Origin of the sequence: Streptomyces hydrogenans (assembly GCF_014656075.1) — a bacterium.
Taxonomy (GTDB): Bacteria; Actinomycetota; Actinomycetes; order Streptomycetales; family Streptomycetaceae; genus Streptomyces; species Streptomyces hydrogenans.
Map to the genome: position 1 here is coordinate 1 of NZ_BNBS01000058.1, position 49788 is coordinate 49788.

The following is a 49788-nucleotide window of genomic DNA, read 5'->3' on the forward strand; positions in this document are numbered from 1 at the left end:
CTGCGTTTCCGACTCTATCAGATCTTTCCGACCCGATTTCCCCGGTGCTTTCCGGTCCCGAATTTTTGTTTCTTCGGGGCCTTCCGGCGTGTCCACTACTTTAGCCGATTTCCCTGGCGGCTCATAATCGAGCCATTTGGAACGCATTTCGGCATGCCGAAATAGGCCCCGTAGGGATTCGTTGCAGTGAAGTGGATGGCCGCTCTCGGGGCGCTTGAAAAAGCACCACCGTCTCAAGCGGCTCGGGCCACGTTACGCGTCCGCCCTGGCCGGGTCAAGTCGGCGCTTCCGGGGCGTGTGGGGACGGTACGGACTCACCGTGGGGTCGTCGCCGATCCAGAAGCGCCAGGGGTGCGGGGCGCCGTCGCCGCCGACGCCGGTGCGCGGGCCCGTACGGATGAGGGAGGGGGACGGCGGGGTGCCGGTGAGGACGGCGAGGGGGGCGTCGGGGCCGGCGCAGACGTCGGTGCCGTTCAGGGAACCGGGGACGTCCAGGGCCGTGGCGAGGCGGGCCGGGCCCTTCGCCAGTTCGGCGTCCTTGCGGGCCGAGCGGCGGCGGGGCCGGGCCAGTTCCGCGCCACGCAGGATTTCGCCCGCTCGGAGCAGTACCCCGCTCGCCTCGCCCTCGGGGCCGCACACCAGGTTCAGGCAGTGCCACATGCCGTAGGTGAAGTAGACGTACGCGTGACCGGGCGGGCCGAACATGACGGCGTTGCGGGGCGTGCGGCCCCGGAAGGCGTGCGAGCCGGGGTCGATCGCTCCGGCGTACGCCTCCACCTCCGTGAGTCTCAGCTCCATCCGGCCCTCCTCGGTCCGGCGCACCAGGACGCGGCCGAGGAGGTCGGGGGCGACCTCCAGGACGGGGCGGTCGAAGAAGCTCCTCGGGAGCGGCGTACGGTCGGGGCTCTCGCTCATGGCGCCCGAGCGTAATGGGGAGCGTGGTGGAACCCGCTACGGTCGTCGCGCGTATGTAGGGGACAGGAACGAGAAGGAGAGAGTGGCATGGGATTCAAGAAGCTGCTGGCGAGCCTGGGTGCCGGTGGGGCGACCGTCGAGACGGTGCTCACCGAGGAGAACGTGGTCCCGGGCGGTGTCGTCCAGGGCGAGGTCCGGATCCAGGGCGGCAGCGTCGACCAGCAGATCGAGGGCCTGTCCGTCGGTCTCCAGGCGCGTGTGGAGGTCGAGGGCGGCGACCAGGAGCACAAGCAGGACGTCGAGTTCGTGAAGGTGCGGCTCGGCGGGGCGTTCGAGGTGAAGGCCGGCGCGGTGCACGTGGTGCCGTTCGGTCTGGAGATCCCCTGGGAGACCCCGGTCAACACGATCGGCGGGCAGCGTCTGCACGGCATGGAGATCGGCGTCAGCACCGAGCTGGAGATCGCCCGCGCGGTGGACTCGGGCGACCTCGACCCGATCAACGTGCACCCGCTGCCGGCGCAGCAGGCGATCCTCGACGCCTTCATCCAGCTGGGCTTCCGCTTCAAGAGCGCGGACATGGAGCGCGGGCACATCCGCGGCACCCGTCAGCGGCTCCCCTTCTACCAGGAGATCGAGTTCTTCGCGCCGCAGCAGTACCGCGGCCTGAACCAGGTCGAGGTCAGCTTCGTCGCGGACGACCGCGAGATGGACGTCGTTCTGGAGATGGACAAGAAGCCGGGGCTGTTCACCGAGGGCAGCGACTCCTTCCGCGCGTTCAAGGTGGGTCTGGACGACTACCAGGGCACCGACTGGAACGCTTACCTCAACCAGTGGCTCGCCGAGGTCGGCGGCCGTCGCAACTGGATGTAGCAGGACGAAGCGGAGGTTCGACATGTCCGAGGGTCAGAGGGCGCCTCTCCCCCACGCCTTCCATCCGCCGGTGGCGGAGTTCGCGGTGACGAGCGACGACGTCACGCCCGGCGGGGTGCTGAAGGACGCCCAGGTGTACGCGGAGGGGAACGTCTCTCCGCAGCTGCGCTGGGACGGCTTCCCCGCGGAGACCAAGAGCTTCGCCGTGACCTGCTTCGATCCGGACGCGCCGACGGGCAGCGGGTTCTGGCACTGGGTGCTCTTCGACATCCCGGCGTCCGTCACCGAGCTGCCCGCGGGCGCCGGGTCGGGCGGTTTCGCCGGGCTGCCGGCCGGTGCGACGCACGCGCGGAACGACTACGGGTCGAGGGACTTCGGCGGAGCCGCCCCGCCGGCCGGGGACCCGGCGCACCGCTATGTGTTCACGGTCTACGCCGTGGACACGGAGAAGCTGGGGCCGGACGCGGACACCTCGCCGGCCGCCGTCGGGTTCAACCTGCGCTTCCACACGCTGGGCCGGGCCCAGCTGGTCGGTGAGTACGCGGCTCCCGCGGCAGGCTGATCGTTCGTTTGTTGTTTGCCCGCTTCTGGTCTTGGAGAGATCAGAAGCGGGCATCTTTTGTTGCGCAGGAAATTGCGTTGTCCGACCCCGGCCTGCCCGGCCATCGTTTGATCCAAGCTCACCAGGGGGGTGGGCCGGCACAACGGGAGGTGGGCATCATGCGGGACACGCTGGTACTGAACGCGAGCTTCGAGCCGCTGTCGACGGTGACACTCAACCGTGCGGTGGTGCTTGTCCTGCAGGACAAGGCCGTCGTGGAGCAGTCCCACCCCGATCTGCGGGTGCGTGCCGCCGCCGTCGACCTTCCGGTGCCCCGGGTGATCAGGCTCTGCCGTTTCGTCCGGGTGCCGTTCCGAAGACAGGCCCCGTGGTCGAGGAGGGGGGTGCTGGTCAGGGACCAGCACCGGTGCGCGTACTGCGGGAGGCGCGCGACGACCGTGGACCATGTGGTGCCGCGGGCGCAGGGCGGTGGGGACAGTTGGCTGAATACGGTCGCTTCCTGTGCGGAGGACAACCACAGGAAGGCGGACCGGACGCCGGAGCAGGCGGGGATGCCGCTGCTCTTCGAGCCGTTCGAGCCGACGCCCGCGGACGCGATGCTGCTGGCCATGCGGGCCGGTGAGCGCTCGCAGCTGCCGGAGTGGCTGGCCCGTACCGCCGCCTGATCCGTACGGACGTGGGAGGGCCCGCCCCTGTCGGGGGCGGGCCCTCACGTCACTCCGGGGTCACCTCAGGGTGAGCTGGAGGATGGCGACGACGCCGACGGCGATGATCACGCCGCGCAGGACGGCGGGCTTGAGACGGCGGCCGACCTTGGCGCCGATCTGGCCGCCGAGGGTGGAGCCGACGGCGATGAGGAGGACGGCGGTCCAGTCGAACTCGGCGACGAAGAGGAAGAAGACGGCGGCGACGCCGTTGACGAGGGCGCCGAGGACGTTCTTGACCGCGTTGATCCGCTGGAGGTCGTCGTTGAGGAGCAGGCCCATCAGGGAGAGGTAGAGGACTCCCTGGGCGGCGCCGAAGTAGCCGCCGTACATGCTGGCGAGGGTGAGGCCGACGAGGAGGACGGGGCCGCCGTCGGGGTGGGCCTCGCTGCCGGTCAGCTCGCGGCGGCGCTGGACGGCGGCGGCGATGCGGGGCTGGAACAGGACGAGGACGAGCGCGAGTCCGATGAGGACGGGGACGATCGCGTCGAACGCCGCGGAGGGCAGGGCGAGCAGCAGGATCGCGCCGATCAGCCCGCCGACGAGGGCGGCGGCGCCGAGGCGGAGCACCCGGCGGGTCTGGCCCTTGAGTTCGCGGCGGTAGCCGATGGCGCCGCTGATGGAGCCGGGCACGAGGCCGAGGGCGTTGGAGACGTTCGCGGTGATCGGGGGGAGTCCGGTCGCGAGGAGGACCGGGAACGTGATGAGCGTCCCCGATCCGACGATGGTGTTGATGGCGCCGGCGCCGATGCCGGCGGCGAAGACTGCCAGGGCTTCCCAGATGGACAAAGCCGTTTCCTCACATGGTCAGTGGCTCGCCTCCCCGCCCTGCGTGCGGCAGGGTCGAGGGGCTCGCACCGATCATGCACGGAGTTACGTGTACGTGTCAGCAATCGGTCAGTCGACGGTGGGTTCTTCTCGCCTGGCGGACGGGACGTCCTTGGTGAGGGGCGGGGCGGGGGCGCCGCCCTGGCCCAGGCCGCCGAGGGCGCCGGAGAGGCCCTTGAGGGCGTCGCCGATCTCGCTGGGCACGATCCAGAGCTTGTTGGCGTCGCCCTCGGCGATCTTCGGGAGCATCTGGAGGTACTGGTACGAGAGGAGCTTCTGGTCCGGGTCGCCGGCGTGGATGGCCTCGAAGACGGTGCGGACGGCCTGGGCCTCGCCCTCCGCCCGGAGGGCCGCGGCCTGGGACTCGCCCTCGGCGCGGAGGATGGCGGACTGCTTCTCGCCCTCGGCGCGGAGGATCTCGGACTGGCGGACGCCCTCGGCCTGGAGGATGGCGGCGCGCTTGTCGCGGTCGGCGCGCATCTGCTTCTCCATCGAGTCCTGGATGGAGGTCGGCGGCTCGATGGCCTTGAGCTCGACGCGGTTGACGCGGATGCCCCACTTGCCGGTGGCCTCGTCGAGGACGCCGCGGAGGGCGGCGTTGATGTCCTCGCGGGAGGTGAGGGTGCGCTCCAGGTCCATGCCGCCGATGATGTTGCGCAGCGTGGTGACGGTGAGCTGCTCGATGGCCTGGATGTAGCTGGCGACCTCGTAGGTCGCGGCCCGCGCGTCGGTCACCTGGTAGTAGATGACGGTGTCGATGTTGACGACCAGGTTGTCCTGGGTGATCACCGGCTGGGGCGGGAAGGGGACGACCTGCTCGCGGAGGTCGATGCGGTTGCGGATCGTGTCGATGAACGGGACGACGATGTTGAGGCCGGCGTTGAGGGTGCGGGTGTAGCGGCCGAAGCGCTCCACGATCGCGGCGCTGGCCTGCGGGATGACCTGGATCGTCTTGATCAGGGCGATGAAGACGAGCACCACCAGAATGATCAGGACGATGATGACTGCTGACATCGTGTTCCCCGTGCCCTTCGCTGCCGGTTGTCTGCCGGGTTTCTTCCGATGATCGAGTTTCCCACGCCGCCGGGGCCCGGGGGGCGGGCTTCGGTCAGATGACGACCGCGGTGGCTCCTTCGATCTCGACGACGTCGACCTCGTCGCCCGGTTCGAAGACGCGGGTGGCGTCGAGGGAGCGGGCCGACCAGATCTCTCCGGCGAGCTTGATGCGGCCGCCCTCGGCGTCGACCCGTTCCAGGACCCGGGCCTGACGGCCCTTCAGGGCGTCGATGCCGGTCGCGAGGGCGGGGGTGCCGGCGCGGTGACGGGCCGCGACGGGGCGGACCACGGCCACGAGCGCGACGGAGACGATCACGAAGACGATCACCTGTGCGGTGATGCCGAAGCCGAGGGCGGCGGTGACCGCTCCGGCGACCGCGCCGACGGCGAACATGCCGAACTCCGGCATGGCGGTGAGGACCAGGGGAATGCCGAGCCCCACCGCGCCGATCAGCCACCAGATCCATGCGTCGATGTCCACAGGGTCATGGTAGGGCGGGTGGGGCCGGATGGGACAGGGCGCGGTGGGGTGCCGTGGCTGTGCGGGTCACGACGGTCCATCGCCCTGCGGGGCGGGGCTACTTGAGGGGCAGGCCCTGGGCGGTCCAGCGGTCGCCGACGCGCTCGACGACGAGCGGGAGGCCGAAACAGCGGGAGAGGTTGCGGGAGTTGAGCTCGTCCTCCATGGGTCCCGCGGCCAGCACCTTGCCCTGACGGATCATCAGGACGTGGGTGAAGCCCGGGGCGATCTCCTCGACGTGGTGGGTGACCATGATCATGGAGGGGGCGTACGGGTCCCGGGCCAGGCGGCCGAGGCGGCGGACCAGGTCCTCGCGGCCGCCGAGGTCGAGACCGGCGGCGGGCTCGTCGAGGAGGAGGAGCTCCGGGTCGGTCATCATGGCGCGGGCGATCAGGGTGCGCTTGCGCTCGCCCTCGGAGAGGGTGCCGAACCGCCGGTCCAGGTAGTCGCTCATCCCGAGGCGGTCGAGGAAGGCGCGGGCGCGGGCCTCGTCGACCGGGTCGTAGTCCTCGTGCCAGGTGGCGGTCATGCCGTACGCGGCGGTGAGGACGGTCTGCAGGACGGTCTGGCGCTTGGGCAGCTTCTCCGCCATCGCGATGCCGGCCATGCCGATGCGGGGGCGCAGCTCGAAGACGTCGACGCCGCCGAGGCGCTCACCGAGGATGGTGGCGTTGCCGGAGGTGGGGTAGAGGTAGCTGGAGGCGAGGTTGAGGAGGGTGGTCTTGCCGGCGCCGTTCGGGCCGAGGATGACCCAGCGCTCCCCTTCCTTGACCGACCAGGAGACCCCGTCCACCAGAGCGCGTCCGTCGCGGACCACGGATACGTCCACCAGCTCCAGTACATCGCTCATGAGCGCGTTGTCTCCCCTTGCCGTCGAGTCGCGTGGGCTCGTGTCGTCGCCTTGGGCCGCGGGCGCGGCGTCCACGGGAAAACCTACGTCATCGGCGGGGCGGGCCGGTCCCTAGGGCGTCGTTCGGGTCCTTACTCTGGGGGGATGCTTTCGGAACCACGTTCAGGACGCCTGGCCGCCTGGGGCAACGCCCTGCTGGCCGGGGCGGTGTCGCCGGACGACGCGGCGCTGGCGATTGTCGGGGAGGACGCGGTGCACCGCGTGGCGGGGCTGCCGGGTGAGGCGGGTCCGGTGGGACTGACTCTGGCGCTGGGGCGGCTGCGGCGGCTCGGGGTGACCGGGTGGCGGGTGGCGCTGCCGGCGCCGGGGCATCCGCTGGGGCTCAGCGGTCCGCCGGACTTCAACGCGCGCGCGTTGGACGCGGAGGAGGCGGCCATCGGGTACGGCGCGCCGTTCGGACTGGTCCCGGAGGTCTCGGAGGTGGGCCCGCGGGGCGACGTGCACGTCGAGGTGGTGTGGCACTGCCTGGCGGTACGGGAGGCCCCGCCGGCGGACGTCCCGTCGCTCGGCGAGGCGGAGCGGGAGCTGGCGGAGGCGCTGCGGGACGCGACGGCCGCGCTGACGCGGCTGGACGTGGCGGCGTCGGGACCGGCGGCGGAGGCCGCGCGGGAGGCGTACCGGGCGCGGGCGGAGGCGGGCCGCGAGGTCCTGGCCCCCGGGTACCCGCCGCGGGCGGTCCGGGTCCTGGAGCTGGCGCAGCGGGTCGGGCTGATGGTCGACCTGGCGTACGGGAACGGGCACGGGGGTGCGGTGAGCGCGTCGGAGATGGCGGCGCGGGGCGCCGCGCTGGCGCCGGTGGAGCGGGTGGCGCGGCGGGCGCAGGTCGCGGCGTACAACGCGTGGGTGGAGGAGCGGGAGCGGGGGGCCTGACCTGGCGGGCAGGGCCTGACCTCGCGGTCGGGCCTGTGACCTCGCGGTCGGGGGTTCGGGCCTCGCGGTCCGGGTTTTGGCCTGCGGTCCCGCTGGTGACTTGGCGGTCGGGCCTGCGACCTCGCGGTCCGGTTCCTGACCTGCGGTCCGGCCGGTGACCTGGCGGTCGGGGGTGTCCTCGCGGTCGGGGCTGCGACCTCGCGGTCCGGTTCCTGACCTGCGGTCGGGGGTGTCCTCGCGGTCGGGGCTGTGACCTCGCGGTCCGGGTTCTGGCCTGCGGTCCGGGGGCGGGGGCGTGAGGAGCGGGCGCCCTGGGGGGTGTGCCCACCCGTTCCGCCCCGGCGGAACGCATGCCCACGACCGGTGGGGCGTGGCATGCGGACGGCCCCCGGAGGGATCTTCCGGGGGCCGTTCGACGGGGGTGGTCAGCCGTTGAGGGCGTGGTTGCCGAAGGCCGGGTTGAGCAGGCCGATCACGTTGACCGTGTTGCCGGAGACGTTCACGGGGACGTGGACCGGGACCTGCACCAGGTTGCCGGAGGCGACACCCGGGGAGTTGAGGGCCTTGCCGTCGGCCTCGGCGCCGTGGGCGGAGGCGACACCGGCACCGGCGGCGACGATGCCACCGGCGACCATGGTGAGGGCAGCGGCCTTCTTGAGGTTCTTCACTTGGTACTTCCTCCTGGTCATCGCTGCGGCCGGTCCGCCGCAGCACGCCTTGGAGAACGCCGCCGCCCGCTCAGGGTTGCGCCGAACGGGGGATGTACACCCGACGGTATGACCTTCTGAACGGGCGTGCGCCCCGGCGCGTTGACGGAGCGTTTCAGGTGGTGAGACCGTGGCGGACCGCCCAGAGCGCGGCCTGGGTGCGGTCCGCGAGGTCGAGCTTCATGAGGATGTTCGAGACGTGGGTCTTCACCGTCTTCTCGGAGAGGACCAGCGCGCGGGCGATCTCCCGGTTGGAGCGGCCGTCGGCGATCAGGCCGAGGACCTCCCGCTCGCGCTCGGTGAGCGTGGTGCCGCGTCCCGTACCGCCCTGGGGGTCGTCCTGGGCGAGGAGGGCGCCGGCGACCTCGGGCTGGAGCAGGACGTGGCCGGCGTGGACGGAGCGGATGGCGCCCGCGAGGGCGTCGGGGTCGATGTCCTTGTAGACGTACCCGGAGGCGCCGGCGCGCAGGGCGGGGACGACGGTGCGCTGCTCCGTGAAACTGGTGACGATGAGGACCTTCGCCGGGTTGGCGAGGCCCCTCAGCCGCTTGAGGGCCTCGATGCCGTCGGTGCCCGGCATCTTGATGTCCATGAGGACGACGTCCGGTCGGAGCTCCTCCGCGCGGGCGACGCCCTCGGCGCCGTCACCGGCCTCGCCGACCACCTCTATGTCGTCCTGGACCTCCAGGAAGGTGCGCAGGCCGCGGCGGACGACCTGGTGGTCGTCGACCAGGAGCACGCGGATGGGCTTGTCAGCCACCGGGGACCTCCATCTCGATCGTGGTGCCCTCGCCGGGGGCGGAGGTCACGGTGAGGGCGCCGCCGACTCCGGCGGAGCGGTCGCGCATGGACACCAGGCCGAGGTGGCGGCCGGCGCTGCGGACCGTCCTCGGGTCGAAGCCGCGGCCGTCGTCGGTGACGGTGAGCCGGGCGCCCTGGCCCTGCCGGGTGAGGGCGACGGTGACGAGGGCGGCGTCCGCGTGCCGCAGCGCGTTGTGCAGGGCCTCCTGGGCGACCCGGAGGACGGCCTCCTCCTGGGCCGCGGGCAGGGCGCGGATGCCGGGGCTGTCGAAGACCACCGTGGCCGTGTGGGCGCGGTCGAGGACCTGGACCTGGGTGCGCAGGGTGTGGACGAGGCCGTCCTCGTCGAGCGCGGCGGGGCGGAGCTCCACCACGGCGGCCCGCAGCTCGTCGGCGGCCTCCGCGGCGAGCGCGGCGACCTGCTGGAGCTCGACCTTGGCGCGGGTCGGGTCGCGGTCGACGAGGGCGGCGGCGGCCTGGGCGGTGAGCCGGAGGGAGAAGAGCTTCTGGCTGACGGCGTCGTGCAGCTCGTGGGCCAGCCGGGAGCGCTCCTCGGCGATGGTGAGCTCGCGGCTGCGCTCGTAGAGCCGGGCGTTGGTGAGGGCGATGGCGGCGTGCTGGGCGAGGATGCCGAGGAGCTCCTCGTCCTCGGCGGTGAAGCCGCAGCCGCCCTCGGGCCGGGGGCAGCGCTTGTTGGCGAGGAAGAGGGCGCCCAGGGTCTCGTCGCCGTCGCGGACGGGAAGGCCGAGGAAGTCGGAGAGCTCGGGGTGGGCGTCGGGCCAGCCGCCGAAGCGGGGGTCCTCGCGGACGTCGGCGAGCCGCTCGGGCTCGGCCTTGTGGAGCATCGCGGCGAGGACGCCGTGCTGCCGGGGCAGGGGGCCGATGGCCCTCCACTGCTCGTCGGTGACGCCGTCGACGACGAACTGGGCGAAGCCGCCGTGGTCGTCGGGGACGCCCAGGGCCGCGTACTCGGCGTCGAGGAGCTCGCGGGCGGAGGCGACGATCGTCTTGAGGACGTCGCGGACCTCCATCTGCCGGCTCATCGCCAGGAGTGCGGTGCTCACGGCGGCGAGGCCGGAGCTCGGTCGGTGGCTCATGGGTTCACGGTACCGGCGGGGTGTGACGGCCCGTATGGGGCTGTGGACGGCGCTGGAGGGGGTCGCGGGACCTAGGTCGAAGTGCCCCCTCGGGGGCGGGACCGGTGCACCCGCGCGTGGCGCGGGTGAAGGGGAGCACGCGCGCGCGTGCGTGAGGCGCGTGCGTGAAGCACGTGCCTGCTGGATGGGGCGGGGAGGCAGCCGGGGGCGGGGGCCGAGGGCAGGGGCGGAGGGGTGGCGCTCGGTCCGGCAGGCGCGCGGCGGAGCCCGTACGCCGGCGCGGGCCAGGGGCGGACGGGGCCTGGGCGGCTCCGGGACGGGCGTGGCACTCGACCCGGCAGGTGCGGGGCCTGACCCCGTACCCCGGGGCCTGACCCCGTACCCCGGGGCCGGGACCCGGGCGGGTGGGCCTGGGACGGCCGTGGCGGCCGGTTCTACGGGCGCGGGGCGGAGCCCGTATCCCCGGGCCGGAGCGCGGGCGGGGCGGTCCGGGGCAGCCGTGGCGGCCGGTTCCACGGGCGCGAAGCGGAGCCCGTATCCCCGGGCCGGAGCGCGGGCGGGGCGGGCCGGGACAGCCGTGGCGGCCGGTTCTACGGGCGCGAAGCGGAGCCCGTATCCCCGGGCCGGGACTCGGGCGGGGCGGGCCGGGGGCCGGCGGCTCCGGGGGCGGTCCTGGCGTTCGGTTCGGTGGGTGCGGGGGCGGTGGCGGTGGCTCTGGGTGGGGATGGGGGCGTCGCTGGGAGGAGTTCGGGGGTGGTGGGGTCCTCCTTGAGGTGGAGGGGGGTCACCGTGTGCATTGCTGGAGCAACGCCGGGTGAGTTTGTTACGTCGCCTATGTGAGCCCGCGCATAGGACCCAGGTCACTTACGAAGCAACCTAGTGGAGTGGTTAGGGGTGGTTTGATCCGGGACGAATCGGCCCTGAAGGGCTGTCTCGGGCACGTACACGGGTCCCTGATCCACTATCCGGGATCGTACGTCACACCTTTGCCACGCGATTTTGCTGCCGCTAAGAATTGCCCCCGTCGCCGCCGAGCAGGCGCAGCGCCGCCCCGGCCCAGCGACCCCCAGCGATTCGAAGAGGTAGTCCTGCATGTCTCAGAACACCCCTGGCCACAGTCGTGGTCTGAAGAAGACCCACAAGGCCACGATCGCCGGTGTCGCCGCTCTGGGCGCTGCCGCGCTCACCCTCTCCCTGGTGCCGGGCAACGGTTCCACCGAGACCGAGCCGCAGGCGCTGAACACGAGCCAGCGGGTGGCGTGGTCCTATGACGCCGCCAGCCCGCAGGCCAAGGCGCTGGCCGCGAGCGTGACCGACCAGCACACCACCATCGGCCTGAAGGCCAAGCTGGACGCCGAGGCGAAGGCCAAGGCCCAGGCCGCGGCCAAGGCGAAGGCCGCGAAGGCGAAGGCCGACGCCGCCGCGAAGAAGCGGGCCGCCGAGGCGAAGGCCGCGGCGAAGGCGAAGGCCGCCGCGAAGAAGCGCGCCGCGACGAAGACCGCCGCGAGCCGTTCCGTCACCCGGACCCCGGTCTTCGCGAACAACCTCGACGGCTGGATCCGCGAGGCGCTGTTCATCATGGACAAGCACGACATCCCGGGCTCGTACAACGGCCTGCACAAGAACATCATGCGCGAGTCCAGCGGCAACCCGTACGCGATCAACAACTGGGACATCAACGCCATCAACGGCGTCCCGTCCAAGGGTCTGCTCCAGGTCATCTACCCGACCTTCAAGGCGTACCACGTGAAGGGCACCAAGTTCGACCAGTACGACCCGGTCGCCAACATCGTCGCCGCCGCCAACTACGCGGCCGACCGTTACGGCTCGATCGACAACGTCAACAGCGCCTACTGAGTCGCCCCGACGACGCCGAAGGGCGGCACCCCGTGCGGGGTGCCGCCCTTCGGCGCGTGCCGTGCGGCCGCTACTTGCGCATGACCTCGGGCTCGTGGCGGCGCAGCAGGCGCGCGACCAGGACGCCGAGGACGACGGTCATGAACAGCAGCACGCCGATGTTGAAGCTCCACTGGCCGACGCTGTGCTCCCACAGGGGGTCCAGGTCGGTGGGGTTCTTCGGGTCCCACGGCGCCATCAGGTGCGCGAGGTCGAGCGTGGTGCCGGCGCCGGCGATGGCCCAGCGGGAGGGCATGAGCCAGGCGAACTGCTCCAGGCCGGGCGAGCCGAAGACCTTGAAGAGGATGCCGGTGAAGACGACCTGGACGATCGCGAACATGACGAGCAGCGGCATGGTCTTCTCGGCGGTCTTCACCAGCGCGGAGATGACCAGGCCGACCATCATCGAGGTGAGGCCGAGCGCGATGACGGTGAGGCAGAGCTCGACGGCCGGCGGCATGAGCAGGCCCTCGGCGGGCAGGTCGCGGATGGCGAAGCCGATGCCGCAGAGGATGACGCCCTGGAAGGCCGTGATGACGCCGAGGACGATCACCTTGGACATCAGGTAGGCCGAGCGGGAGAGGCCGGTGGCGCGCTCCCGTTCGTAGATGACCCGTTCCTTGATCAGCTCTCGGACGGAGTTCGCGGCTCCGGAGAAGCACATGCCGACCGTGAGGATCAGCATGATGATGCCGGCGTCGCCGTTGAAGCGGGACGGCGGCGTGGGCGGCGCCAGGCCGAAGTCGGAGGGGATGACGACGGAGACCGAGCCGATGACCGCCGGGAGCATCACCATGAGGGCGAGGAAGCCCTTGTCGGAGGCGATCACCGAGGTGTAGCGGCGGATCAGGGTCCACAGCTGGGAGCCCCAGCCCTGCGGCTTGGGCGGGCGGGACATCGCCTGCTGCGGCATGTGGACGGGCTGGGCGGCGACGGCGTCGATGTCCGCGGCGTACAGCTGGTAGTGCTGCGAGCCCTTCCAGCGGCCGGCCCAGTCGTAGTCGCGGTAGTTCTCGAAGGCGGAGAAGACGTCGGCCCAGGAGGTGTAGCCGAAGAAGTTCAGCGCCTCGTCCGGCGGGCCGAAGTAGGCCACGGAGCCGCCGGGGGCCATCACCAGGAGCTTGTCGCAGAGGGCCAGCTCGGCGACCGAGTGGGTGACGACGAGGACCGTGCGGCCGTCGTCGGCGAGGCCGCGGAGCAGCTGCATGACGTCGCGGTCCATGCCCGGGTCGAGGCCGGAGGTCGGCTCGTCCAGGAAGATCAGCGAGGGCTTGGTCAGCAGCTCCAGGGCGACCGAGACGCGCTTGCGCTGGCCGCCGGAGAGGGAGGTGACCTTCTTCTCCTTGTGGATGTCGAGCTTGAGCTCGCGCAGCACCTCGTCGATGCGGGCCTCGCGCTCCGCGGTGGCGGTGTCGCCGGGGAAGCGGAGCTTGGCGGCGTACCGGAGCGCCTTCTGGACGGTCAGCTCCTTGTGCAGGATGTCGTCCTGCGGGACCAGACCGATGCGCTGGCGCAGCTCGGCGAACTGCTTGTAGAGGCTTCGGTTGTCGTAGAGGACGTCGCCCTCGTTGGCGGGCCGGTAGCCGGTGAGCGCCTTGAGGAGGGTCGACTTGCCGGAGCCGGAGGGGCCGATGACGCCGATGAGCGACTTCTCGGGGACGCCGAAGGAGACGTCCTTGAGGATCTGCTTGCCGCCGTCGACGGTGACCGTGAGGTGGCGGGCCGAGAAGGAGACGGAGCCGGTGTCGACGAACTCTTCGAGCTGGCCGCCGACGATCCGGAAGGTGGAGTGGCCGACGCCGACGATGTCCTGCGGGCCGAGGAGGGCGGTGCCGCCCTTGGGGATCGGCTGACCGTTGACGTAGGTGCCGTTGTGCGAGCCGAGGTCGCGGATCTCCATGCGGCCGTCGGGCGTGGCGTGGAACTCGGCGTGGTGGCGCGAGACCTGGAGGTCGGAGACGACCAGTTCGTTCTCGAGCGCACGGCCGATGCGCATGACGTGGCCGAGGGCGAGCTGGTGGAACGTGGTCGGGCTGCGGTCGGAGTAGGCCGACGACGCCCCCGCGGCGGCGTGGCCCTGCGGGACCGGCTGCTGGACCGGGGCGCCCTGGTGGGGCACCTGCGGCGGGACCTGGCCGCCGTGCTGCGCGGGGGGCTGCTGCCAGCCGCCCTGCTGCGGCGGGGCGTCGTGGGTGGACCACTCGGCCTGCTCGCGGGGCTGCTGGACCGGCTGCTGCACGGGCTGCTGGACCGGGGCGCCCTGGTGGGCGGGGACCGGGTGCCCGGCGTGCGCGGCGGCGAGGTTCAGGCGCGGGCCGTCCGTCGGGTTGCCGAGGTGCACGGCGATCCCGGGGCCGACCTCCAGCTGCTGGATCCGCTGGCCCGCGACGAAGGTGCCGTTGGTGGAGCCGTGGTCCTCGATGGCCCAGCTCCGGCCGTTCCAGCTGATCGTGGCGTGCCGCCACGAGACCCTGGCGTCGTCGATGGCCAGGTCCCCCTGTGGGTCGCGGCCCAGGGTGTACGACCGGGACGGCTCCAGCGTCCAGGTCCTGCCGTTGAGTTCGAGTACGAGTTCTGGCACTCCATGCCCCACTGTGTGTCCCCCGATGCACCCCCGTCACGGGGGCCCTAGGGATGGCGAATCATCCTGGGGAACTATTTCAGGCCGGGTCCCCGATCCGAAAGTCGGGCGGCGTGAAGACCCGAGGGAGGGTCTCCGGGCCCGCCGGCGCGGTGTTCGGCCGGCCGGGTGTCCGCTACGCGGGACGGGGCGTCGGGTGGCATCGGGTGCCCGATACGGTGGGAGCACCATGAGCGCATCGCAGACACCGGACGTTCCCGCCGTTCCCGCCGCGGACGTGCCCACGCTTCTCGTCAAGATCTTCGGGAAGGACCGGCCCGGTATCACCGCCGGTCTCTTCGACACCCTGGCCGCCTTCTCCGTGGATGTCGTCGACATCGAGCAGGTCGTCTCGCGCGGCCGGCTGGTGCTGTGCGCGCTGGTCACCGAGCCGACCGTCGCCTCCCAGGGCGAGCTGCGCGCGACCGTGCACAGCTGGGCGGAGTCGCTGAAGCTCCAGGCCGAGATCATCTCGGGCACCGGCGACAACCGTCCGCGCGGCGAGGGCCGCTCGCACGTGACGGTGCTCGGGCACCCGCTGACGGCCGAGCAGACGGCGGCCATAGCGGCCAGGATCGCCGGTTCGGGCGGCAACATCGACCGCATCTTCCGGCTGGCGAAGTACCCGGTGACGGCGGTCGAGTTCGCCGTCTCGGGCTGTGCGACGGAGGCGCTGCGGACGGCGCTGGCCCCCGAGGCGCACACCATCGGCGTGGACGTGGCCGTGGTCTCGGCCGGGCTGCACCGGCGGGCCCAGCGGCTGGTCGTCATGGACGTGGACTCGACGCTGATCCAGGACGAGGTCATCGAGCTCTTCGCGGCGCACGCGGGGTGCGAGGAGAAGGTCGCCGAGGTGACGGCGGCGGCGATGCGCGGCGAGCTGGACTTCGAGCAGTCGCTGCACGCGCGCGTGGCGCTCCTGGAGGGCCTGGACGCGTCGGTGGTGGACAAGGTGCGGGCCGAGGTGCGACTCACGCCGGGCGCGCGGACCCTGATCCGGACCCTCAAGCGGCTCGGCTACCAGGTGGGGGTGGTCTCGGGCGGCTTCACCCAGGTCACCGACGACCTGAAGGAGCGTCTGGGGCTGGACTTCGCCCAGGCCAACACCCTGGAGATCGTGGACGGGAAGCTCACGGGCCGGGTGACGGGCGAGATCGTGGACCGGGCGGGCAAGGCGCGGCTGCTGCGCCGGTTCGCGGCGGAGGCCGGGGTGCCGCTGGCGCAGACGGTGGCGATCGGCGACGGCGCCAACGACCTGGACATGCTGAACGCGGCCGGGCTCGGGGTGGCGTTCAACGCGAAGCCGGTGGTGCGCGAGGCGGCGCACACGGCGGTGAACGTGCCCTTCCTCGACACCGTGCTGTACCTGCTGGGGATCACCCGCGAGGAGGTCGAGGCGGCGGACGACGGCGCGGAGGACCCGCTCCACTGACCCGCGCCGGTCCCTCTCGTACGCGAAGGGGCCCGGCCGTCGTGAGGACGGCCGGGCCCCTTCGCGCGTGTCCGCGCGCGGGTGGTGCGGGTCAGTCGTGCGGGGTCCAGAACTCGACGAGGCGGCAGGAGCCGGGCTCGACGGACTTCCAGTTGCCGGTGAAGGTGAGGACGGCGTAGGCGGCCGTCGGGAAGCCGCTGTGGTTCATGCGGGCGAGGGTGTCGCCCTCGGCCTCGCCGGCGAGGACCTCGGCCAGGCCGTGCACGCCGGGGTTGTGGCCGATGACGAGGACGTCGTTCACGTCCTCCGGGACCTCGTCGAGCAGGGCGATGAGCTCGCCGGGGGACGCCTCGTAGATCCGCTCCTCGTAGACCGTCCGGGGGCGCTCGGCCAGTTCGTGGACGGCGAGCTTCCACGTCTCGCGGGTGCGCGCGGCGGTCGAGCAGAGGGCCAGGTCGAAGTCGATGCCGGACTGGGCGAGCCGGCGGCCCGCCACGGGTGCGTCCTTGCGGCCGCGCTCGGCCAGCGGCCGCTCGTGGTCGGTCTCCTGGCCCCAGTCTGCCTTCGCGTGCCGGAGCAGCACGATCCTGCGGATTGTTTCGACGCTCATGGTCCACAGCTTGGCACGGATCGGCCCGCCCTGACTCAGAGAGCGAGGGTTTGCCCGATTCGCTGGAGGAGCTGTCCCATCCCGCCGTCCCCGCCTGCCGCGGCGGCCTCACCGGGCCCGGTGACCAGCAGCAGGAGGACGGTGAAGGCGGCCACCGGGAGGGCGAGGGCCCACCAGGGCAGCCGGGTGTCGACGCCGGCGGGCGTGGTCCGGTCGCCGGTGCGGGTGAGGGCCGTCATGACCGCCTCCGTGGGGGAGCCCCCGGGACGCGGTCCTCGGGGTGGGTGGACGCCGCGGGAACCGCGGTGTGTCTCCACCGTAGGGAGCGCGGGGGCCGCGACCCATCCGGTGAGCCACCCAGTCACCCCTGAGACTTCCCCCTAGGGGATGCGGGGGTTGTCCCCACCCCCCGCTTCGGGTGGCGGGGTCCCGTGCCCCGGGGGCGGGGTCACGGGGAGGCGATCGAGGCGATGACGGCGATGACGGCTCCGATGCCGAGCATCGCGCCGAGCACGAGGAGCAGCTTCTTCTGGCCGCCCTGGGGATTGGGTTCGAGTACGGGCATGGGCCCAGTCTCGCATCTCAGGTCTCGTCCTCGACCGTCCGGTCCCGTCCGGCGAGGACGCCCACGATCATCTGCGGCACCATCAGGCCGCCCATGAGGGCGATCGGCACGCCCCAGCCGCCGCTGTGCTGGTAGAGCACGCCGACGAGGAGGGGGCCGGGGATGGAGATGAGGTAGCCGACGCTCTGGGCGAAGGCGGAGAGGCGGACGACGCCGGCGCCGGTGCGCGAGCGCATGCCGATCATGGTGAGGGCGAGCGGGAAGGAGCAGTTGGAGATGCCCAGGAGGACGGCCCAGACCCAGGCGCCGCCGGACGGGGCCAGGAGGAGGCCGGTGTAGCCGACGAGGCCGCAGGTGCCGAGGGCGACGACGATCGGGCCCTGCTGCCGCATCCGGGTCGCCAGGCGCGGGATGACGAAGGCGAGCGGGACGCCCATGACCATGGTCACCGCGAGCAGGACCCCGGCGGTGGAGGCAGGGACGCCGGAGTCGCGGAAGATCTGCGGCATCCAGCCCATGGTGATGTACGCGCCGGTGGCCTGGAGGCCGAAGAAGCAGGCCAGGGCCCAGGCGGTGCGGCTGCGGTACATCGGCCGGGACGCGGTGGCGGAGGCTTCCGCGGGGGCGGGGGCGGCCGGGGCGCCCTTCTCCGTGCGGGTGGTGCCGGTGCGGTCCTTGACGAGCGGGAGCCAGGGCAGGACGGCGAGGGCGGCGAGGACCGCCCAGACGCCGAGGCCGAGGCGCCAGTCGCCGCCGAGGGCGTCGGTCATCGGGACGGTGAGGGCGGCGGCGAGCGAGGTGCCGAGCGCGAGGGCCATGGAGTACAGGCCGGTCATGGAGCCGATGCGGTCGGGGAAGTACCGCTTGACGATGACCGGCATCAGGATGTTGCTGACCGCGATGCCCATGAGGGCGAGGGCGCTGGCGGCGAGGAAGCCGGCGGTGCCGGTCGCGAGGGGGCGCAGCAGCAGGCCCGCGAGGATGGCGGCCATGCCGGCGCAGACGACGGCGGCGGGGCCGAAGCGGCGGGCCAGGCGCGGGGCGGTGATGCCGAAGACCGCGAAGCAGAGCGGCGGCACGGAGGTGAGGACGCCGGCGACGGTGCCGCTCATGTGCAGGGTGGCGCTGACCTCTTCGAGGAGGGCGCCCAGGCTGGTGATCGCGGGGCGCAGGTTGAGCGCGGCGAGGACGAGGCCGGCGGTGACGAAGCCGAGGGTCCAGCGGGCGCCGCGGCCGGCCTGCGGGGCGGATATCGGGTCCCGCAGGGCGGAGGAGGGCCGCGCGGGGGCGGCGGCGAGGGTCTTCGGCTCGTCTGACATGGAGCCATCATAGAATCATGGGATGATTGGTTGTCCAATCTCGAACGATCCCCTCTCCGACGATCTCGACCGGCCCCTTTACCCTCGACCAACCCCCGCACCTCGACCGACCACCTCCCCGGACCGACCCCTCCCCCGACCGACCACCCTCCCTCGACCGGTCCCCTCCTCGAACGCACGTGAAGGCGAGTCACCCATGGCCCTCGGGCACCCCCGGCGCACCGGTCTCACCGACCAGGTGATCGCCGAACTGCGGAACCAGATCACCTCCGGCGAGTGGCCGGTGGGCTCCCGCATCCCGACCGAGCCCGAGCTGGTCGAGCAGCTCGGCGTGGCCCGCAACACGGTCCGCGAGGCGGTCCGCGCCCTCGCCCACAACGGGCTCCTCGACATCCGGCAGGGATCCGGCACCTACGTGGCGGCGACGAGCGAACTGGCCGGGGTGATGCACCGGCGGTTCGCGGACTCCGACCCGCGGCACGTGGCGGAGCTGCGCTCCACCCTGGAGTCGGCCGCCGCCCGGTTCGCGGCGGGGCGGCGCTCCGAGCGGGACCTGGGGCAGCTGGACGCGCTGCTGGTGCGGCGCGAGGAGGCCTGGGAGTCGGGGGACGCGGAGCGGTTCGTGACGGTGGACGCGGCCTTCCACCACGCGGTGGTGGCGGCGGCCGGCAACGACGTCCTCACGGAGCTCTACGCGGACCTGGGCGACCTGCTGCGCCAGTGGCTGCGCGACGACGTGGGGCAGGAGCTGCGGCCGGAGAACCACATGGACCACGCGCGTCTGGTGGCGGCGATCCGGGCCGGGGACGCGGAGCGGGCGGCCGAGGAGGCGGCGGGCTACCCGTTCATGTGCCTGGGCGGGCGGAAGGAGCAGGATCCGTCACCGGCTCGTGGGTGACCCAGGCGGAGCGGACCTCCTTCCAGCAGCGGGCGGTGAGCGTCGCGTAGTCGGCGGGCGCGACGTCCACGGGCGCGCTGTCGGCGTCCAGGTCCCACCAGGGGTCGCACTCGACGTGGAGCCGTACGCGGTCGGTCCGCGGGTAGGGGTTCCGGCAGTGCGCGGTGACCCGGGTGCCCTCGACGACCGTGTGGCAGGAGGAGCCGAAGTCCTCCGGGGCCTCGGCGGCCGGGACGCTGACGGCGGGTTCCTCGGCGGGGGCGGGGGCCGCGTGGACCTCCGCGGCGACGGCGGTCCCGAGAAGCAGGGCGGCGACCGAGGCGTGGGCGGCGAAGCCGCGATGGAGCGCGCGCATGCCCGTACCTCCTCCCCGTGAGTAGCCGGAACGACACGCTCCGACCAGTCTGCGGTGATCCGCCGGACTTTTCGACTCGGGGAGGCGGCCCCCGGGGCGGGCACGGAAACGGCCGGGGCCGGGTGCCCGCCCCCGGAGGGACGAGCACCCGGCCCCGGCCGGGGCACGGGGAGCGCTACGGAGCCGTCAGGCGCCGATCGCGTGCAGGCCGCCGTCGACGTGGACGATCTCGCCCGTGGTCTTCGGGAACCAGTCGGAGAGCAGGGCCACGATGGCGCGGCCGGCCGGCTCCGGGTCGGAGAGGTCCCACGACAGCGGGGAGCGGCTGTCCCAGACCTTCGCCAGCTCGCCGAAGCCCGGGATGGACTTGGCGGCCATGGAGCCGAGCGGGCCGGCCGAGACCAGGTTGCAGCGGATGTCCTGCTTGCCCAGGTCACGGGCCATGTAGCGGCTGGTGGCCTCCAGGGCGGCCTTGGCCGGGCCCATCCAGTCGTACTGCGGCCAGGCGAACTTCGCGTCGAAGGTGAGGCCGACGACCGAGCCGCCCTCGCTCATCAGCGGCAGCAGCGCCATGGTCAGGGACTTCAGGGAGAAGGCCGAGACGTGCATGGCGGTGGCGACGGACTCGAACGGCGTGTTGAGGAAGTTGCCGCCGAGGGCGTCCTGCGGCGCGAAGCCGATGGAGTGCACGACGCCGTCGAGGCGGTCGCCCAGGTGCTCGCGGACCTGGCCCTCCAGGCGGGCGAGGTGCTCGTCGTTGGAGACGTCGAGCTCCAGGACCTTGACCTTCTCCGGGTGCGGGAGCTTCTTGGCGATGCGCTCGGTCAGCGTCGGCCGGGGCCAGGCGGTGAGGATGATCTCCGCGCCCTGCTCCTGGGCCAGCTTCGCGGCGTGGAAGGCGATGGAGGACTCCATCAGCACACCGGTGATGAGGATCTTCTTGCCCTCGAGGATTCCAGCCATGGTGATCAGTGACCCATTCCCAGTCCGCCGTCAACCGGAATGACGGCTCCAGTGATGTACGAGGCGTCGTCGGAGGCGAGGAACCTCACGGCCGCGGCGATCTCCTCCGGCTGCGCGTAGCGGCCGAGCGGGACCTGGGACACGATGCCCGCGCGCTGCTCGTCGGTGAGCACGGAGGTCATGTCGGTGTCCACGAAACCGGGCGCGACGACGTTGAAGGTGATGTTCCGCGAGCCGAGCTCACGGGCGAGCGAGCGGGCGAAGCCGACCAGGCCGGCCTTGGAGGCGGCGTAGTTGGCCTGGCCCGCGGAGCCCAGCAGGCCGACGACCGAGGAGATCAGGACGACGCGGCCCTTCTTGGCGCGGAGCATGCCGCGGTTGGCGCGCTTCACGACGCGGAAGGTGCCGGTGAGGTTGGTGTCGACGACGGACGTGAAGTCCTCCTCCGACATGCGCATGAGGAGCTGGTCCTTCGTCACGCCGGCGTTGGCCACGAGGACCTCGACCGGACCGTGCTTCTCCTCGATCTCCTTGTACGCCTGCTCCACCTGCTCGGCGTCGGTGATGTCGCACTTGACGGCCAGGCAGCCCAGCTCGGTCAGCGCGGCCGGCGGCTCGCCGGAGCGGTACGTGAACGCGACCTGGTCGCCGGCCTCGGCGAACGCGCGGGCGATGGCGAGGCCGATGCCCCGGTTTCCTCCGGTGACGAGAACCGAGCGGCTCAACGGATCACCCTTTCGATCAGCGGTCTGGTACGTCGAAAACCTATCGGTCCGTTCCGCGATCCGCGGAATCGGGCCCTGACAGTGGCGTACGGATGTCACTGTCGGGTCCCTACAGAAATCCCTGGGCATCCCGGCCCAAAGCGCGACATGATCGGGGCGACCGGTCGCACATGACAGGAGACAGCTGTGCCATCTGAGGCCCATTCCATCGATCCGGCCTTCACGGCCCTGCCGCTGAGGGCGCTCGCCGACGCGGCGCTCGCCCGGGCGCGGGCGCTCGGCGCCGAGCACGCGGACTTCCGGCTCGAACGAGTCCGGTCCGCCGCCTGGCGGCTGCGGGACGCCAGGCCCGCGGGGTCCTCGGACACCACCGACCTCGGCTACGCCGTGCGGGTGGTGCACGGCGGGGCCTGGGGCTTCGCCTCCGGGGTCGACCTGACCATGGACGGGGCCGCCCGGGTCGCCTCGCAGGCGGTGGCCATGGCGCAGCTGTCGGCGCAGGTCATCGCGGCGGCCGGCTCGGACGAGCGGGTGGAGCTGGCGCCGGAGCCGGTGCACGCGGACCGGACGTGGATCTCCTCGTACGAGATCGACCCGTTCTCCGTGCCGGCCGAGGAGAAGAGCGCGCTGCTCGCCGACTGGTCGGGGCGGCTGCTGCGGGCCGACGGGGTGGCGCACGTGGACGCCTCGCTGCTCACGGTCTTCGAGAACAAGTTCTACGCGGACACCGCGGGCACCGTCACCACCCAGCAGCGGGTGCGGCTCCACCCGCAGCTCACCGCGACCGCCGTGGACGGCACCACCGGCGAGTTCGACTCGATGCGGACGATCGCGCCGCCGGTCGGCCGGGGCTGGGAGTACCTGACCGGGACCGGCTGGGACTGGGACAAGGAGCTGGAGGAGATCCCGGAGCTGCTCGCCGAGAAGATGCGGGCGCCGAGCGTCGAGGCTGGCCGCTACGACCTGGTCGTCGACCCGTCCAACCTGTGGCTGACGATCCACGAGTCGATCGGTCACGCCACCGAGCTGGACCGGGCGCTGGGCTACGAGGCGGCGTACGCGGGCACCTCCTTCGCCACCTTCGACCAGCTGGGCAAGCTGGCGTACGGCTCCTCGGTGATGAACGTGACCGGTGACCGCACGGCCGAGCACGGCCTGGCGACGATCGGGTACGACGACGAGGGCGTCGAGGGGCAGTCCTGGGACCTGGTGAAGGACGGCACGCTCGTCGGCTACCAGCTGGACCGGCGGATCGCGAAGCTCACCGGCCTGGGGCGGTCCAACGGCTGCGCGTTCGCGGACTCCCCCGCGCACGTGCCGGTCCAGCGGATGGCGAACGTGTCGCTCCGGCCCGACCCGGGCGGCCTGTCCACGGAGGACCTGATCGGCGGCGTCGAGCGGGGCATCTACGTGGTCGGCGACCGGTCCTGGTCGATCGACATGCAGCGATACAATTTCCAGTTCACCGGCCAGCGCTTCTTCCGCATCGAGAACGGCCGGCTGGCCGGGCAGCTGCGGGACGTGGCGTACCAGGCCACCACCACCGACTTCTGGGGCTCGATGGAGCAGGTCGGCGGCCCGCAGACCTACGTCCTCGGCGGCGCCTTCAACTGCGGCAAGGCCCAGCCGGGTCAGGTCGCGGCCGTCTCCCACGGCTGCCCCTCCGCCCTCTTCCGGGGCGTCAACATTCTGAACACGACGCAGGAGGCCGGTCGATGAGCCGCGTCAGCAAGCCGTACGAGATCGTCGAGCGGGCCCTGGAGCTGTCCCGCGCGGACGGGTGCGTCGTCATCGCGGACGAGGAGTCCTCGGCCAACCTGCGCTGGGCGGGCAACGCGCTCACCACCAACGGCGTGACCCGGGGCCGTACGCTCACCGTGATCGCCACCGTGGACGGCGCCGAGGGCACCGCCTCCGGGGTCGTGTCGCGCTCCGCGGTGACCGCGGAGGACCTGGAGCCGCTGGTCCGGGCCGCCGAGGCGGCGGCCCGGGCGGCCGGACCCGCCGAGGACGCGCAGCCGCTGGTGGAGGGCGTGCCCTCCTCCCCCGACTTCACCGACGCGCCCGCCGAGACCTCCTCCGCCGTCTTCGCCGACTTCGCCCCGGCGCTCGGCGAGGCGTTCGCCCGCGCGCGGGCGGGCGGGCGGGAGCTGTACGGCTTCGCGAACCACGAGCTGACCTCCACCTACCTGGGCACCTCGACCGGGCTGCGGCTGCGGCACGACCAGCCCAACGGCACCCTGGAGCTCAACGCCAAGTCGCCCGACAGGACCCGCTCCGCCTGGGCCGGGCGCTCCACCCGCGACTTCAAGGACGTCGACCCGGCGGCGCTCGACGCCGAGCTGGCCGTCCGGCTCGGCTGGGCCGAGCGGCGGATCGAGCTGCCGGCCGGCCGGTACGAGACGCTGCTGCCGCCGACCGCCGTGGCCGACCTGTTGATCTACCAGCTGTGGTCGTCGATGGCCCGGGACGCGGTGGAGGGCCGGACGGTCTTCTCCCGGCCCGGCGGCGGCACCCGGCTCGGCGAGACCCTGTCGCCGCTGCCGCTGACCCTGCGCAGCGACCCGAACGAGCCGGGCCTGGAGTCCGCGCCCTTCGTCATCGCGCACTCCTCCGGCGACGACGAGTCGGTCTTCGACAACGGCCTGCCGGTCGCCCCGGTGGAGTGGATGCGGGCCGGCGTGCTCGACCGGCTGATCACCACCCGGCACACGGCGGGCCTCACCGGGCTCCCGGTGGCGCCGGGGGCGGGGAACCTGATCCTGGACGGCGGCGGCGAGCGCTCGCTGGAGGAGATGGTGGCCGCCACCGAGCGCGGTCTGCTGCTCACCTGCCTCTGGTACATCCGGGAGGTCGACCCGGCGACGCTGCTCCTGACGGGCCTGACCCGGGACGGCGTCTACCTGGTCGAGAACGGCGAGGTGGTCGGCGAGGTCAACAACTTCCGGTTCAACGAGTCCCCGGTGGACCTGCTGTCGCGGGCCACCGAGGCGGGCCGGACCGAGCGGACCCTGCCGCGCGAGTGGAGCGACTGGTTCACCCGGGCCGCGATGCCCGCGCTGCGGGTGCCCGACTTCAACATGAGCTCGGTCAGCAAGGGCGTCTGACCCGCCTAGACTGGGCTGTCACCCGTATCTATCCAAGGAGACTGACGACCGTGACGGACATCGTCGACGAGCTGAAGTGGCGCGGGCTCTTCGCCCAGTCCACCGACGAGGACGCCCTGCGCAAGGCGCTCGCGGACGGTCCTGTCACGTTCTATTGCGGCTTCGACCCGACCGCGGCCAGTCTCCACGTCGGCCACCTGGTCCAGGTGCTCACCGTCCGCCGGCTCCAGCAGGCCGGTCACCGGCCGCTGGCGCTGGTCGGCGGGGCCACCGGCCAGATCGGCGACCCCCGCCCGACCGCCGAGCGCACCCTGAACGACCCCGAGACGGTCGCGAACTGGGTGACCCGGCTGCGTTCCCAGATCGAGCCCTTCCTCTCCTTCGAGGGGGAGAACGCGGCGGTCATGGTGAACAACCTGGACTGGACCGCCGGGCTGTCGGCGATCGAGTTCCTGCGGGACATCGGCAAGCACTTCCGGGTCAACAAGATGCTGACCAAGGACTCCGTGGCCCGCCGCCTGGAGTCCGAGCAGGGCATCAGCTACACGGAGTTCAGCTACCAGCTGCTCCAGGGCATAGACTTCCTGGAGCTGTACCGGCGGTACGGCTGCACGCTCCAGCAGGGCGGCTCGGACCAGTGGGGCAACCTGGTGGCCGGTCTCGACCTGATCCACCGCCTGGAGCCGGGCGCCGAGGCGCACGCCCTGGCGACCCCGCTGATGGTCAAGGCCGACGGCACCAAGTTCGGCAAGACCGAGAGCGGCGCCGTCTGGCTGGACCCGGAGATGACCACGCCGTACGCGTTCTACCAGTTCTGGCTGAACGTGGACGACCGCGACATCTCCACCTACACGCGGATCCTCTCCTTCAGGTCCCGCGAGGAGCTGGAGGAGCTGGAGGCGCAGACCGCCGAGCGTCCGCAGGCGCGGGCCGCCCAGCGGGCGCTCGCCGAGGAGCTCACCACGCTGGTGCACGGCGCCGAGCAGTGCGCGGCCGTCGTCAACGCCTCGAAGGCGCTGTTCGGGCAGGGCGACCTGGCCGAGCTGGACGAGCCGACGCTGGCCGCCGCGCTCTCCGAGCTGCCGCACGCCCGGGTGACCGAGCTGGGCCAGGTCGTGGACCTGTTCGCCGAGGTCGGCCTGGTGGCGAGCAAGTCCGCCGCGCGGCGCACCGTGAAGGAGGGCGGCGCCTACGTGAACAACGTGAAGGTGACCGCCGAGGACGCCGTCGTCGAGGCCGGCGAGCTGCTGCACGGCCGCTGGCTGGTGCTTCGGCGCGGCAAGAAGAACCTGGCGGCGATCGAGTACACCGGCTGAGCGATCGGACGGGACACCGGGAGGCCCGGTACGGCGACCGACCGCCGTACCGGGCCTCCCGGCTCTTCCGCCCGGGTCAGGCGCGCTGTCTGTTGCCCTTGAGGGAGGCCCAGACCATGTCGCCCACGCCGACCACGAGCACGGCTCCGATGAGCTGGAGGAGGTGCCGGGTCCAGTCGATGCCCTTGGTGTCCTCGACGCCGATCCAGCCGGCGACCGCGTTGCCCAGGATGCTGCCCAGGATGCCGAAGATCGTCGTCAGCCAGAGCGGGATCTGCTGCTTGCCCGGCAGGATCGCCTTGGCGATCAGGCCCAGGACGAATCCGACGATGATCGCCCACAACCAACTCATGTCCGCCTCCTCGTGCGCATGTGGCCCCAGTCTCGACCCGTCGGCCATACGGCGCATGTCGGACGGGTCCGTCCGTGCCCCGGTCTCGTCGGCCCCGGACCGTGGGCGTACCGTGGTCGGAGGTCCGGACCGGGGAGGTTCCGGCGCGAGCGGCGGGTGGTGGAACGCGATGCGGAAGCGAGGGGGACCCGAGGTCTTCCGGATCACCGGGGCCCGGCAGGGGCTCGCGGACGACGTCCGGGGCCGGCAGCGGCGGTACGTCATCTCCATGGGCGTCCGGACGCTCTCCGTGATCGCGGCCGCGGTGCTGTGGAACGTCGAACGGCACGTGGCGGTCGTCGCGCTGGCGCTCGGGGTGCTGCTGCCGTACATCGCGGTGGTGATCGCGAACGCGGGCCGCGAGTCCGCGCCCGCGCTGCCGTCGGCGTATCTCCCGGCACCGGTCCGGCCGGCGCTCGGCGCGGGCGACGACGGAGCGGAATCCGGAGCGGAACGGCCGTACGGACAGGGCTGATCGGGGCCGGACTGCCCCGGTCACGGAACGTGGCGGGAACGGCTGCGGGAACCTCAAGAAAAGCTCAGATCAATCGTGAAGTTCCGGTGCACCGCACCCGGGGTGCCGTGACATACTGCGTACGCGCTCCGCATCCCCCGTCGGAGCGACGGACCGATGCCGGGCAGCTCCCCCCGTGGCTGCTCGGCATCGCCCTTGCTGGACAATGATCGGGTGATCCTTGATCCAGTGAGCGAAGAGAAGCCGATCTGTTCCGCGAAGGGCTGCCGCGCCGGCGCCGTCTGGGTCCTCGCCTGGAACAATCCCAAACTCCACACGCCCGAGCGGCGCAAGACCTGGCTCGCGTGCGAGGAGCACCGCGAACACCTCTCGCAGTTCCTGGGCGTGCGGGGCTTCCTGAAGGACGTCGTGCCGCTGGCCGAGTGGGACGCGGACGGGGAGTCAGCCGCCGATCGCTGACGGACGGGAAGTCAGCCGCCGATCGCCGACGGACGGGAAGTCAGCCGCCGATCGCCGACATCGGGCGGTCCGGCTGGAGGAAGCTCGGGTCGTCCAGGCCCGAGCCGGCCTTCTTCCCCCACATCGCCTTCTTCCACAGCTCCGCGACGTCCGCGTCCGGCGCGTCCGAGCGGAGCGCGGCCCGCAGGTCGGTCTCCTCGGTGGCGAAGAGGCAGGTGCGGATCTGGCCGTCGGCGGTGAGCCGGGTGCGGTCGCAGGCCCGGCAAAACGGGCGGGTGACGGAGGCGATGACACCGACCGTGTGGGGGCCGCCGTCGACGACCCAGCGCTCGGCCGGGGCGGAGCCGCGCTCCTGGTCGCCCTCGGGCGTGAGGGTGAAGCGGGTGCGCAGCGACTCCAGGATGTCCCCGGCGGTGATCATGCCGTCGCGCTTCCAGCCGTGCTGGGCGTCCAAGGGCATCTGCTCGATGAAGCGGAGCTCGTAGCCCTCCTCGATCGCCCAGGCCAGCAGGTCGGGTGCCTCGTCGTCGTTGAGCCCCGGCATCAGGACCGCGTTGACCTTCACCGGGGTGAGGCCGGCCTCGCGGGCGGCGGCCATGCCGTCGAGGACGTCGTGGTGGCGGTCGCGGCGGGTGAGGGTCTTGAAGACCTCGGGCCGCAGGGTGTCCAGCGAGACGTTGACCCGGTCCAGGCCCGCCGCCTTGAGGGCGCCGGCGGTGCGCTTGAGCCCGATGCCGTTGGTCGTCAGGGACATCCGGGGGCGGGGCTCCAGCGCGGCGCAGCGCTCGACGATGCCGACGAGGCCGGGGCGGAGCAGCGGCTCGCCGCCGGTGAAGCGGACCTCGGTGACGCCGAGGTCCGTGACGGCGATCCGGATCAGCCGGACGATCTCGTCGTCGGTGAGGAGGTCGGGCTTGGCCAGCCACTGCAGGCCCTCCTCCGGCATGCAGTAGGTGCAGCGCAGATTGCACCGGTCGGTGAGGGAAACGCGCAGGTCAGTGGCGACTCGGCCATATGTGTCGAGGAGCACCGGTCCCCCTCCCCTTCTCCAGGTTCGCTTCTCTTCCGAGCCTACGTGACCGTGCGGACATCGGGCACGGGCCGATTGTCACGAGGACGGCCCCGGCCGCGTCGTAGAACTCTACGACGCGGCCGGGAAATCACTGCGGAACGTATACGAACGGCTGCGCTGTGGTCAGCGCCCGCCCTGGGTCAGTGCTCGACGGCGGCGGCGGTGCCGACGCCGGTGAGGGACTTGACCTCCAGTTCGGCGTACTTGCCGGCGTCCGGCTCCTCCTTGGACAGGAGGGAGCCGAGCCAGCCGAGGAGGAAGCCGAGCGGGATGGAGACCAGGCCCGGGTTCTCCAGCGGGAACCAGTGGAAGTCGACGCCCTTGAACATGGAGTTCTTCCCGCCGGAGACGACCGGGGAGAAGAGGACGAGGACGACGGAGGAGACCAGGCCGCCGTAGATCGACCAGAGCGCGCCCCGGGTGGTGAACCGCTTCCAGAAGAGCGAGTAGAGGATCGTCGGCAGGTTGGCCGAGGCGGCGACCGCGAAGGCGAGGGCCACCAGTCCGGCGACGTTGAGGTCGCGGGCGAGGGCGCCGAGGCCGATCGAGACGATGCCGATGAGGACGGTGGCCAGGCGGGCGGCCCGCATCTCCTCCTTCTCGGTGGCCTTCCCGCGCTTGATCACGTTGGCGTAGATGTCGTGGGCGAAGGACGAGGAGGAGGCCAGGGTGAGGCCGGCGACCACGGCGAGGATGGTGGCGAAGGCGACGGCCGAGATGACGGCGAGGAGGATCGCGCCGCCGGTGGAGCCGGCGCCGCCGCCGACCTCCAGGGCGGTGAGCGGGGCCGCCGTGTTGCCCGAGGGGTTGGACTCGCGGATGGTCTTGCTGCTGAGCAGGGCGGCGGCGCCGAAGCCGAGGACGATCGTCATCAGGTAGAAGGCGCCGATGATGCCGATGGCCCAGTTGACCGACTTCCGGGCGGCCTTGGCGGTCGGCACCGTGTAGAAGCGGATGAGGATGTGCGGCAGGCCCGCGGTGCCGAGGACGAGGGCGATGCCGAGGGAGAGGAAGTCGAGCTTCGAGGTGGCGCTGACGCCGTACTTGAGGCCGGGTTCCAGGAAGGCCGCGCCCGCGCCGCTGTTGTCGGCGGCGGCGCCGAGCAGGGACGACAGGTTGAAGTCGAACTTCAGCAGGATGAGGAAGGTGATGAGGAGGGTGCCGACGATGAGCAGCACCGCCTTCACCATCTGCACCCAGGTGGTGCCCTTCATGCCGCCGATGGTGACGTAGACGATCATCAGGACGCCGACCAGGGCGACGATCGCGATCTTGCCGCCGTCGCTCTTGATGCCGAGCAGCAGCGAGACGAGCACGCCCGCGCCCGCCATCTGCGCGAGCAGGTAGAAGATCGAGACGACGATGGTGGAGGTGCCCGCGGCGGTGCGCACCGGCCGCTGGCGCATCCGGTAGGCGAGCACGTCGCCCATGGTGAAGCGGCCGGAGTTGCGCAGCGGTTCGGCGACCAGCAGCAGGGCGACGAGCCAGGCGACCAGGAAGCCGATGGAGTACAGGAAGCCGTCGTAGCCGAAGAGGGCGATGGCGCCGCTGATGCCGAGGAAGGACGCGGCGGACATGTAGTCGCCGGAGATCGCGAGGCCGTTCTGGAAGCCGGTGAACTGGCCGCCGCCGGCGTAGAAGTCGGCGGTGCTGCGGGTCTGTCGGCCGGCCCAGATGGTGATGGCCAGGGTGGCGATCACGAAGGCGGCGAAGAGGCCGATGATCAGCGGCCGGTGCTCGGTGGTGGCGTCGCCGGCGGCGAGCAGGACCGGGGCGGTGGCGAGGGTGCTCATGCGTCGCCCTCCATACGGGCCTTGATGGCCTCGCCCTTGGGGTCGAGACGGAGCGCGGCGTGGCGGGAGTAGAGCCAGGCGATGAGGAAGGTGGTGGCGAACTGGCCGAGGCCCAGGACGAGCGCCATGTTGATGTTGCCGAACAGGCGGATGCCCATGAAGCCGCCCGCGTAGTTGGAGAGCAGCACGTAGAGCAGGTACCAGGTGATGAAGGCGACCGTGAGGGGGAAGGCGAAGGAGCGGTAGGTGCGGCGGAGCTCGCCGAACTCCTCGCTCCGCTGGACCTCGACGAACTGCTCCGTGGTGGGCCCGGCGGGACCGGTGTCGGTCTCGGTGCCCTTTCTCGGCGGCGGCGGTGCTTCGGTAGCCACGGAATCTCCTCGTGACGCGGGGACGGACGGCATGGTCAAGGGGGGCCTCACCTGGGGGTGCGCGAACGGGGCGCCTGCCGGAGCCCCTCCCCTGCTCAACGGCACGGAGGACGATGCGAAGTGGTTCAGCGGGGGCGGATTCTTCGCGGGAATCTTCATCAAGTCTTCTCAACTCATTGATGACCGGGGAAGATCAGCGATAGCTTCACTCGTCATGCACCTGTCCGCGCGCAACCCCGCGCGCGAGCAGTACATACGGATGATGTGGAGAACCCATGGCTCATCTGGGATCGAGGCGCGGCCGAGTACTCGCTCTGCCTGCTGGTCTCGCGCTCACCGCCTCGCTCGGCTTCCTTCCCTCCGGCGCCGCCTCCGCCGCGGAACTGAGCGAGGTCCCGGCGGCCGCCACCGTCGCGGCGACGGGCGAGAAGCTCTCGTACGTCGTCAACATCGAGGGGGGCCGCTGGACGGCCTCCTCGGTGAAGAAGGCGATAGCCGCCGCCGGCGGCGAGGTCGTCATCGCGTACGACCAGATAGGCGTCATCGTCGTCCACTCGCAGAACCCGGCGTTCGCGGAGACGATCCGCAAGGCCCGCGGCGTGGTCTCGGCGGGTGCGACCCGTACCGCCCCGCTGACCGTGCAGGGCGACGACTCGGTCGGCGGTGCCACCGAGGAGCTGACCGCGGCCGAGGCCACCGCCGCCGCGGCGACGGCCTCCGGCGAGCAGGACCCGCTGGAGCCGCTGCAGTGGGACCTCCCGGCCATCAAGGCCGACAAGGCGCACCAGAAGACCCTCGGCAGCAGCCGGGTGACGGTCGGCGTCATCGACACCGGCGTGGACGACACCCACCCGGACCTGGCGCCGAACTTCGACGTCAAGGCGTCGGCCAACTGCGTGTCCGGCAAGCCGGACACCACCCCCGGTTCGTGGCGCCCCAACCCGGGCGAGTCCGACCACGGCACCCACGTGGCCGGCACGATCGCGGCCGCGAAGAACGGCGTCGGCATCACCGGTGTCGCGCCGGGCGTGAAGGTCTCCGGCATCAAGGTGTCGACCCCGGACGGCTTCTTCTACACCGAGGCCGTGGTGTGCGGCTTCGTGTGGGCGGCCGAGCACGGCGTCGACATCACGAACAACAGCTACTACACCGACCCGTGGATGTTCGCCTGCAAGACCGACGAGGACCAGAAGGCCCTCGTCGAGGCGGTCACCCGCGCGACCCGGTACGCGGAGAAGAAGGGCACGGTCAACGTGGCCGCGGCCGGCAACTCCAAGTTCGACCTCGCCGCCGACGAGATCGTCGACAACTCCAGCCCGAACGACACCACGCCGGGCGACCGGGTCATCGACCCGAGCGAGTGCTTCGACTACCCGGCGCAGCTGCCGGGCGTCGTGACGGTCTCCGCGACCGGCGCGAAGGACCTGAAGGCGTCGTACTCGAACTACGGTCTCGGCGTCATCGACATCGCCGCCCCCGGCGGCGACCGCACCGAGTACCAGACCCCGGACGCCCCGGCGGTCAACGGCCGCATCCTGTCGACCACGGTCAACGGCGGCTACAACTACAAGGCCGGTACGTCGATGGCGTCCCCGCACGCCGCCGGTGTGCTCGCGCTGCTGAAGTCGACGCACCCGTACGCGAGCCCGGCCGCGCTCAAGGCGCTGCTGTACGCGCAGGCCGACGAGCGCTCGTGCACCAACCCGTACGACATCGAGGGCGACGGCAAGATCGACGCCGTCTGCGAGGGTGGCAAGCAGAAGAACGGCTTCTACGGAGCCGGTCTGGTGGACGCGCTGGACGCCGTCCGCAAGTGGTGACGCCCTAGCGTTCCCGGGGCCCCGGTGCGGTCTGCCGCACCGGGGCCCCTTCGCGTGCCCGGACGGTGGCACGGGGTGCCATAGTGCGGGCATGGAGAGCACGGTTCGGAGCGGTACGGAAGCACTGTGGTCGGTCCTCGGCGGCGATCCCGCCCTGCTCGACCGGGTGGAGTACGGCGGGGTGTCGGGGCTGCTCCCGGCACGGCTGCCGGTGATGGACCTGGCCCGGGCGACGGTCGCCGTCTGCGGGCTCGCGGCCGTGGAGCACGCGCGCGTGGCGGGGCCGGTGCGGGTGGACGACGGGGCCGTGGCCACCGCGTTCGTGAGCGAGCGCCATCTGCGGGTGGACGGACGGGCGCCGGTGAGCTTCGCGCCGCTGTCGCGGTTCTGGCGGGCGGCCGACGGATGGGTCCGCACCCACGCCAACTACCCGCACCACCGGGCCGCGCTGCTCGCCGCGCTGGGCGCGGCCGAGTCGGTGGAGGCGGTGGCGGAGGCGATCGGCGCGCGGAGGGCCGTCGACGTGGAGACGGCGGTGTACGCCGCCGGGGGCCTCGCGGTGGCGCTGCGGACGCCCGGGGAGTGGGCCGACCACCCGCAGGGCCGGGAGGTGGCGGCGCTGCCGGTGCTGAGCCGGGAGCGGCTCGACGAGGCCCCGCCCCGGCGCCGGACGGGTCCGCCGCGGGTGCTCGACCTGACCCGGGTGATCGCGGGGCCGGTGGCGACCCGGACGCTGGCGCTGCTCGGCGCGGACGTGCTGCGGATCGACCCGCCGGGCAACCCGGAGCTGGCCGACCAGCACGCGGACACGGACGTCGGCAAGCGGACGGCGGCCCTGGACCTGGGCCGGCGCTCGGACCGGCGGACCTTCGACGAACTGCTCGACGCGGCGGACGTCCTGGTGACCGGCTACCGGCCGGGGGCGCTGGAGCGGTACGGCCTGGAGCGGCCCGGTCTGGTGACGGCGCGGCTCTCGGCGTGGGGCGAGTCCGGGCCCTGGGGCGGGCGGCGCGGCTTCGACAGCCTGGTGCAGGTGGCGACCGGGATCGCGGTCACGGAGGGGTCGGCCGAGGAGCCGGGGGCGCTGCCGGCCCAGGCCCTGGACCACGGCACGGGCTATCTGCTGGCGGCGGCGGTGCTGCGGTCGCTGACGGAGCGGGAGCGGGACGGCGGCGGCCGGCTCGTGCGGCTCGCGCTGGCGCGGACGGGGCACTGGCTGACGCACGGGCTGCCCCGGTACGAGCCCGGGCGGCACCTCGCGGAGTCGGAGGGGCCGCTGGGGCGGCTGCGGCACGCGATGTCACCGGTGGCGTACGAGGGCGGCCCGGCGGGCTGGTCCCGCCCGGCGGGCGTCCAGGGCGGGGACTCCCCCGCCTGGGTCAGGGCTTGACCAGGACCTTGAGGGCGGTGCGCTCGTCCATGGCCCGGTAGCCGCCGGGGACGCCGTCGAGGCCGACGGTCACGTCGAAGACCGGGGACGGGTCGATGGTGCCGTCGAGGACGTCGGCGAGCAGCTCGGGGAGGTAGGCGCGGACGGGGGCGACGCCGCCGCGCAGGGCGATGTTCCGGTCGAACATGACGGAGAGGTCCAGGCCGGTGCCGGAGCCGTGCGGGACGCCGACGTAGCCGATGGAGCCGCCGTCGCGGGTGATGTTCACGGCGGTGCGCATGGACTGCTCGGTGCCGACGGCCTCGATGACGCCGTGGGCGCCCTGGCCGCCGGTGAGCTCGCGGACGGCGGCCTCGGCGGCCTCGCCGCGCTCGGCGACGACGTCGGTGGCGCCGAAGGTCCTGGCGATGTCGGTGCGGGCGGTGTGGCGGCCGAGCGCGATGATCCGCTCGGCGCCGAGCCGCTTGGCCGCGAGGACGCCGCAGAGGCCGACGGCGCCGTCGCCGACGACGGCGACGGTGGAGCCGGGGCGGACGCCGGCGCCGAGGGCGGCGTGGTGGCCGGTGCCCATGACGTCGGAGAGGGCGAGCAGGGCGGTGAGCAGCCGGTCGTCGGAGGCGGCGTCGGCGGGGAGCTTGACGAGGGTGCCGTCGCCGAAGGGGACGCGGACGGCCTCGCCCTGGCCGCCGTCGGAGCCCGCGGAGCCCCAGAAGCCGCCGCGGGGGCAGGAGGTCTGGAGGCCCTCGGCGCAGTAGTCGCAGGTGCCGTCGGACCAGACGAAGGGGGCGACGACGAGGTCGCCGGCGCGGAAGCCGCCGACCTCGGAGCCGGCCGCCTCGACGATGCCGAGGAACTCGTGGCCGATGCGCTGGCCGGGCTGCCGGGCGGACTCGCCGCGGTAGGCCCACAGGTCGCTGCCGCAGATGCAGGCGCGCAGGACCCGCACGACGACGTCGGTGGGGTCCTCCACGACGGGGTCGGGCACCTCCTCCACGCGCATGTCGAAGGGGGCGTGGATGGTGGTGGCGCGCATGGTTCCTCGTCCGGGTCAGCTGGTTGTACGACGTTCACCGTACATCGCCTGGAGTGCACCCGCGGTCAGCAGGTACTGGGCGGCGATGTAGGTCAGCATGACCCAGAAGTCGGGGGCCGGCAGCTGGGGCCAGTCGGCGATGCCGGTGGCGATCAGGGTGTCGGAGAGCAGGAACAGCGCGCCGCCGGTGCCGGCGAGGACGCCGAGCGCGCTGGCGCGGTAGGCCATCGCGGTGAGCAGCAGGGAGTAGCCGGCGACGGGGATCCGCAGGTCGGCGGGGAGGTCGGACCAGAGGGCGACGACGGTGCCGACGAGGGCGACGGCGTAGAGCGCGCCGAGGGCCGGAGAGGTGCGGCGCCTGCCGAAGAGGGTGAGGTAGCAGACGTGGCCGAGGGCGAAGGAGCCCATGCCGACGAGGAAGGCCCAGTCGGCGTCGAACAGGAGGAAGACGTCGCCGCCCCAGCCGAAGAGCAGGGCGGCGATCAGCAGCCGCGGGGCGCCGCGGGTGGCGGCGTAGGCGGCGAGCAGCGGCATCAGGAGCGGCTTGGCGACCAGGTGGCCGGTGTCCGCGCCGGCGAGCAGCGAGCCGAGGTCGACGACGGCGGCGAGGACGAAGGCGCCGAGCAGGGTCCGGGACAGGGTGTTCACGCGGCAGGCTCCGGGGCGGTCTGATCGTGGTGCGGGGCGGTGCGGGGCCGCGGCTGCCAGCCGGGACCGCGGAAGACGCGTCCGGCGCGCTCGCGCCAGTCGCCGGCGGCGCGGACGTCGCGGGCGATGGCGGCGTACTCGTGGGTGGCGACGCGGAGCGGGTTGTAGGTCTCGATGTTCTTGGTGAGGCCGTAGACGGGCCGCTCGGTCTCGCCGACCCAGGAACCGAACATCCGGTCCCAGACGATCAGGATCCCGCCGAAGTTGCGGTCCAGGTAGCCGCCCTGGGAGGCGTGGTGGACGCGGTGGTGGGAGGGGGTGTTGAGGACGAACTCGAAGGGCCGGGGCAGCTTGCCGACGCGCTCGGTGTGGATCCAGAACTGGTAGACGAGGTTGATCGAGTAGCAGAAGGCGACGGCGGCCGGGTGCACGCCGAGGGCGATCAGCGGCAGGTAGAACGGCCAGCCGGTGACGCTGGTCCAGGGCTGGCGCAGCGCGGTGGTGAGGTTGAACCTGCGGCTGCTGTGGTGGACGACGTGGCAGGCCCAGAGGACCCGGATGACGTGGTGGCCGCGGTGCTGCCAGTAGTAGAGGAAGTCCTGCGCGAGCAGCATCAGCGGGACCGTCCACCACAGCACGGGCACCCGCAGCGGCGTCAGCTCGTAGACGGCGGTGTAGATCGCGACGATCGGGATCTTCCACAGGGCGTCGAAGGCGAGGCTCCCGAGTCCCATGCCGACGCTGGTGACGGCGTCCTTCGTCTCGTATCCGGCGGCGTCCTCGTCGGGACGCAGCCGGACGCTGATCACCTCGACGACGGTGAGCAGCACGAACGCCGGTATGGACCAGAGCACGACATCGGGCAGGTTGGGCATGCCGTCGACGGTAGGGCTCCCCCGCGCCGCACGGCTAGATGTTGTTACCAACAAGTATGCGAGACGACTTGTCAGCAACCTTTGGCGGCTTCCGACAAGGGTCCTCCGGCGGTCACACCCCGGCCACGTCCAGGAGGGAGCCGGCCGCGTAGGTGACGGCCATGGCGAGGGCGCCGCCGGCGACGGTGCGCAGGGTGGCCCGGGGAGCGGGGGCGGCCGCCAGCCGGGCGGACCACCAGCCGGTGAGGGTGAGGGCGGCGAGGACCGAGGCGACGGTGATCCAGAGGCGGACCGAGGCCGGGGGGAGCACGATCGCGAGGAGCGGGAGGAGCGCGCCGACGGTGAAGGCGAGGAAGCTGGCCCAGGCGGCGTGCCAGGGGTTGGTGAGGTCGTCGGGGTCGATGCCCAGCTCCACGCGCGCGTGGGCCTTGAGGGCGTCGCGTTCGGTCAGCTGCACGGCGGCCTCGCGGGCGACGCCGGGGGTGAGGCCGCGGGCGGTGAGGAGGTGGGTGAGCTCGTCGAGCTCGGCCTCGGGGCTCTCGTGGAGCTCCCGCCTCTCGGTGGCGAGGGCGGCGGTCTCGGAGTCGCGCTGGACCGAGACGGAGACGTACTCCCCGGCCGCCATGGAGAGGGAGCCGGCGAGGAGACCGGAGAGTCCGGCCGTGAGCAGGGCGGCCTGGGACTCGGTGGCGCCGGCCACGCCGACGACGAGGCCGGCGGTGGAGACGATGCCGTCGTTGGCGCCGAGCACGGCGGCGCGGAGCCAGTTGAGACGGGACCCGAGGGCCCCGCCGTGGGGCTCGTGTGCGGGGGGTGCGGTCACCTCAGGAGGGTCGCACCCCCCGGGTCACCAGACGCGGACCGACCCGCCCGGGGCGAACGCCGGGCTGGTGGCGCCCTCCGGGACCTTCTCCAGCGGCGTGGCGACCTCCTCGACGGTCGGGCCGTGGACGGCCGCGACCCGGTCGAGCAGGGCCCGGTCGAAGCCGTAGACGCGGGCCGCGTTGCCGCCGACCATCGCCTCCACCTCCGCGCGCGGCAGGCCCGCGTAGGCGAGGCGGAGTCCCTCGCGGGAGTACGGGGTGGTGCCCTCGTCGTGGGGGTAGTCGCTGCCCCACATGATCTTGTCGAGGCCGATCCGGTCCCGCAGCGGCACCTCGTGCGGACGCATGAAGCTGGCGCCGACGAAGCAGTTGTCCCGCCAGACCTCGCCCGGGCTGCGGCCCATCGAGTCCGCGAGGCCCGCGCCGAACCTGGACTCGGCGGTGACCGCCCGGCTCGCCGCCGCGACCAGCCGCCCGTGGTAGTAGTCCAGCATCTCCACCACCCCGGGGATCCAGCCGGAGCCCTGCTCGGTGAGGACCAGCTTGAGCCCGGGGTGGCGGCGGAAGGCTCCGCCGAACACCAGGTGCCACAGGGCCCGGTGGGAGAACCAGGTGGTCTCCACCATGAAGACCGCGCGGGCGGCGGGTTCGTCGCCGAGCGGCGGGGAGGCGGAGCCGCCGTGGTGGTTGACCGGGACGTCCAGCTCCTCGCAGACGGCCCAGATCGGGTCGTACGTCTCCGAGTACAGCTCCGGCAGCCCGCTGCCCGGCGGGGTGCCGGGGAGCAGGATGCCTCCGGTGAGGCCGGCCGCGTGGGTGCGGCGGATCTCCCGGACGGCCCCGTCGACGTCGTTGAGGAGGATCTGGGCGACGCCGGCCCGGCGGCCGGGGGCCCGGCCGCAGAAGTCGGCGAGCCAGCGGTTGTGGGCGCGCAGCCCCGCCCAGCGCCGCTCGAACTCCTCCCGGGTGGGGGCCGGGGCCATGAGGGAGGCGGAGGGGAAGAAGGGCGGGATGGTGTTGGGGAAGACGACCTCGGCGACGATGCCGTCGGCTTCGAGCTCGCGCAGCCGCCGGTCGGAGTTCCAGTTGCGGTCGGCGGTGTCGGCCAGGAGGTCCTCGTACGGGTTGACGTACGTGGCCGCCCAGGCGTCGAAGTCGTCGTGGAAGCGCTTCTCCAGGTACGGCTTGTAGTCGAGGAGGTCGGCGCCCGCGTGGCAGTCGGCGGAGATCACGGTGTAGCGGTCGGCGGGAGCCGCGGCGGGGCGGTCGGTCACGGGGCCACCCCCGCGTCCGGACCGGCCGCCGGGCCCATGACCGGGAAGTCGCCGCCGGTGAGCCAGTGCCGGCCGGTCTCGCGGGAGCGGGCCCAGGACGCCTCGACGGCACCCTGGTCGGCGGGCTGGCCGAGGTCCGCGGGGGTGGGACCGATCCGCCGGGCGATCGGATCCAGCTTCCGGACGTCGAATCCGAAGACCTCGGCGGCGGCCAGGCCCAGCATCCGCCGGGTCTCCCCCACCGGGATGTCGTGGAAGGTGCTGCGCAGCCAGTTCCGGGTGTTCGGCCAGGTGCCCTCGGGGTGCGGGAAGTCCGAGCCCCACAGGATGTTGTCGACGCCGATCTCGTACCGCTGCGCCAGCTCGCGCCGCTTGGTGTTGGTGGCGCAGACGAAGACCTGCCGGTCCAGGTACTCGCTCGGCGGGCGCCTCAGCTCCGCGAAGGGCGAGAGCTTCTTGCCGCCGTGCGCGCCGAGGTAGAGCCGGTCCATGAACCAGAGCAGGTTCGGCAGCCACCAGCAGCCGGACTCGGCGACGCCGAACCGCAGCCCGGGGTGGCGCTCGAAGACCCCGGACCAGAGCAGGAACCACAGCGGCCGGGCGGGCCACCAGGTGACCTCGGAGACGTAGATGCCGAGGTGGTCGCCGTACTCCTCGCGGGGCGCGGCCCCGGAGTGGGTGACGACCGGCATCCCGGTCTCGGCGGCCGCCGCCCACACCGGGTCGTACCGCCGGTCGTGGTAGGGCGCCTTGTCGACCCACATGGACGGGATCATCAGGGCGCCGAGCCCGGACTCCTTGGCCCGGTGGATCTCGGCGACGACCTCGCGGGGGTCGGCGGTGACCGGCAGCAGGGCGACGCCGCAGTGCCGGGCGGGGTCGTGGGCGACGAACTCGGCGAGCCAGCGGTTGTGCGCCTTGGCGCCCGCCATGCCCAGCTCGGGGTCCTGGTCGCCGGAGAGTCCGAGGCCGACGCCGAAGGGGGCGGCGGTCTGGCTGTCGACGGCGTCCGCGTCGGGGAAGACGACCTCGGCGGCGACGCCGTCGCCGTCCAGCTCCTTGACCCGCTGCGCGTGGTCCCAGCCGCCGCGCAGCCCCTCCTCGTGGTCGCTGAACCACTTGTGCGCGAAGTCCTCGTTGCGGACCCCGAGGCGGGTCATCGCCTCGCGGCGGGCCTGGCGCCCGGCGAGGAAGTCGTCGAAGGCACCGTGGAAGCGGGACTCCAGATAGGGCCGGTACTCCTCGGTGGGGAGCCCGGCGTGACAGTCGGACGAGATGATCAGGTACGGGTCCTCATAGCTCATGGCCATGCCCCTCGGTCGGGTCAGTCGAGGATGAAGCTCTCCAGGTAGGACGGGTTCGCGCGGTCGAGCATCGACCGCGAGCGCGCCCTGATCTGCCGGTCGCTGTGCTCGCTCGCCGGGAGCATCCAGAACCGGTCGGCCCTGATCCCCTCGACGACGTGCTCGGCGACCTCCTCCACCGGCGTGAAGGCGATCTCGTGGCCGGCCTCCTTCATGGCGGCCTCCCACTGGTCGAGCGAGCGGTACGGGGTCCGGCGCGGGCGCTCCTTGGCGTACCGCTCGGGCCGGTTGCGGTGCGACTCCCACAGACCGGTGCGGAGCATGTGGGGCCCGGGGAAGAGCACGGAGGCGCCCACGCGCGCGTGCTCGGCCCGCAGGTGGGCGTACAGGGACTCGGTCATGGTCACGACGGCCGCCTTGGTGACCGCGTAGACGGAGGCCGTGGGCAGCGGGGCGATGCCGCCGTCGCCGGAGGAGGTGTTGACGACGTGGCCGGGTTCGCCGCTCGCGAGCATCCGGGGGACGAACGCCTGGACGCCGTGGAAGACGCCCCACACGTTGACGGAGAAGGCCCACTTCCAGTCGTTGGGCTCGTGCTCCCACATCCGGCCCTCGGCGCCGGAGCCGACGCCCGCGTTGTTGCAGAGGACGTGGACGGCGCCGAAGGTGTCGAAGGCCGCGTCGGCGAAGGCGCGCACCGCGTCCGGGTCGGAGACGTCGACCGTGCGGGCCAGGACCCGCGCCCCGTCCGCCATCAGCTCGTCGGCGGCCTCCGCGAGCGGCCCGGGCTCGACGTCGCCGAGGACCACCGCGAGCCCCTCGGCGGCGAACCGGCGGGCCATGGCCCGGCCGATGCCGCTCGCCGCGCCCGTGACGACGGCGACCTGTCCCTCCCTGAGCTCCATCAGACGCTTCCTTCCGGGGGGCCGTCGAGGATCTGCGCGGGGTCGTCGTAGCGCTGGTGGACGTAGGGCAGCAGGGCCTCCGCGGAGACCCGCTCGGCGACCCGGCCGCGCTGGTCGGAGGTCTTCTCGCCGAGGGTGATCTCGACGAGCCGGCGGACCGGGAGGTCGGCGACCGGGTCGTACATCGACTCGCGCAGGACGACGTCCCCGGTGATCCGCTCCAGCCTGCGGACCTTCTCGTTGCGGACGCAGTGGACGAGGACGGGGTCGGCGTCGAAGCCGGAACCCTCCACGCCGGGCAGGAACTTGAAGTAGAAGTCGGTCTTCTCGACCGGCTCGGGCGGCGGGAGCGGGCCGGAGACCGCGCCGCGCACCTCGACGAAGGCGATGCCGTGGCGGGCGAGCCGGGCGTTCACCACGAGCCCCTCGCGCTCGACGACGACCTCGCCGAGCTTCTTGGGCTCGCCGAAGACCTCGCGGCCGCCGATCAGCGCCCGCTCGTGGGTCATCGGCATGACCAGCGGGTACCAGCCCTCGACGGCGCCGTGCGCGGCGGCCACGGAGAGCGAGCCGGCGCCCAGCGGGTAGCCGGGCAGGTCGACCTTGCTGATGGTGACCCGGACCAGGGGGCGGCCGGTGGGTTCGAGCGGCGGCGGCAGGACCGCCGCCACCGCGTCGGGATCGGTCTCCCAGAGGGCGACCACTCCGGTGGACCAGATGTCGGGGAGCTTCGCCGCGGCGGCGCGGGCGGCGGCGCTCTCCGCCCCGGTGCGCGCCCCGTACCGTACTCGTGCCATGTCGTACCACCCTTCCGGACGGATGACGGATACGGCCGCCGGCCCTCCCGGACGACCGGGCCGGCGGCCTGTAACACTGTTACACCGCCGCCGATGAAGGGTAAAGACGCGTGCGCGCGATGAATTGACGGAACGTCAGGGGAGGGTGGCCGGATGGCACGCCAGACGCTCAGCCGCGAGGAGGTCCTGGACGCGGCGGCGGCCCTGGTGCGGGCGCACGGGCCGGACGGACTGACCATGCGCGGCCTCGCCGCCGCGCTCGGCACGGCGGTCACCTCGATCTACTGGCACGTGGGCAACCGCGAGTCGCTGCTCGACGCGCTGGCCGAGCGGACGGTGGCCGACCTCGGCGCGATCCGGCCGCGCGGCGCGGACCCGGTGGAGCGGATCGGCTCGGTGGCGCACGCCCTGCGCCGGGCGCTGCGCGAGCGCCCGCACCTGGTGGCGATGGTCCACGAGCGGGGCCTGACGGAGCGCATGTTCCTGCCGGCCCAACGGGCCCTGGTGCGGGAGGCGCACGCGGCGGGGCTGCGCGGCGAGCGGGCGGCGGAGCTGGTGCGGGCCGTCACCTTCCAGGTCGTCGGCTACGTGCTCCTGGAGCGCAACCGCGAGCGGGCGCCGGTCCAGTCGCCGGCCGAGGAGGAGCTGTGGGGCGCCGAGACCGACGGCGCCGACCCGCTCCTCGCCCGCGCCCTGGCGGCCCCGCCCGAGTCGGAGCGGCTCTTCGCGAGCTCCGTGCGCGCCCTGGTCGAGGGCCTCCTGGCGGGCCCTCGGACACCCTCCTCGGGTGACATAACAGACATCGGGGACACCGGGGGCGGCGCTGTCGGTCGCGGGCCGTATTCTCAGTGACCATGCTCGACGACCGTACGACAGCAGCGACGTGGCCGACCGCCTACCCCCAGGGGTACGCGGTCGTCGACGTGGAGACCACCGGTCTCGCCCGCGACGACCGGATCGTGTCCGCAGCCGTCTACCGCCTCGACGCGCAGGGGGACGTGGAGGACCACTGGTACACGCTGGTGAACCCCGAGCGGGACCCCGGCCCGGTCTGGATCCACGGCCTGACCAGCGACGTCCTCGAAGGGGCACCGCTCTTCGCGGAGATCGCCGAGGAGTTCTCGGCCCGCCTCGACGGGCGCGTCCTCGTCGCGCACAACGCCATGTTCGACTGGCAGATGATCGCCCGCGAGTACGCGCGCGCCGAGCGGACCGCGCCGGTGCGGCAGCGGCTCTGCACGATCGCGCTCTCCAAGGAGCTGGCGCTGCCGCTGCCCAACCACAAGCTGGCGACGCTCGCCGCCCACTTCGGCGTGGTGCAGCAGCGGGCGCACGACGCGCTCGACGACGCGCGGGTGCTCGCCGAGGCGTTCCGCCCCAGCCTCCACGCGGCGGCGGAGAAGGGCGTGCGGCTGCCGCTCCTGGAATGCCGTCCGCTGACCGAGTGGGCCTCCGCGCCGGCCCGCCCGCTGATCGGCGCCCAGTCCTCCTACCGGGCGGGCAGCTGGCGCCCCGCCCGGAAGCGGCCGGCCTGCCCCTACCCCAACCCCGGCCGCTACGAGAGCGACAAGCCGCTCAAGCAGGGCATGCGGGTGGCCTTCTCCGGCGACACCTCCGTCGACCGCGAACTCCTGGAGGACCGCACCGTCGAGGCCGGGCTGCACGTCGCCGGCTCGATCTCCCGCCTCACCAGCCTGCTGGTGACCAACGACCCGGACGCCGGCACCTCCAAGACCGTCAAGGCGAAGAGCTTCGGCACCCCCGTCGTGGACGAGGCGGCCTACGCGCACCTGCTGCGGGACGTGGCCCCGGCAGACGGGTGACACCCCGGCCCCGGCGGGCGTGCCGCGCGGCGCGCGCGGGCCCCGGGGCCCACCCTGTGGCGCATGGCACGTTGTGAGGTCTGCGGAAACGATTACGGCATGTCCTTCGAGGTGCACGCGCAGGGCGCGGTGCACGTCTTCGACTGCTTCGCCTGCGCCATCCACCGCATGGCGCCCATCTGCGAGCACTGCCGGGTCCAGGTCATCGGACAGGGCGTCGAGGTCGAGGGGAACTGGTACTGCGGCGCCCACTGCGCCCGCGCGGAGGGGAAGGCGGGCATCGTCGACCGGGTGTGAACCGCACCCGTACCCATCGGAAGAAACGATCCTGGTCGGGTGGCGCCGGTCACCCGACCCCCTGTGCGGTCGCCCCGCGGGCCCGAAGGTACGGTCATGGGGTGTACCGCTTCCTGTTGTCCCGGCAATGGGTGATCCTCACCCTCGTCGCCCTCGCCCTCATCCCCACGATGATCGAGCTGGGCTTCTGGCAGTTCCACCGGCACGAACGCCGGGTCGCCCAGAACACCCTGATCGCGGACAACCTGAAGGCCTCGCCGGTCCCGGTCGAGGAGCTCAGCTCCCCCGGCCACGTCGTGCCCCGCGCCGACTACTGGCGCCGGGTCACCGCCACCGGCACCTTCGACACCGCCCACGAGGTCGTCGTCCGCCGCCGCACCTCCTCCGACGACCGGGTCGGCGCGCACGTGCTCACCCCCCTCGTCCTCAAGGACGGGCGGATCGTCCTCGTCAACCGCGGCTGGGTGCCCGGCGCGGCCAACCAGCGCGACTACCCCGACGTCCCGCCCGCCCCGAAGGGCGAGGTCACCGTCGCCGGCCGGCTCAAGGCCGACGAGACCACCGGCGCCAGCGGCATCAAGGACCTCAAGGGCCTGCCGGACCGTCAGGTGATGCTCATCAGCAGCCGCCAGCAGGCCGAGCTGATCGGCCGCGAGGTGCTGGGCGGCTACATCGAGCAGACGGAGCCCGAGGCGGCCGGCGGCTCCCCCGAGCAGATCGCCGAGCCCGACCACGACTCGATCGGCGCGCACATGGCGTACGCGGTCCAGTGGTGGCTCTTCGCGGCCGGCGTGCCGGTCGGCTGGATCGTCCTCGCCCGGCGCGAGAAGCGCGACCGCGAGAACGGCACCGCCGACGGCACCACCGACGGCACCACCGGGAACGGCGACGGCGACGGCGACGCGCCGGACGGAACGGCCCCGGAGGCCACGCAAGAGGACGGCAGCGCGATCCAGGCCACCTCGCCCCGCTGATTGACCGCCGCCGCTTGCGGGAACAGCCCAGAGCGTGACCCGACGCATCGACGACTACGCCCTGATCGGCGATCTCCAGACCGCCGCGCTCGTCGGCCGCGACGGGTCGGTCGACTGGCTCTGCCTGCCCCGCTTCGACTCCGCCGCCTGCTTCGCCGCCCTCCTCGGCGACGAGGACAACGGCCACTGGCGGATCGCCCCCCAGGGCGCCACCACCTGCACCTCCCGCCGCTACGCCGAGGACTCCCTGGTCCTGGAGACCCTCTGGGAGACCCGCACCGGCACCGTCAGGGTCACCGACTTCATGCCCCAGCGGGACCGCGCGCCGGACGTCATCCGGATCGTCGAGGGCGTCAGCGGCCGCGTCGAGATGCGCTCCGTGCTCCGCCTGCGCTTCGACTACGGCTCGATCGTGCCGTGGATGCGGAGGTCCGAGGGACACCGGGTCGCCGTCGCGGGGCCCGACGCCGTCTGGCTGCGCAGCGAACCCCCGGTCAAGACCTGGGGCCAGCAGTTCGCCACCTGCTCCGCCTTCACCGTCACCGCCGGGGAACACGTCGCCTTCGTCCTCACCTGGCACCCCTCCCACGAGCGGCGGCCCGCGCTCGTCGACCCCTTCGAGGCCCTGGAGCAGTCGCTCGCCGACTGGCGGGAGTGGACCGCCCGGTGCGCCTACCGGGGCCCGTACCGCTCCGCCGTGATCCGCTCCCTCATCACCCTCAAGGCGCTCACCTACGCCCCCACCGGCGGGATCGTCGCCGCCCCCACCACCTCCCTGCCGGAGGAGCTCGGCGGCGTGCGGAACTGGGACTACCGGGCCTGCTGGCTGCGCGACTCCTCGCTCACCCTCGGCGCGCTGCTCGCCGCCGGATACGCCGACGAGGCCGCCGCCTGGCGCGACTGGCTGCTCCGCTCGGTCGCGGGCGACCCCGCCGACCTCCAGATCATGTACGGGCCGGCCGGCGAGCGGCGGCTCCCCGAGACCGCCCTGCCCTGGCTGCGCGGCTACGCCGACTCGCGCCCGGTCCGGACCGGGAACGCCGCCGTCGAGCAGTTCCAGCTCGACGTGTACGGCGAGGTGATGGACACCCTGCACCTGGCGCGCGAGGCGGGCATCCCGGCCGAGCGGCACGCCTGGAACCTCCAGCTGAGCCTGCTCGGCTTCCTGGAGTCGCACTGGCGCGAGCCCGACGAGGGCCTGTGGGAGGTCCGCGGCCCGCGCCGCCACTTCACCCACTCCAAGGTGATGGCCTGGGTCGCCGCCGACCGCGCGGTGCGCGCCCTGGAGGAGGACCCCTCGCTGCCCGGCGAGCCGGGCCGCTGGCGGGCGCTGCGGGACGAGATCCACGCGGACGTGTGCGCCCGGGCGTACGACCCCGGACGGAACACCTTCACCCAGTCGTACGGCTCGCGGGAGCTCGACGCGGCCACCCTGCTGATCCCCCGGGTGGGTTTCCTGCCGCCGGACGACCCCCGGGTGGTCGGCACGGTGGACGCGGTCCGGGACGGGCTGACCCACCGGGGTCTCCTGCGGCGCTACACCCCCGACGCGGGCGCGGTCGACGGGCTGCCCGGGCGGGAGGCCACCTTCCTCGTCTGCTCCTTCTGGCTCGCCGACGCCCTGCGGATGACCGGGCGCGCCGACGAGGCCCGGGAGCTGTTCGAACGGCTCGCGGGACTGGCCAACGACGTGGGACTGCTGGCGGAGGAGTACGACCCGGTGTCGGGCCGGCAGCTCGGCAACTTCCCGCAGGCGTTCAGCCACATCGGACTGGTGGGGACGGCGCTCGCGCTGGGCGGGGACGACGCGGCAGGATAGGTCCATGGATCTTGGACTGAAGGACCGCGTGTACGTCGTCACCGGCGCGACCCGGGGACTCGGCCGGGCCTCCGCGGAGGCCCTGCTCGCCGAGGGCGCCCGGGTGCTGGTCACCGGGCGCGAGGAGGCGACCGTGGCCGCGGCCGTCGCGGAGCTGGGCGAGGGCGCGGCGGGCATCGCCGCCGACAACGACGACCCGGAGACCCCGGCCCGGCTGATCGCGGAGGCCCGCGCCCGGTTCGGCGGCTTCGACGGCGTCCTGATCAGCGTCGGCGGCCCGGCGCCGGGCTTCGCGGCGGACAACACCGACGAGGAGTGGGCGGCGGCCTTCGGCACCGTCTTCCTCGGCGCGGTGCGGCTCGCCCGGGCGGCGGCCGAGGCGCTGGGCGAGGGCGGGGTGATCGGCTTCGTGCTGTCGGGGTCGGTGCACGAGCCGATCGCCGGCCTGACGATCTCGAACGGGCTCCGCCCCGGCCTCGCGGGCTTCGCCAAGTCCCTCGCCAACGACCTGGGCCCGCGCGGGATCCGGGTGGTCGGGCTGCTGCCGAGCCGGATCGACACCGACCGGGTCCGGCAGCTCGACGCGCTCTCCGGCGACGCGGAGGCGTCCCGCGCGGCCAACGAGCTGGCGATCCCGCTGCGCCGCTACGGCACCCCGGAGGAGTTCGGCCGCACGGCCGCCTTCGTGCTCTCCCCGGCCGCTTCCTACCTGACGGGCCTGATGCTGCCGGTCGACGGCGGCGCCCGCCACGGCTTCTGACGGGACGCCGGCGCCGGTTCAGTTCACCCGGCGGGCCCGGTGCTTGACCGCCCGCAGCCGGGCCTCGGTGGGCAGCTCCGCCAGCCCCGCCGAGGTGCGCGCGCGGTCCAGCGCCTCGCCGCCGAGCCCGGCGAGCGCCTGGCCCGGGGACGCGTACGGCTCCAGGAGGAGCGCGATGCGGGTACGGGGGGCGGTGCGGCGGCCGGTGAGGGCGACCCGCGCCTGGGCCACGCCCTCCTGCGCGGTGGCGTCCGCCTCCAGGACGCCCTCCAGGGCCCGGCCGCGCAGCACGGCGGCGTCGCCGTCGCCGGTGTCGACCAGGACCTCGGCGAGCCGGCCCCGGCGGAACTGGGCGAGCAGCCACCACAGGGCGAGCAGGACGACGACCCCGAGGACGGCGATGACGGTCGGCCACCACCAGCCCTCGTCCCGCCACCGCTGCCGCCGGGCGGCGGTCAGGAGCACGTCGTCGGGGCCGGACCAGGGCCACCAGGACGGTACGGCCAGGTCGAAGGCGGCGGCGAGCACGGCGCCGCCGGCGACGACGAGGAGCAGCCCGGCGAGGCCGAGCAGGGTGCGGTTGACGCGCCGGAGGACGGCGGCGACCGGAGCGTTCACGGGCTTCACCCCTTCTTGGACGGGCGGTCCACCCGGACGGTCAGCGCGGGCGGACGGGCGAGCCCGAGGTCCTCGACGCCGTCGGTGAGGACGCGCTCGACGTCGGCGCGGACCTCGTCGAGTGGGCGGAAGTGGGAGACGGCACGGACGGCGACCTTGGCGCGGCCCATCCGGACCTTCACGGACTGCACGCCCGAGACCTCCATGGCCCGGTCGCGCAGGGCGAGGGCGGCGGCCTCCCGGTCGAGCCCGGCGCGGACGTCGGGGTGGGCGCGGCGCATGGGGAGCACCGCGCGCAGGCCGGGGGTGGACGCCAGGACCAGCAGCCAGACGCCGAGCAGGACGGCGACCGCGGCGGCCGCGACGGTCAGACCGTCGTCGAGGGGCCGGCCGGCGAGGTCGTCGGCCAGCTCGCGCCGCCAGCTCATGGCGTCGCGGTCGGCCCGGACGGCGGCCACGTCGTACAGCAGCAGTCCGGTGCCGCCGAGGACGACGGCGGCGACCAGGGCGGCCGGGATCCGCCGGACCGACCAGAAGCGCCGGACCCGCCGGGGGTCCGTACCGGCCCCGGCGAGGACGGGGACGCCGTCGCCGTCCTCGCCGGCTCCTCCTGGTTCTCCCGTGCCGTCGGTTCCGGTGGTCTGCGGGGGGACGGTGGGCCGTTCGGGTGTCGTCATGCCAGGCGGCCCTTCCTGGCGGCCGGCGCGGTGCGCGCGGAGTGGAGGCGCTCGACGTGCACGGAGACCTCGTGGACCTCCATGCCGACCAGTTCCTCCACCCGGCCGCGGACCCGGGCGCGCACGGCCCCGCAGCGGCGCCCGACGTCCGTGGGGTAGTCGAGTTCGAGACTGATGGAGATGCGGGCGGCGTCCCGGTGGACGACGACCGAGGCGTGCGGCCGGTGGCCGCCCGCCGGCACGCCGCCCAGGGCTTCCCGGGCGGCCTGCGCGGAGACCTTGGCGACCACCCGGTCGGCGATCGTGGTCGCGCCGCGCTCACGCACCGGCGGGCGTTGCCTGACGTCCGTGGTCACCCGCCGTCACCGCCGCCGTTCGCCGCGGTCGCGACCCCGGAGCAGGTCTCCGGGTTCGAGATCGCCGTCGAGGAAGCGCCCGGCCACGAAGCCGACCGCACCCAAGGCCGCGACCAGCAGAAACGCCCCGAAGCCGCCGAAGTATCCGGCGAAGCCGAGACCCATGCCGGCCAGCAGGCCGACCACCGCCATGCTCATGCTGAACCCCTTTCCGGGCCCTGAGGTCCGTGTGTCCGTACCGGCCGGCTACTGGAGCCGGGATTCGGGCTCGTCCTCTTCCTCGTCGGGCAGCTTCACGTCGCTGACCGCGATGTTGACCTCGACGACCTCCAGGCCGGTCATCCGTTCGACGGCCGCGATCACGTTCTCGCGGACCGCTCCGGCGACGTCGGCGATGGAGACGCCGTAGTCGACGACGATCTCCAGGTCGAGCGCGGTCTGCACCTCGCCGACCTCGGCCTTGACGCCCCGGGTGACGCCCGCCTTGCCGCCCCCGCCGGGTACCCGGTCGCGGACCGCGCCGAGGGTGCGGGAGAGCCCGCTGCCCATGGCGTGGACGCCGACGACATCGCGGGCGGCCATGCCGGCGATCTTCTCCACCACGCCGTCGGCGATGGTGGTCCGGCCCCGGGTGGCGGCGGTGCCGCCGCCCTTCCTGGTGACCGGGGTGCTCTCCCCACTGCGTTCACTGTCCGTCATCAGATTCAGCCCCTTCTGGGATATTTCGGGGTTCTTCGCCCACACTAAGGGCGGTTACCCGATGCCGCTCCGGGGATACGGCAGGCTGGGGCAATGACCACGGGTGACGGTTGGACGGCGGCGGTACGCGACCGCCTGGCGCCGGGCAGGCTGCTGCCGCTCGGTGCGGTGGCGGGCGCCTGGCTCGCGGAGCGCGCGGCACGGGAGGCACTGGGCCGGGTGGCCTCGGGCGTGCGGGGCGTGGTGCCGGGGGCGCTGCGGATCGGCGCGGCGGCGGAGGCGGAGGTGCCGGACCCGCCCTTCCCGGTGCCGCCGGGCGGGCTGGCACCGGGGCCGCTGCGGATCGACGCGGAGTTCGCGGCGGTGGCGGCCGGGCGGCCGCTGCCGGAGACGGCGGAGGAGCTACGGGCCGTGCTCCTCGCGGCGGCGGCGGAGCTGGGGCTGGCGGTGGTGGAGGCCGATCTGCGGGTGACGGACCTGCTGGAGGAGGCGCCCGCGCCGGAGCCGGCCGCACCGCCGCCGGGCCGGGCCGCACCGGCGACGGACGATCCGGTGGCTGAGGCGGTGCTGCTGGTGCCGGGCGTGGCGGCGGTGACGGACGTGCTGGGACCGCCGGTGCACCGGGCGGGCGGGGCGGTCGGGGAGGAGTTCGCGGTGGCGGCCGAGCACCCGCCGGCCGAGGAGGCCC

The 49788-nt window shown here is 72.9% G+C and carries 54 protein-coding genes; 21 read left to right on the forward strand and 33 right to left on the reverse strand.

The window, feature by feature from the left end; genetic code table 11:
• Positions 1 to 252 precede the first annotated feature (252 nt).
• Positions 253 to 915 carry a DNA-3-methyladenine glycosylase gene (locus IE321_RS23330; RefSeq protein ID WP_190224401.1) on the reverse strand — a complete coding sequence of 221 codons (663 nt, stop codon included), beginning with the start codon at positions 913 to 915 and terminating at the stop codon, positions 253 to 255.
• An 87-nt stretch (positions 916 to 1002) separates the two neighbouring features.
• Here IE321_RS23330 and IE321_RS23335 point away from each other — a divergent pair, with 87 nt between their 5' ends.
• The 3 genes from IE321_RS23335 (at position 1003) to IE321_RS23345 (ending at position 3012) form a co-directional block, all read left to right on the forward strand.
• Positions 1003 to 1785 carry a sporulation protein gene (locus IE321_RS23335; RefSeq protein WP_043219590.1) on the forward strand — a complete coding sequence of 261 codons (783 nt, stop codon included), beginning with the start codon at positions 1003 to 1005 and terminating at the stop codon, positions 1783 to 1785.
• A gap of 22 nt (positions 1786 to 1807) precedes the next feature.
• The gene (locus IE321_RS23340; protein WP_043219588.1) at positions 1808 to 2347 is read left to right on the forward strand and encodes a YbhB/YbcL family Raf kinase inhibitor-like protein; all 540 of its coding nucleotides are present in this window, start codon (positions 1808 to 1810) and stop codon (positions 2345 to 2347) included.
• Positions 2348 to 2505: 158 nt separating this feature from the next.
• Positions 2506 to 3012, forward strand: coding sequence for an HNH endonuclease (locus IE321_RS23345; protein WP_043219650.1), 507 nt, complete (start codon positions 2506 to 2508; stop codon positions 3010 to 3012).
• 60 nt (positions 3013 to 3072) lie between these two features.
• Here IE321_RS23345 and IE321_RS23350 read toward each other — a convergent pair whose 3' ends face one another.
• The 4 genes from IE321_RS23350 to IE321_RS23370 all read right to left on the reverse strand — a co-directional run bounded on the left by IE321_RS23350 (position 3073) and on the right by IE321_RS23370 (position 6305).
• A complete protein-coding gene (locus IE321_RS23350; RefSeq protein ID WP_043219586.1) occupies positions 3073 to 3840 on the reverse strand; it encodes a sulfite exporter TauE/SafE family protein in 768 nt (255 codons plus the stop codon).
• 108 nt (positions 3841 to 3948) lie between these two features.
• Positions 3949 to 4893 (reverse strand): SPFH domain-containing protein, encoded by a 945-nt coding sequence (locus tag IE321_RS23355; RefSeq protein WP_190224402.1) that lies wholly within the window; start codon positions 4891 to 4893, stop codon positions 3949 to 3951.
• Between the two features lie 94 nt (positions 4894 to 4987).
• Positions 4988 to 5416 (reverse strand): NfeD family protein, encoded by a 429-nt coding sequence (locus IE321_RS23365; protein WP_190224403.1) that lies wholly within the window; start codon positions 5414 to 5416, stop codon positions 4988 to 4990.
• A gap of 97 nt (positions 5417 to 5513) precedes the next feature.
• Entirely contained in the window at positions 5514 to 6305 is a 792-nt protein-coding gene (locus IE321_RS23370) for an ABC transporter ATP-binding protein (protein ID WP_190224404.1), read from the reverse strand.
• A gap of 144 nt (positions 6306 to 6449) precedes the next feature.
• On the opposite strand from IE321_RS23370, the gene IE321_RS23375 reads away from it, so the two are divergent.
• On the forward strand, positions 6450 to 7235 hold the full coding sequence (locus IE321_RS23375; RefSeq protein WP_190224405.1) for an Rv1486c family protein: 786 nt from the start codon (positions 6450 to 6452) through the stop codon (positions 7233 to 7235).
• 425 nt (positions 7236 to 7660) lie between these two features.
• Here the strand turns inward: IE321_RS23375 and IE321_RS23380 are convergent, their stop codons facing one another.
• From IE321_RS23380 to IE321_RS23390, 3 genes are all read right to left on the reverse strand, one after another.
• Complete coding sequence (locus IE321_RS23380) at positions 7661 to 7903, reverse strand: chaplin (protein ID WP_043219578.1); 243 nt, start codon at positions 7901 to 7903, stop codon at positions 7661 to 7663.
• Positions 7904 to 8057: 154 nt separating this feature from the next.
• Positions 8058 to 8702: a response regulator gene (locus tag IE321_RS23385; RefSeq protein WP_043219576.1), complete on the reverse strand. Its 645-nt coding sequence runs from the start codon at positions 8700 to 8702 to the stop codon at positions 8058 to 8060.
• Entirely contained in the window at positions 8695 to 9840 is a 1146-nt protein-coding gene (locus tag IE321_RS23390; RefSeq protein ID WP_190224406.1) for a GAF domain-containing sensor histidine kinase, read from the reverse strand. Before IE321_RS23390 ends, IE321_RS23385 begins: the two co-directional genes overlap by 8 nt.
• 1092 nt (positions 9841 to 10932) lie before the next feature.
• Here IE321_RS23390 and IE321_RS23395 point away from each other — a divergent pair.
• Entirely contained in the window at positions 10933 to 11697 is a 765-nt protein-coding gene (locus tag IE321_RS23395) for a transglycosylase SLT domain-containing protein (RefSeq protein ID WP_190224407.1), read from the forward strand.
• 70 nt (positions 11698 to 11767) lie between these two features.
• Here IE321_RS23395 and IE321_RS23400 read toward each other — a convergent pair whose 3' ends face one another.
• Positions 11768 to 14329, reverse strand: a complete 2562-nt coding sequence (locus tag IE321_RS23400) for an FHA domain-containing protein (RefSeq protein WP_190224408.1) — start codon at positions 14327 to 14329, stop codon at positions 11768 to 11770.
• A 217-nt stretch (positions 14330 to 14546) separates the two neighbouring features.
• On the opposite strand from IE321_RS23400, the gene serB reads away from it, so the two are divergent.
• A complete protein-coding gene (gene serB / locus IE321_RS23405) occupies positions 14547 to 15788 on the forward strand; it encodes a phosphoserine phosphatase SerB (protein WP_043219568.1) in 1242 nt (413 codons plus the stop codon).
• Between the two features lie 91 nt (positions 15789 to 15879).
• On the opposite strand, the gene IE321_RS23410 is transcribed toward serB, so the two are convergent.
• The 4 genes from IE321_RS23410 to IE321_RS23420 form a co-directional block, all read right to left on the reverse strand.
• The gene (locus IE321_RS23410) at positions 15880 to 16398 is read right to left on the reverse strand and encodes a SixA phosphatase family protein (RefSeq protein WP_190224409.1); all 519 of its coding nucleotides are present in this window, start codon (positions 16396 to 16398) and stop codon (positions 15880 to 15882) included.
• 35 nt (positions 16399 to 16433) lie between these two features.
• Positions 16434 to 16637, reverse strand: coding sequence for a hypothetical protein (locus tag IE321_RS23415; protein ID WP_190224410.1), 204 nt, complete (start codon positions 16635 to 16637; stop codon positions 16434 to 16436).
• A 209-nt stretch (positions 16638 to 16846) separates the two neighbouring features.
• The gene (locus IE321_RS42890) at positions 16847 to 16963 is read right to left on the reverse strand and encodes an SGM_5486 family transporter-associated protein (protein ID WP_264202439.1); all 117 of its coding nucleotides are present in this window, start codon (positions 16961 to 16963) and stop codon (positions 16847 to 16849) included.
• Positions 16964 to 16980: 17 nt separating this feature from the next.
• Positions 16981 to 18282, reverse strand: coding sequence for a CynX/NimT family MFS transporter (locus IE321_RS23420; RefSeq protein WP_190224411.1), 1302 nt, complete (start codon positions 18280 to 18282; stop codon positions 16981 to 16983).
• Positions 18283 to 18478: 196 nt separating this feature from the next.
• On the opposite strand from IE321_RS23420, the gene IE321_RS23425 reads away from it, so the two are divergent.
• The gene (locus IE321_RS23425; protein ID WP_043219560.1) at positions 18479 to 19180 is read left to right on the forward strand and encodes a FadR/GntR family transcriptional regulator; all 702 of its coding nucleotides are present in this window, start codon (positions 18479 to 18481) and stop codon (positions 19178 to 19180) included.
• Here the strand turns inward: IE321_RS23425 and IE321_RS23430 are convergent.
• The 3 genes from IE321_RS23430 to fabG form a co-directional block, all read right to left on the reverse strand.
• Positions 19128 to 19535 carry a hypothetical protein gene (locus tag IE321_RS23430; protein WP_190224412.1) on the reverse strand — a complete coding sequence of 136 codons (408 nt, stop codon included), beginning with the start codon at positions 19533 to 19535 and terminating at the stop codon, positions 19128 to 19130. The genes IE321_RS23425 and IE321_RS23430 overlap by 53 nt on opposite strands.
• A gap of 186 nt (positions 19536 to 19721) precedes the next feature.
• Complete coding sequence (fabI, locus tag IE321_RS23435; RefSeq protein ID WP_043219557.1) at positions 19722 to 20498, reverse strand: enoyl-ACP reductase FabI; 777 nt, start codon at positions 20496 to 20498, stop codon at positions 19722 to 19724.
• Between the two features lie 5 nt (positions 20499 to 20503).
• Positions 20504 to 21223, reverse strand: a complete 720-nt coding sequence (gene fabG, locus IE321_RS23440; RefSeq protein WP_043219555.1) for a 3-oxoacyl-[acyl-carrier-protein] reductase — start codon at positions 21221 to 21223, stop codon at positions 20504 to 20506.
• Between the two features lie 207 nt (positions 21224 to 21430).
• Here fabG and IE321_RS23445 point away from each other — a divergent pair, with 207 nt between their 5' ends.
• From IE321_RS23445 to tyrS, 3 genes are read left to right on the forward strand one after another with little or no spacing between them, the layout of a single operon-like run.
• The gene (locus IE321_RS23445; protein WP_370531574.1) at positions 21431 to 22942 is read left to right on the forward strand and encodes a TldD/PmbA family protein; all 1512 of its coding nucleotides are present in this window, start codon (positions 21431 to 21433) and stop codon (positions 22940 to 22942) included.
• Positions 22939 to 24330, forward strand: coding sequence for a metallopeptidase TldD-related protein (locus tag IE321_RS23450; protein ID WP_043219552.1), 1392 nt, complete (start codon positions 22939 to 22941; stop codon positions 24328 to 24330). Before IE321_RS23445 ends, IE321_RS23450 begins: the two co-directional genes overlap by 4 nt.
• Before the next feature lie 50 nt (positions 24331 to 24380).
• Complete coding sequence (tyrS, locus tag IE321_RS23455) at positions 24381 to 25646, forward strand: tyrosine--tRNA ligase (protein WP_190224414.1); 1266 nt, start codon at positions 24381 to 24383, stop codon at positions 25644 to 25646.
• Positions 25647 to 25722: 76 nt separating this feature from the next.
• Here tyrS and IE321_RS23460 read toward each other — a convergent pair whose 3' ends face one another.
• Positions 25723 to 25998: a GlsB/YeaQ/YmgE family stress response membrane protein gene (locus IE321_RS23460; protein ID WP_043219548.1), complete on the reverse strand. Its 276-nt coding sequence runs from the start codon at positions 25996 to 25998 to the stop codon at positions 25723 to 25725.
• Positions 25999 to 26167: 169 nt separating this feature from the next.
• Here IE321_RS23460 and IE321_RS23465 point away from each other — a divergent pair, with 169 nt between their 5' ends.
• Both IE321_RS23465 and IE321_RS23470 read left to right on the forward strand, forming a co-directional pair.
• On the forward strand, positions 26168 to 26512 hold the full coding sequence (locus IE321_RS23465; RefSeq protein ID WP_043219546.1) for a DUF3099 domain-containing protein: 345 nt from the start codon (positions 26168 to 26170) through the stop codon (positions 26510 to 26512).
• Positions 26513 to 26740: 228 nt separating this feature from the next.
• The gene (locus tag IE321_RS23470; protein ID WP_043219544.1) at positions 26741 to 26971 is read left to right on the forward strand and encodes a hypothetical protein; all 231 of its coding nucleotides are present in this window, start codon (positions 26741 to 26743) and stop codon (positions 26969 to 26971) included.
• A 40-nt stretch (positions 26972 to 27011) separates the two neighbouring features.
• On the opposite strand, the gene moaA is transcribed toward IE321_RS23470, so the two are convergent.
• The 3 genes from moaA to IE321_RS23485 form a co-directional block, all read right to left on the reverse strand.
• Positions 27012 to 28001, reverse strand: coding sequence for a GTP 3',8-cyclase MoaA (moaA, locus tag IE321_RS23475; RefSeq protein WP_043219541.1), 990 nt, complete (start codon positions 27999 to 28001; stop codon positions 27012 to 27014).
• A gap of 182 nt (positions 28002 to 28183) precedes the next feature.
• Entirely contained in the window at positions 28184 to 29836 is a 1653-nt protein-coding gene (locus IE321_RS23480) for a monocarboxylic acid transporter (protein WP_051841619.1), read from the reverse strand.
• The gene (locus IE321_RS23485) at positions 29833 to 30207 is read right to left on the reverse strand and encodes a DUF485 domain-containing protein (protein ID WP_043219540.1); all 375 of its coding nucleotides are present in this window, start codon (positions 30205 to 30207) and stop codon (positions 29833 to 29835) included. Before IE321_RS23485 ends, IE321_RS23480 begins: the two co-directional genes overlap by 4 nt.
• A gap of 275 nt (positions 30208 to 30482) precedes the next feature.
• On the opposite strand from IE321_RS23485, the gene IE321_RS23490 reads away from it, so the two are divergent.
• Together IE321_RS23490 and IE321_RS23495 are read left to right on the forward strand one after the other, a co-directional pair.
• Positions 30483 to 32027 (forward strand): S8 family peptidase, encoded by a 1545-nt coding sequence (locus IE321_RS23490; RefSeq protein ID WP_043219537.1) that lies wholly within the window; start codon positions 30483 to 30485, stop codon positions 32025 to 32027.
• Between the two features lie 91 nt (positions 32028 to 32118).
• Positions 32119 to 33417, forward strand: coding sequence for a CoA transferase (locus IE321_RS23495; protein ID WP_190224415.1), 1299 nt, complete (start codon positions 32119 to 32121; stop codon positions 33415 to 33417).
• On the opposite strand, the gene IE321_RS23500 is transcribed toward IE321_RS23495, so the two are convergent.
• The 8 genes from IE321_RS23500 to IE321_RS23535 form a co-directional block, all read right to left on the reverse strand.
• Positions 33407 to 34450 (reverse strand): zinc-dependent alcohol dehydrogenase family protein, encoded by a 1044-nt coding sequence (locus tag IE321_RS23500; protein WP_190224416.1) that lies wholly within the window; start codon positions 34448 to 34450, stop codon positions 33407 to 33409. The two genes, IE321_RS23495 and IE321_RS23500, sit on opposite strands and share 11 nt — an antisense overlap.
• 15 nt (positions 34451 to 34465) lie before the next feature.
• Positions 34466 to 35098 (reverse strand): lysoplasmalogenase, encoded by a 633-nt coding sequence (locus IE321_RS23505; protein WP_190224417.1) that lies wholly within the window; start codon positions 35096 to 35098, stop codon positions 34466 to 34468.
• Positions 35095 to 35973: a sterol desaturase family protein gene (locus IE321_RS23510; protein WP_043219529.1), complete on the reverse strand. Its 879-nt coding sequence runs from the start codon at positions 35971 to 35973 to the stop codon at positions 35095 to 35097. The genes IE321_RS23505 and IE321_RS23510 overlap by 4 nt, the downstream gene beginning before the upstream one ends.
• Positions 35974 to 36085: 112 nt before the next feature.
• Entirely contained in the window at positions 36086 to 36796 is a 711-nt protein-coding gene (locus tag IE321_RS23515; RefSeq protein ID WP_043219526.1) for a VIT1/CCC1 transporter family protein, read from the reverse strand.
• A 24-nt stretch (positions 36797 to 36820) separates the two neighbouring features.
• Entirely contained in the window at positions 36821 to 38071 is a 1251-nt protein-coding gene (locus IE321_RS23520; RefSeq protein WP_190224418.1) for an amidohydrolase family protein, read from the reverse strand.
• Entirely contained in the window at positions 38068 to 39375 is a 1308-nt protein-coding gene (locus IE321_RS23525; RefSeq protein WP_190224419.1) for an amidohydrolase family protein, read from the reverse strand. Before IE321_RS23525 ends, IE321_RS23520 begins: the two co-directional genes overlap by 4 nt.
• Before the next feature lie 20 nt (positions 39376 to 39395).
• The gene (locus IE321_RS23530) at positions 39396 to 40280 is read right to left on the reverse strand and encodes an SDR family NAD(P)-dependent oxidoreductase (RefSeq protein ID WP_190224420.1); all 885 of its coding nucleotides are present in this window, start codon (positions 40278 to 40280) and stop codon (positions 39396 to 39398) included.
• The gene (locus IE321_RS23535) at positions 40280 to 41077 is read right to left on the reverse strand and encodes an acetoacetate decarboxylase family protein (protein ID WP_190224421.1); all 798 of its coding nucleotides are present in this window, start codon (positions 41075 to 41077) and stop codon (positions 40280 to 40282) included. Before IE321_RS23535 ends, IE321_RS23530 begins: the two co-directional genes overlap by 1 nt.
• 153 nt (positions 41078 to 41230) lie before the next feature.
• On the opposite strand from IE321_RS23535, the gene IE321_RS23540 reads away from it, so the two are divergent.
• The 6 genes from IE321_RS23540 to IE321_RS23565 all read left to right on the forward strand — a co-directional run bounded on the left by IE321_RS23540 (position 41231) and on the right by IE321_RS23565 (position 46750).
• Positions 41231 to 41929: a TetR/AcrR family transcriptional regulator gene (locus IE321_RS23540; protein WP_190224422.1), complete on the forward strand. Its 699-nt coding sequence runs from the start codon at positions 41231 to 41233 to the stop codon at positions 41927 to 41929.
• Positions 41926 to 42900: a DEDDh family exonuclease gene (locus IE321_RS23545; protein ID WP_226651711.1), complete on the forward strand. Its 975-nt coding sequence runs from the start codon at positions 41926 to 41928 to the stop codon at positions 42898 to 42900. Before IE321_RS23540 ends, IE321_RS23545 begins: the two co-directional genes overlap by 4 nt.
• A 63-nt stretch (positions 42901 to 42963) precedes the next feature.
• Positions 42964 to 43197 carry a metallothionein gene (locus tag IE321_RS23550; RefSeq protein ID WP_051841618.1) on the forward strand — a complete coding sequence of 78 codons (234 nt, stop codon included), beginning with the start codon at positions 42964 to 42966 and terminating at the stop codon, positions 43195 to 43197.
• A 101-nt stretch (positions 43198 to 43298) separates the two neighbouring features.
• Positions 43299 to 44171: an SURF1 family cytochrome oxidase biogenesis protein gene (locus tag IE321_RS23555; protein WP_190224424.1), complete on the forward strand. Its 873-nt coding sequence runs from the start codon at positions 43299 to 43301 to the stop codon at positions 44169 to 44171.
• A 34-nt stretch (positions 44172 to 44205) separates the two neighbouring features.
• Positions 44206 to 45990: a glycoside hydrolase family 15 protein gene (locus tag IE321_RS23560; protein WP_190224425.1), complete on the forward strand. Its 1785-nt coding sequence runs from the start codon at positions 44206 to 44208 to the stop codon at positions 45988 to 45990.
• 4 nt (positions 45991 to 45994) lie between these two features.
• Positions 45995 to 46750 (forward strand): SDR family oxidoreductase, encoded by a 756-nt coding sequence (locus IE321_RS23565; RefSeq protein ID WP_190224426.1) that lies wholly within the window; start codon positions 45995 to 45997, stop codon positions 46748 to 46750.
• Between the two features lie 18 nt (positions 46751 to 46768).
• On the opposite strand, the gene amaP is transcribed toward IE321_RS23565, so the two are convergent.
• The 5 genes from amaP to IE321_RS23590 are packed head-to-tail and all read right to left on the reverse strand — an operon-like array spanning position 46769 to position 49100.
• Positions 46769 to 47368 carry an alkaline shock response membrane anchor protein AmaP gene (gene amaP / locus IE321_RS23570; protein ID WP_190224427.1) on the reverse strand — a complete coding sequence of 200 codons (600 nt, stop codon included), beginning with the start codon at positions 47366 to 47368 and terminating at the stop codon, positions 46769 to 46771.
• A gap of 5 nt (positions 47369 to 47373) precedes the next feature.
• The gene (locus tag IE321_RS23575; RefSeq protein ID WP_226651710.1) at positions 47374 to 48045 is read right to left on the reverse strand and encodes a DUF6286 domain-containing protein; all 672 of its coding nucleotides are present in this window, start codon (positions 48043 to 48045) and stop codon (positions 47374 to 47376) included.
• Positions 48042 to 48401 (reverse strand): Asp23/Gls24 family envelope stress response protein, encoded by a 360-nt coding sequence (locus tag IE321_RS23580; protein WP_190224428.1) that lies wholly within the window; start codon positions 48399 to 48401, stop codon positions 48042 to 48044. The genes IE321_RS23575 and IE321_RS23580 overlap by 4 nt, the downstream gene beginning before the upstream one ends.
• Positions 48402 to 48407: 6 nt before the next feature.
• Complete coding sequence (locus IE321_RS23585; protein ID WP_190224429.1) at positions 48408 to 48599, reverse strand: hypothetical protein; 192 nt, start codon at positions 48597 to 48599, stop codon at positions 48408 to 48410.
• 48 nt (positions 48600 to 48647) lie between these two features.
• Positions 48648 to 49100 (reverse strand): Asp23/Gls24 family envelope stress response protein, encoded by a 453-nt coding sequence (locus IE321_RS23590; RefSeq protein WP_190224430.1) that lies wholly within the window; start codon positions 49098 to 49100, stop codon positions 48648 to 48650.
• A 93-nt stretch (positions 49101 to 49193) separates the two neighbouring features.
• On the opposite strand from IE321_RS23590, the gene IE321_RS23595 reads away from it, so the two are divergent.
• On the forward strand, positions 49194 to 49788 hold a 595-nt coding region (locus tag IE321_RS23595), incomplete at its 3' end, for a hypothetical protein (RefSeq protein WP_190224431.1).

What these genes read in the sequence shown, in the direction of transcription:
- IE321_RS23540 (WP_190224422.1), top strand. Translation starts at nt 41,231, where the DNA reads ATGGCACGCCAGACGCTCAGCCGCGAGGAGGTCCTGGACGCGGCGGCG.
- IE321_RS23565 (WP_190224426.1), top strand. Translation starts at nt 45,995, where the DNA reads ATGGATCTTGGACTGAAGGACCGCGTGTACGTCGTCACCGGCGCGACC.
- IE321_RS23495 (WP_190224415.1), top strand. Translation starts at nt 32,119, where the DNA reads ATGGAGAGCACGGTTCGGAGCGGTACGGAAGCACTGTGGTCGGTCCTC.
- IE321_RS23420 (WP_190224411.1), bottom strand. Translation starts at nt 18,282, where the DNA reads ATGTCAGACGAGCCGAAGACCCTCGCCGCCGCCCCCGCGCGGCCCTCC.
- IE321_RS23585 (WP_190224429.1), bottom strand. Translation starts at nt 48,599, where the DNA reads ATGAGCATGGCGGTGGTCGGCCTGCTGGCCGGCATGGGTCTCGGCTTC.
- IE321_RS23335 (WP_043219590.1), top strand. Translation starts at nt 1,003, where the DNA reads ATGGGATTCAAGAAGCTGCTGGCGAGCCTGGGTGCCGGTGGGGCGACC.
- IE321_RS23410 (WP_190224409.1), bottom strand. Translation starts at nt 16,398, where the DNA reads ATGAGCGTCGAAACAATCCGCAGGATCGTGCTGCTCCGGCACGCGAAG.
- IE321_RS23480 (WP_051841619.1), bottom strand. Translation starts at nt 29,836, where the DNA reads ATGAGCACCCTCGCCACCGCCCCGGTCCTGCTCGCCGCCGGCGACGCC.
- IE321_RS23490 (WP_043219537.1), top strand. Translation starts at nt 30,483, where the DNA reads ATGGCTCATCTGGGATCGAGGCGCGGCCGAGTACTCGCTCTGCCTGCT.
- IE321_RS23550 (WP_051841618.1), top strand. Translation starts at nt 42,964, where the DNA reads ATGGCACGTTGTGAGGTCTGCGGAAACGATTACGGCATGTCCTTCGAG.
- IE321_RS23425 (WP_043219560.1), top strand. Translation starts at nt 18,479, where the DNA reads ATGGCCCTCGGGCACCCCCGGCGCACCGGTCTCACCGACCAGGTGATC.
- IE321_RS23460 (WP_043219548.1), bottom strand. Translation starts at nt 25,998, where the DNA reads ATGAGTTGGTTGTGGGCGATCATCGTCGGATTCGTCCTGGGCCTGATC.
- IE321_RS23500 (WP_190224416.1), bottom strand. Translation starts at nt 34,450, where the DNA reads ATGCGCGCCACCACCATCCACGCCCCCTTCGACATGCGCGTGGAGGAG.
- fabI (WP_043219557.1), bottom strand. Translation starts at nt 20,498, where the DNA reads ATGGCTGGAATCCTCGAGGGCAAGAAGATCCTCATCACCGGTGTGCTG.
- IE321_RS23345 (WP_043219650.1), top strand. Translation starts at nt 2,506, where the DNA reads ATGCGGGACACGCTGGTACTGAACGCGAGCTTCGAGCCGCTGTCGACG.
- serB (WP_043219568.1), top strand. Translation starts at nt 14,547, where the DNA reads ATGAGCGCATCGCAGACACCGGACGTTCCCGCCGTTCCCGCCGCGGAC.
- IE321_RS23395 (WP_190224407.1), top strand. Translation starts at nt 10,933, where the DNA reads ATGTCTCAGAACACCCCTGGCCACAGTCGTGGTCTGAAGAAGACCCAC.
- IE321_RS23465 (WP_043219546.1), top strand. Translation starts at nt 26,168, where the DNA reads ATGCGGAAGCGAGGGGGACCCGAGGTCTTCCGGATCACCGGGGCCCGG.
- IE321_RS23355 (WP_190224402.1), bottom strand. Translation starts at nt 4,893, where the DNA reads ATGTCAGCAGTCATCATCGTCCTGATCATTCTGGTGGTGCTCGTCTTC.
- IE321_RS23575 (WP_226651710.1), bottom strand. Translation starts at nt 48,045, where the DNA reads ATGACGACACCCGAACGGCCCACCGTCCCCCCGCAGACCACCGGAACC.
- IE321_RS23530 (WP_190224420.1), bottom strand. Translation starts at nt 40,280, where the DNA reads ATGGAGCTCAGGGAGGGACAGGTCGCCGTCGTCACGGGCGCGGCGAGC.
- IE321_RS23450 (WP_043219552.1), top strand. Translation starts at nt 22,939, where the DNA reads ATGAGCCGCGTCAGCAAGCCGTACGAGATCGTCGAGCGGGCCCTGGAG.
- IE321_RS42890 (WP_264202439.1), bottom strand. Translation starts at nt 16,963, where the DNA reads ATGCCCGTACTCGAACCCAATCCCCAGGGCGGCCAGAAGAAGCTGCTC.
- IE321_RS23340 (WP_043219588.1), top strand. Translation starts at nt 1,808, where the DNA reads ATGTCCGAGGGTCAGAGGGCGCCTCTCCCCCACGCCTTCCATCCGCCG.
- IE321_RS23390 (WP_190224406.1), bottom strand. Translation starts at nt 9,840, where the DNA reads ATGAGCCACCGACCGAGCTCCGGCCTCGCCGCCGTGAGCACCGCACTC.
- IE321_RS23330 (WP_190224401.1), bottom strand. Translation starts at nt 915, where the DNA reads ATGAGCGAGAGCCCCGACCGTACGCCGCTCCCGAGGAGCTTCTTCGAC.
- IE321_RS23535 (WP_190224421.1), bottom strand. Translation starts at nt 41,077, where the DNA reads ATGGCACGAGTACGGTACGGGGCGCGCACCGGGGCGGAGAGCGCCGCC.
- IE321_RS23375 (WP_190224405.1), top strand. Translation starts at nt 6,450, where the DNA reads ATGCTTTCGGAACCACGTTCAGGACGCCTGGCCGCCTGGGGCAACGCC.
- IE321_RS23430 (WP_190224412.1), bottom strand. Translation starts at nt 19,535, where the DNA reads ATGCGCGCGCTCCATCGCGGCTTCGCCGCCCACGCCTCGGTCGCCGCC.
- IE321_RS23370 (WP_190224404.1), bottom strand. Translation starts at nt 6,305, where the DNA reads ATGAGCGATGTACTGGAGCTGGTGGACGTATCCGTGGTCCGCGACGGA.
- IE321_RS23525 (WP_190224419.1), bottom strand. Translation starts at nt 39,375, where the DNA reads ATGAGCTATGAGGACCCGTACCTGATCATCTCGTCCGACTGTCACGCC.
- IE321_RS23510 (WP_043219529.1), bottom strand. Translation starts at nt 35,973, where the DNA reads ATGCCCAACCTGCCCGATGTCGTGCTCTGGTCCATACCGGCGTTCGTG.
- IE321_RS23415 (WP_190224410.1), bottom strand. Translation starts at nt 16,637, where the DNA reads ATGACGGCCCTCACCCGCACCGGCGACCGGACCACGCCCGCCGGCGTC.
- IE321_RS23590 (WP_190224430.1), bottom strand. Translation starts at nt 49,100, where the DNA reads ATGACGGACAGTGAACGCAGTGGGGAGAGCACCCCGGTCACCAGGAAG.